Source organism: Rhodococcoides corynebacterioides NBRC 14404, assembly GCF_001894765.1.
Lineage (GTDB): Bacteria > Actinomycetota > Actinomycetes > Mycobacteriales > Mycobacteriaceae > Rhodococcoides > Rhodococcoides corynebacterioides.
In genome coordinates this window covers 173015-229802 of sequence record NZ_BCWV01000004.1, presented here as the reverse complement: position 1 = coordinate 229802, position 56788 = coordinate 173015, and the positions used below count along the sequence as shown (strand labels likewise).

Genomic DNA, 56788 nt, shown 5'->3' with positions numbered 1-56788 from the left:
CCGCGATGCGGGGCGAGATCGACTTCGCGGAGTCGCTCGATCGTCGCGTGGCGACCCTCGCCGGACTGGACGCCTCGGTCATCGACGAGGTGGCCGCCGAGTTGCAACTCACCCCGGGTGCCCGCACCACCATTCGCACGCTGCGCCGCCTCGGGTACCACTGCGGCGTCGTCTCCGGCGGTTTCCGCCAGGTGATCGAGGGCCTCGCCCACGAACTCGAACTGGACTTCGTGCAGGCCAACACCCTCGAGATCGTCGACGGCCGACTCACCGGCCGCGTGACCGGGCAGGTGGTCGACCGCGCGCAGAAGGCGGTGGCGTTGCGGCAGTTCGCGTCCGAGGTGGGCGTCCCGATGGAGCAGACGGTGGCCGTGGGCGACGGCGCCAACGACATCGACATGCTCACGGCCGCGGGCCTCGGCGTCGCGTTCAACGCCAAGCCGGCGCTGCGTGAGGTCGCGGACACCGCGCTGTCCACCCCGTTCCTCGACGCCCTGTTGTTCGTTCTCGGCGTCACCCGCAGCGAGATCGAGGCCGCCGACACCGTCGACGGCCTCGTCCGTCGCATCCCGATCCCGTGACCGAGTTCGAGCCCCCGAGCGAGTCCGGGCCCGGGTCCGAGTCCGGGCCCGACACGTCGCTCGCCGTTCGGCACGCCGCCCTCGTCCGCATGGCCGACGGAGCGGACCGGTTCGGCTCCCGACGCGACCCCGACGATCCCGGTGACGTGCGGGCCATGCCGATGGTGCTGCACATCCCGAAGGCCGAGCCGCCGGCCCGCTCGGCGCTGCTCCGGGCTGCCGCCACCGCCACCGCGCAGGTGTGCCTCGACCCTCGGGTCGGCCCGGACGGACCGTGGCACGACGAGTACACGGCCTGGCTGGACGCCCGGATTCGCAAGGTCTCCCGTCGCGCCCGCGGCGCCCAGTGGGCCGCGGCGCAGGAGGTCGACGGCATCACCGCCACGGTCGACGGCGCCTCGGCGCGGGTGTACGTACCGTGCCGACTGCGCGACCTCGACCCGCGTCTGCGCAAACTCCAGGTCGAGGGCACGGACCTGCCGCACGACGACGGCACCGACACGCCCGATCCCGACGCGCTCGTCCTGTGGGTGAACGCCGCCCTCGACATGACCGTCGGCAAGACCGCCGCCCAGGTCGGTCACGCGGTCATGCTCGCGGCCGGCCGATTGCCGTTCGAGACGGTCGAGCGATGGTTCGGTCGCGGCTGCCCGACCGACGTGCGCCTCGCCGACGACGTCCGCTGGGCCGAGGCGACCGCACTCGGTGACGACGTGGTCGGGGTCCGCGACGCCGGCTACACCGAGGTCGCACCCGGGTCGACGACGGTGCTCGCCGACCTCCGCAGCATCACCTGACTCAGCCGCCGGCTCAGCGCGCCGCTGCTCTGATGGCGGCGCTCAGCGCGCCGCGGTCACGTAGACCAGGACGATCGGCCCCGCCACCTCGACCACACTGCCCGGCTCCTGCCCGGCCGGGTCGAGGGGCCGGCCGTCCCGCGCGGCGGAGTCGTAGACGGGCACGTAGTCCGAGGCCGAGGTCAGGGCGTCGTGGTGGGGGAGCACGATGCCTGTGGGTCCGCCGGCGTGCACGACCAGCAGCGCGGACTCGAACGACCGACCGTGCGAGCCGGGGATGCGCACGTCGGATCCGTCGACCCACGCCTGCAGGGTGCGTGCGGTGTCGTCGTGCCAGGCGTCGCCGACGATCTCGTTGCCCGCGGCGTCGAACCACACGAGGTCCGGCTCGCCCGTCGGCGTGCGCCGGCCTGCGAAGAACTCCTGCTGACGCAGCACCGGCGCGGTCCGTCGGCACCGGAGTGCGCGGGCGATCGTGGTCGCGAGGTCGGTGTCGCGGTACGCCCACCGGACGGCATGGGCGTCGGCAGCGGGTGTGTCGGCCGGGACGCAGTAGGCGTTGTTGTTGCCGTGCTGGGTGTGCCCGAACTCGTCGCCGGCGAGGAACATCGGTGTCCCGGTGGAGAGGGCGAGCACCGACAGCAGAGCGCGGACGTGGCGGTCGCGGGCGGCGAGCACGGCCGGATCGTCCGTGGCGCCCTCGACGCCGTGGTTCACCGAGTGGTTGCCGTCGGAGCCGTCGCGGTTGGACTCGCCGTTGGCCTCGTTGTGCTTGCGCTCGTAGGAGACGAGATCGCGAGCGGTGAAGCCGTCGTGCGCGGTGACGAAGTTGATCGACGCCCACGGGCGACGTCCGCCGGCGCCGTAGATGTCCTCGGATCCGGCGAGCCGGGAGGCGAGCTCGCGTACCCCGCCCTGCCCCGCGAAGAATCGGCGGACGGTGTCGCGGTAGCGGTCGTTCCACTCGCTCCACACGCCGCCGAAGCCGCCCACCTGATAGCCGGGCCCGGTGGCGTCCCAGGGTTCGGCGATCAGCTTCGTCCGGCACAGCACGGGGTCCGCCGCGATCGCACTGAGCAGCGGAGCCCGCGGGTCGAAACGCCACCCGCCGGGGCGTCCCAGGGTGGAGGCGAGGTCGAAGCGGAACCCGTCGACACCCATGTCGGTGGCCCAGTACCGCAGCGAGTCGCACACCATCCGCACGACCGCGGGCGAGGCGGCGTCGAGCGTGTTGCCGCATCCGGTGAGGTCGACGTCGCGGCCACGCTCGTCGAGGAGGTAGTACCCCGGCGCGTCGAGGCCCCGCCAGGACAGCGACGGCCCGTCGACGCCGCCCTCACAGGTGTGGTTGTAGACGACGTCGAGGATCACCTCGAGCCCGGCGTCGTGAAGCGCGTCGACCATGGCCCGGAACTCCTCGACCTCCCCGCCGGGAACCGAGGAGTAGCGCGGTTCGGGAGCGAAGTAGGAGGCCGTCGAGTACCCCCAGTGGTTGCGCATCCCACGGGCGTGCACGCCGGGTTCGGTGAGGCAGGCGTGCACCGGCAGCAGTTCGACGGCCGTGACGCCGAGATCACGCAGATGAGCGACGACGGCGGGGTGCGCCAGCCCGGCGTACGTGCCGCGGAGGTCCTCGGGAACGTCGGGATGAGCTGCGGTGAAGGAGCCGACGTGCAGTTCGTAGACGACGGTGGCGTCCCAGTCCGTCTCGAGGCGGGGGCGGCCGCGGCGCTCGGCGGGCGCGGTGACGACGGCGAGGGGGACGTGGCCACGGGAGTCTCGGTGGGATCGGCGTCCGAAGGGTTCGTCGTCGTACGGAAGCAGAGCGTCGGCGTCGCCGAGGCCACCGGTGATCCGGCGGGCGTAGGGATCGAGCAGCAGCTTGCCCGGATCGAAGCGGCGGCCGGACTCCGGCTGCCAGGGGCCGTCGGCGCGCAGTCCGTATCGGGTGCCCGCCGCGGCTCCGGCGACGATGCCGTGCCAGATCCCGTAGGTCCGTTCGGGCAGTCGGTGACGCGTCTCGGTGCCGTCGTCGTCGATCACGCAGACGTCGATCGCCGTGGCCTCGGGGGCGTGGACGGCGAAGGAGACACCGCCGTCGACGACGTGCGCGCCGAGGGGAAAGGGACGGCCGGGGGCCGACAGGGACCGGGGGGACGGGTGATCGTGCGACACGCGAGGCAATCCTGCCGTGTCGAGCCCGGCGGCGTGGGACAAGATGGACGTCGTGTCCCAACCTGATCCCGACCTGCTCGTCCAACTCGACTCCGTGTCCGTCCGCCGGGGGACCACGACGCTCGTCGGTCCGGTGACCTGGAACGTCGAACTCGACGAGCGGTGGGTGGTGCTCGGCCCCAACGGCGCGGGCAAGACGACCCTGCTGAAGATCGCCGCCGCGGAGCTCTACCCGACCGAGGGCACCGCGCACGTACTGGCGGAAACCCTGGGGCACGTGGACATCTCGGAGCTCAAGCCGCGGATCGGGCTCTCGTCGGCGGCACTCGCGGGACGGATTCCGGGCGACGAGGTGGTGTCCGATCTCGTGGTCTCCGCCGGCTACGCGGTCCTCGGCCGATGGCGCGAGGAGTACGAGGCCGTCGACGACGAGCGGGCCATCGACATGCTCGAGCGCGCCGGTATCGAGCACCTGGCCCGCCGCACGTTCGGCACGTTGTCCGAAGGGGAGCGCAAGCGGGTGCTCATCGCGCGGGCGCTCATGACCGACCCCGAACTGCTCCTGCTCGACGAGCCCGCCGCGGGCCTCGACCTCGGCGGACGTGAGGACCTCGTCGCGATCCTCGCCGAGCTCGCCATGAACCCCGACGCTCCGGCGACGGTGCTGGTCACCCACCACGTCGAGGAGATTCCGCCCGGCTTCACCCACGCCATGCTGCTCAAGGAGGGCGGCGTGGTCGCGCAGGGACTGATCGACGACGTCATCACGGAGGAGAACCTGTCGACGGCCTTCAGTCAGGCGATCGCGCTGGACCGGGCGGACGATCGGTTCTTCGCGCGCCGCAAGCGCCGCGGCCCGTCGCATCGACGCGCCCGATGAGCGTGCCGGTGCGCGACGCGTCGACCGTCGTGCTGGTGCGGGACGGCGAGCACGGCCTCGAGGTCTTCCTGCAGCGTCGGGTGAAGGCCATGGCGTTCGCCGCGGGGATGACGGTCTATCCCGGCGGCGGTGTGGACGCATCCGACCGCACCGCGCCGACCGGGGTCGATCCGTGGGTGGGGCCCGCGCCGTCGTGGTGGGCCGAGCAGTTCGGTACCGACACCCCGACCGCCCGTGCCCTGGTCCTCGCCGCGGTGCGGGAGACGTTCGAGGAGTGCGGCATCCTGCTCGCCGGACCGGACGAGCACGCGGTCGTCGCCGACACCGCGGCGTACGCGGCGGGCCGACGGGCGGTCGAGTCCCGCGACATCGCGTTCTCGGAGTTCCTCGCCGACACCGGACTGTCCGTCCGCGCCGATCTGCTCCGGCCGGCCGCCCGGTGGATCACCCCCGAGGGGGAGACCACCCGCCGCTACGACACCCGGTTCTTCCTCGCCGTGGTGCCGACCGGGCAGCGAGCCGACGACGCCACCAGCGAAGCCGTCGACGCCGGCTGGTTCCGGCCCGCCGACGCCCTCGCGGATCTGCGCACCCGCGCCCGCACGATGATGCCGCCCACCTGGTCCACCCTGGCGGATCTGGCCGAGCACGACACCGTCGCGGACGCGTTCGCGGCCTCCTACCGCCTGGACCCGGTGCAGCCCGTGCTCGTGCGCGACGGGGAGCACCGCCGGGTGGAGTTCCCCGGCGCCGAGCGTTACTACGCGGCCTTCGCCTGAGGGCACCGACGACCGTGCGCCCCGGTAGCCTCACCGGCATGGCTGAATTCGTGACTCTCGACGTCGACGGCGGAATCGGCACCATCCGGCTGTCGCGCCCCCCGATGAACGCGCTGAACCGTCAGGTGCAGGGCGAGTTGCGGGAGGTCGCGGCGGCGGCGACCGCGGACGACGCGGTGCGCGCGGTGATCGTGTACGGCGGCGAAAAGGTCTTCGCCGCGGGGGCGGACATCAAGGAGATGGCCGAGATGAGCGCGCAGCAGATGACCGATGCGATCGGCGGTCTGCAGGCCGGGCTCGGCGCCGTCGCGTCGATTCCGAAGCCGACCGTCGCGGCGATCACCGGCTACGCCCTGGGCGGTGGCCTCGAGGTCGCGCTCGGCGCGGATCGACGCATCGCCGGGGACAATGCGAAGCTCGGTGTGCCGGAGGTGCTCCTCGGCGTCATTCCCGGTGGCGGCGGCACCCAGCGTCTCGCGCGCCTGATCGGCCCGAGTCGGGCCAAGGACATGATCTTCACCGGCCGCTTCGTCGGCGCGGAGGAGGCGCTGCGTATCGGACTGGTCGACGAGGTGGTGGCCCCCGATGCGGTGTACGACGCCGCCCGGGCGTGGGCGAGCCAGTTCGTCGGCGGGGCCTCGCGCGCGTTGGCCGCCGCGAAGGCCGCGATCGACGAGGGTCTCGACACCGACCTCGCGACGGGTCTGAAGATCGAGGCCCACGTGTTCGCGTCGTTGTTCGCCACCGACGACCGGTCCATCGGCATGTCGTCGTTCCTCGAGAACGGCCCCGGCAAGGCCGAGTTCACGGGGAACTGACGCGGTCCGTCACGGGGCACCGGTTAGGCTCTGTTTTCATGACCGTTCGTCACGACCCGATTCCGGCCGACTCGTCGGCCGACGCGACCTCCGATCCGGCACCGCGGCCCCACGCGAGTGCCGAGGAGGTCGCCGCCGCACGCTCGGACACCAAGCTCGCCCAGGTGCTCTACCACGACTGGGAAGCCGAGACGTACGACGACAAGTGGTCCATCTCCTACGACCAGCGCTGCATCGACTACGCCCGCGGCCGGTTCGACGCGGTGGCGGGCGATCAGCCGCTGCCGTACGAGCGGGCGCTGGAGCTGGGCTGCGGCACCGGCTTCTTCCTGCTCAACCTCATGCAGAGCGGGGTCGCCGCCACCGGCTCGGTGACCGACCTGTCGCCGGGCATGGTCAAGGTCGCCCTGCGCAACGCCGAGAACCTCGGTCTCCCGGTCGACGGGCGCGTGGCCGACGCGGAGACCATCCCGTACGACGACGACACGTTCGACCTCGTCGTGGGTCACGCAGTGCTGCACCACATTCCGGACGTCGAGCAGTCCCTGCGGGAAGTGCTGCGGGTGCTGAAGCCCGGCGGCCGCTTCGTGTTCGCGGGCGAGCCGACCACCGTCGGCAACTTCTACGCGCGCTGGCTCGGCCGGGCGACGTGGGAGGCCACGACGCGCGTGACCAAGCTGCCGTTCCTCGCCGACTGGCGTCGCCCGCAGCAGGAACTCGACGAGTCCTCGCGTGCCGCGGCGCTCGAAGCCGTCGTGGATCTGCACACGTTCGATCCGGCGGAGCTCGAGGAGATCGCGACGGCCGCCGGCGCCGAGGGCGCGCAGGCGAAGACCGAGGAGTTCGCCGCGGCGCTGCTGGGGTGGCCCGTGCGCACGTTCGAGGCAGCCGTGCCGGCGGAGAAGCTCGGCTGGGGGTGGGCACGGTTCGCCTTCACCGGCTGGAAGTCGCTCAGCTGGCTCGACGAGAAGGTGCTCCACCACGTGGTGCCGCGCGGCTACTTCTACAACGTGATGATCACCGGCACCAAGCCGCTCGCCACCGACTGACTCGGTGGGCTACGCGTTCGACCTCGCCGACGTCGAGTATCTGACGGTCGCGGCGGAGGCGCTCGCCGAGGTCGACGAGTACGCACTGACCCCGGCCTCCCTGGTCGGCGACCTGGCGCGAGTGCGTGCCCGCTTCGGTGCCCACGCCGCGGCGCTGGTGGAGACGGTGACGGTGCGGCGCAAGGCGCGCGCCAAGCTCGCGGCGTCCGGATCGTGGTTGCTGACCGACGACGCCGTCCAGCAGGCGACGCCGGACGCGGTGTCGGCGCATCGCGCAGCCCGGCTGGCGGGTCGCGCCGTGCACGACGTCACCTGCTCCATCGGGACCGAGTTGCACGCGTTGCGGGCGACGGCCGCGACGGTGGTGGGCAGCGACCTCGACGAGGTACGCCTGGCGATGGCGGCACGCAACGTTCCGGACGTTCCGGTCCTGCGGGCCGACGCACTGACGCCGGTGACCCGCGGGACGGTGGTGGTGGCGGATCCCGGTCGGCGGTCGGGCGGACGGCGACTGCGCGACCCCGCGGCACTCGAACCCCCACTGCCGCAGCTGTTGTCGGCCTACGCCGGTCGCGACCTCGTGGTGAAGTGTGCGCCGGGACTGGATTTCGATCGCCTGCCGACCGATGCGGAGATCGAGGTGGTCTCGCTCGACGGCGCCGTGCGCGAGGCGTGCCTCTGGACGGGCACGCTCGCCGATGCCGGGGTGCGACGACGCGCGACGGTCCTGCGGGCGGGCGCACCGCCGGTGTCGCTGGTGGACACCGACCCGGACGAGATAGACGAGCGTCCGCCGGGGCGGTACATCGTCGATCCCGACGGCGCCGTGGTGCGGTCCGGGCTGGTCCGGCAGTACGCGGCACGGCACGGCCTGTGGCAACTCGACCCGCGGATCGCGCATCTCACCGGCGACCGCATTCCGCCGGACACGTCGGGATTCGAGATCCTGGATCGGCTTCCGCTGCAGGAGAAGCAGTTACGGAAGGAACTCGCGCGCCGGGACTGCGGCTCCCTCGAGATCCTGGTGCGTGGGGTGGACGTCGATCCGGCGGTTCTCAGGCCGAAACTCGGGTTGCGCGGATCCGCGCCGATGTCACTGGTGGTCACCCGGATCGGCCGCGCCGCGGTCGCCTTCGTCTGCGGACCTCGCACAGCCGGTGGGCCGACTCGCACCCCCGGTGCAGAGGGAACTCCACCGTCCGGCGATCAGCGGAACGAGTAGAGGGTCCCGAGCCCGACGGGGACGACGACCGCACCGTCCGACCCGACCACGACGCCCGGACTGTATCCGGCGGCGTCCGGAAGCGCGTCGGTGTCCACGGTCTCGCCGGTGGCGAGATCGACGGTGGTGAGCGACAACTCGTCGGTGCCGGTCACCGCGTAGACGGTGGAGCCCGCGACGGCGGGGGCACCTGCCTGCACGAGATCGGTACGCTCCCACGCCGGTTCGGGAGCGTCGCCGGTGTCGCGGATCGCCCGCAGCACGGCGCCGGCTCCGCCGGAGGGCACCAGGGTGCCGTCCGGAGCGACGGTCACGCTGCCCGCCGCGCGGTCGCCGACGAAGTAGGTCCACACCTCGCGGCCGTCGCTGGTGTCGTACGCGCGCACGGACCCCTCGACGTCCGTCGTGTACAGGCGGGACCCGTCCGGGGACAGCACCGGACTCGACGTGACGGCCGTCGGCAGCAGGTCCGACGACCACTCCTCCGACCAACTCGGTGTCGGGCCCGCGGTGTAGCGCAGTGCAACCACCTGAGGGGCGATCGCACCCTCCCGCCACAGGACGACGTAGACGACGCTCGCGTCGAGGTCGACCGCAGGGGCGGCGGCGACCGGGCAGGCGGGGCCTCCGGCGAGGCAGGCCAGCAGCCCGTCGTCCGCGGCGCGCAGCTGCGTGTCGGGTGCGGCGAGGGGATCGGGGGTGGGGACCAAATCCAGGATCGGGGCCTCGGGCCGTCCACTCTGATTGGACAGCACGTTCACCTGACCGAACTGCGTGATCGCCAACAGATTGCCGTCGGGCAGGAACTGGGGGGTGCGCGGAACGCCGTACACCGGTGTGAGCCACCGGGTCTGGCCGTTCGGATTGACGGACACCACGGCGCCGTCCTCACCTGCGTACAGGTTCGACGCGGTGTCGGCGACGGGAGTGGACGACACTCCGGCGGGGCCGAGACCGTTGCAGAAGCGCTTGCGTCCGGTCTCGCCCTGGAACGAGCCCAGGGGGCAGTTGCCGGAGGCGGCCAGCGATGCGGTGATCTGCCCGTTGGGCGCGATGGACGGTCGGGTCGCGATCTCCGCGCCGAGCGGGCGGGTCCACTCGAGGGACAGGTCGCGGCTGCCGTCGGTGGTCACCGAGGCACTGTTGTGAGCATCGGACAGACCCCCGCGCCACCCGGTGTCGCCGAAGATGTCGACCGGTCCGTCGTTCGATCCGCAGGAGGCGATCAGCCCCGCCGCCGCCAGCAGGGCGACGACCGAACGAGAGCGCACCGGGCGTCGGGTCCGGTGCGAGTACTCGTCGGGCATGCAGGCTCCTGCCGGGTCGGATCGGGGCATCGCGATGCTATCGGACCCGCCGTCCCGGCCCGGGGTCCGGCCGCGTCCGCGGCGCGGCCCGTCCGTGCGGTGCGTCGATCGGCGCCGATTAGGGTGACCGGTCATGACGAGCATGTGGAACGCCCCACTGCGGTCGCGGTGGCGCGGGTCGCGACGACGCGACCCCGAGCAGGCCCGATTCCTGACCCTCGCGTCGCTGCGCTGGGTCCTCGCCCACAAGGCGTACACGCCCTGGTACCTGGTGCGCTACTACCGCCTGGCGAAGTTCAAGGCCGCCAATCCGCACGTCGTTCTGCGCGGCATGGTGTTCCTGGGCAGGAACGTCGAGATCCACGCGACCCCGGAACTGGCCCGCCTCGAGATCGGGCGATGGGTGCACATCGGCGACGGCAACGCGCTGCGCTGTCACGAAGGGTCACTGCGTATCGGCGACAAGGTCGTCTTCGGCAAGGACAACGTGGTCAACACCTACCTCGACATCGAGATCGGCGCGTCCACCCTGGTCGCCGACTGGTGTTACATCTGCGACTTCGACCACCGCACCGAGGACGTCACCGTCCCGATCAAGGACCAGGGCATCGTGAAGTCACCGGTGCGGATCGGACCCGACACGTGGATCGCCGCCAAGGTGACGGTGCTGCGGGAGACCGTCGTCGGCCGCGGATGCGTGCTCGGGGCCCATGCGGTGGTCAAGGGTCACGTGCCCGACTACGGGATCGCCGTGGGTGCCCCGGCTCGGGTGGTGCGCAACCGGAAGGCGGACTGGGAGGCGGGCGCGGCCGACCGCGCGCAGTACGTGGCCGCGCTCGAGGACATCGCCCGCAAGAAGGCGGCCGGGACCACCGACCTGCCGGACTAGCTCGAATCCCGTTCCAGCAGTGGCCGTTCGACGACGTGCGGTCGCGCGTACGGGGTGCGGACGCGGCGCTTCGCGGCGGCGAGGATCGTGGCGGTCTCACGGGCGACCGTCGACCACGCGAAGTCCGCGGTGAGGCGATCGCGGGCGGCGTCGACGAGCGTGCGGGTGCGCTCCGGCTCGTCCAGCGAGCGGCGGACCGCGGCGGCCAGTGCGGCCACGTCGCCGGGGGCGAAGGAGCGACCGGTGACCCCGTCGGTGACGGCTTCGCCCAGTCCGCCCGCGGTCGAGGCCACCACGGGGATGCCGGCCGCGGCGCCTTCGAGCGCGATGATGCCGAACGGCTCGTACCGGCTGGGGAGGACGAGAACGTCGGCCCGGTGCAGGTGGGCCAGCACGCCGTCGTGATCGGCGGAGCCGGCGAAGACGACGGATCGCCGCACGCGATGCGCGCGGGCGAGTTCGATCAGGTGGTCCCGCTGGGTGCCGTCGCCGACGATCGTGAGGGTCGTGCCGGGGTGGGTCCGGCGGAGGCGGGGGAGGGCGGCGATCAGGTCCTGCACGCCCTTCTCGTATTCGAGCCGGCCCACGTAGAGCAGGGCGGGTGGGCAGCCGGTCGGTCCATGGGGGCGGAACGTCCAGGTGGAGGTGTCGATCCCGTTGCGCACCACGTGCATCGGGCCGGGTGGGGCGAAGAGGCGAGCCACCTCGTCGTCCATCGATGCGGAGCAGGTGATCACCGCGTCGGACTCCTGCGCGAGCCACCACTCGATCGAGTGGACCTGCCGGTTCACTCGGCCCGACACCCAGCCGCTGTGTCGACCGGCCTCGGTGGCGTGGAAGGTGGTGACCAGGGGCACGTCGAAGAACTCGGCGAGGGCGATCGCGGGGTGCGCGACGAGCCAGTCGTGGGCGTGGACGACGTCGGGAACCCACCCCTCGCCGACGCCCGGCTTCGACAGGGCGAGTCCGGCCCGGACCATCGCGTGACCCAGCGCGAGGGTCCACTCGATCATGTCCACGCCGAACGCGAAGTGCGCCGGGTCCTCGGCGACCGCCACCACCAGCACTCCGTCGGCCACGACGGCCTCGGTGGGGTGGGTGGAGCCGTCGGTGCCCGTGGGCCGACGGGCGAGAACCACCACCTCGTGGCCCGCGGCGGCGAGTTCGGTCGCGAGATGGTGCACGTGACGCCCGAGTCCCCCGACGACGACGGGCGGGTACTCCCAGGAGACCAGCAGGACTCTCATCGCACCCCTTCCCGACGACCCGTGACCCCTCCGGCCGGGGCATCGCTCGTCGGGAGCCTACGGGCATCGAGGTCGGGAAACAGCCCGTCGGCGGCGTTCCACCCGGCGGCGAGCCCGGCGGCGACGTCCGGTCGTCCCGCCGTGCGCGCGGCGGCGATCTCCCGGACGGCATGAGCGTGCTCGTGCGCGCGATCGCGGGCGTACTGCGCGGCGGAGTCCTTGCTCACCATGAACGCCCAGTCGCTCGACACGGTCAGCAGCGCCTCGCGCAGGATCTGATCGGCGGTCCGGTCCCGTCCGGCGGTCTCGGCGGGGCCGCGGGCATCGACGGCGTCGACCGCCTGCAGGGCGGTGGCCGTCACCTCCGCGTTGAGGCGCACCAGGTCCTGCACCGGGTCCCCGGCCCAGACTCGCCAGTCCTTCCCGGATCCCCACGACGTGTTCGGCAGGTCCGTCGGCTCGCCGACGAACCCGGCCGTCCGGGCGGCGGTCAGCGTGCCCACCCGCACCCCGGCCTCGGGGAGGGCGCGCAGGACGGCCTCGAGCCACTCGGGGCCCTCGTGCCACCAGTGTCCGAACAGCTCGGTGTCGAAGGCCGCCGTCACCAGCGCGGGACGTCCGGTGCGCGCGTGCTCGTCGTGGAGTCGGCCCCGGACCACGTCGACGAAGTCACGGACGTGGTCCTGCAGGGCCGCGGCGGCGAGATCCGGGGCGTAGGGGGCCTTGTCCGGACCGGCGACGGTCCGCCCGGTGACGCGCACGATCTTGAGGCCGGTGCCGTGGTCGTAGGTGTGGAAGTCGCGGTACGCGGCGTGGCCGGGGTAGCCGGACTTCGGCGACCACACGCGGTAGCTGACCGGGAGGTCCCGCCCGAACGCGACCACGTCGGTGTCGCCGACGGGCCGACCGAGCGTGGTGTCGCCGCGCAGAGCGGGTCCGTCGACCAGGAAATGACTCACCCCGGCCGCCGCGTAGTCCTGCTCCATCCCGGCGGTGAAGGCGCACTCCGGCGCCCAGATTCCGTCGGCGCGTCGGCCCAGGCGTCGAGCGCCGTCGCGCAATCCCTCGGCCAGCGAGAACGTTCGCAGTCGTGGATCGAGCAGCGGCTGGAACGGGTGCATCAGAGGACCGCCCAGCAGTTCGACGGCACGATCGTCGACCAGGCGACGCAGCACGGGCGACGCGCCGTGACGCCATCGGGTCTCGAACTCGGCGAGAGCGCGTCCGGCCTCGCGGTACTCGCGTCGACCCGCCTCCCGGCGGTCGGCGTCCCGTGACGTCGCCGCCTCGGCGGCGCGCAGTGACCAGTTGCCCAGCCAGTGGTGCATGCCGTCGAGGGCGTGCGGATCGTCGAGTTGGGCGGCGAGGACCGGTGTGATGCCCAGGGTCAGCAGATCGGTGCGACCCTCCGCCGACAGCCGCCGCAGCACGTCCACCACCCGCAGGTAGGAGCCGGCCCACGACTGGTAGAGCCACTCCTCACCGACCGGCCACCGGCCGTGATGGGGCAGCCACGGCAGATGGGAGTGCAGCACCAGGGCGAACATCCCGGGTACCTGCCCCGTGCCGGCCTCGGTCACGGAGCGAGCGGGGCGCGCGCGACGATCACCAGGTCGAGGCTCGCGTCGAGGTCGTCGGGGGTCAGGGCGAAGTCGCCGACGTCGATGCCCGCGACGTCCCGAGTGAGGTCGTCGGGCCACGGTTCGCCGGCCAGGGCACGGTCGATCTGCGCGTCGACGAAGGAGCCACCGTGCCGACGGTCGAGTTCCTGCAGGGTGGGCCCGTGCCGGACCCCGGTGAGCGACTCCACCTCGAACCCGGCGGTGACGACGAGCTCGCCTAGCTCGACGGGGTCGAGTTCACGGGTGTGGAACGGATTCAGCGGGGTGTCCCGGCCGGGGGAGAAGGTGATGCGGTTGGGCGTACTCATGATCAGCACGCCGCCCGGGACCAGGACCCGACGACACTCCCGGACGAAGCGGTCCTGGTCCCAGAGATGCTCGATCACCTGCAGGGTGACGACGACGTCCATCGCGCCGTCGGCGACGGGCAGGTCGACGAGGTTGCCACGGACGATGTCGACCGCGGGGTAGCGAACGGCGATGTGGTCGGCGGCGGCGACGTCGTAGTCGACGCCGAGCACCCGTCGCGCCGACTCGGCGATCATCGCCGCCCCGTAGCCCTCGCCGGGACCCGCCTCGAGGACCGTGCGTCCTGCGCACCGCGGGGCGATGTCCCGGTAGACGACCTCGTGGCGTCGGAACCAGTAGTTCTCCTCGGCGATCCCCGGAACCGTTCGTTCGCCCGTGAGCGGAAGGGGGTCTCCGCTCGGGGTCGGCGCTGCCGGTGTCGCGTCGTTCATCCGGGCGAGAGTAGTTCGTGACGCGACACACCCGAACAGGTGGGGAGGAGGGGTTGAAAAAATCTGACGGCGGAGTAAGTTACCGATCAGTAACCCTCGATGGGGTAACGTCCACGTCACAGCGGCCGGATGCGCGAGCACCCACCGCACGCACCGGGAACGTCGGGCGCCCATCGCCGAGCTACCGGTGAGTAGTGATCGGACCGGATCGTCACCCACACGACACAGGAGGTCGACGCAGACCCATGACGAACATCGTCGTACTGATCAAGCAGGTCCCGGACACGTGGTCCGAGCGCAAACTCTCCGACGGCGACTACACGCTGGACCGCGAGGCCGCGGACGCCGTGCTGGACGAGATCAACGAGCGTGCGGTCGAGGAAGCGCTGCTCATCAAGGAGCGCGACGGCGGCGAGGTCAAGGTTCTGTCGGCCGGCCCCGACCGCGCCACCGAGGCCATCCGCAAGGCCCTGTCGATGGGCGCCGACAGCGCCGTCCACGTCAACGATCCCGCCATGCACGGATCGGACGCCATCCAGACCGCCTGGGCCCTGGCCGCCGCGCTGGGCCAGGTCGAGTTCGAGAACGGTGAGGCCGCCGACCTGGTCATCGCCGGCAACGAGGCCACCGACGGCCGCATCGGTGCGGTCCCCGCCATCATCGCCGAGTACCTGGGCATCCCGCAGTTGACGCAGATGCGCAAGCTCGTCGTCGCCGACGGCAAGGTCTCCGGCGAGCGCGAGACCGACGAAGGTGTCTTCGGCCTCGAGGCCGAGCTCCCCGCCATCGTCTCGGTCACCGAGAAGATCAACGAGCCGCGGTTCCCGTCCTTCAAGGGCATCATGGCCGCGAAGAAGAAGACCGTGCAGGTGCTCACCCTCGCCGACATCGGCGTCGAGCCCGAGACGGTCGGCGTGGACAACGCCGGCACCACGGTCACCACCGTCACCCCCAAGCCCCCCAAGACGGCCGGCGAGCGAGTGACCGACGAGGGCGACGGCGGCACCAAGGTCGCCGACTACCTGGTCTCGCAGAAGATCATCTAGTCACCCCCGTCCACCGCCCGACCCGAACCACAGGAGAGTCAGTCACATGGCAGAGGTACTGGTCCTCGTCGAACACGCCGACGGGGCACTGAAGAAGGTCACCACCGAACTCATCACCGCCGCACGGGTTCTCGGTGAACCCGCCGCGGTCGTCACCGGCGCGCCCGGCACCACCGACAAGATCGCCGACGCGCTCGCCGAGGCCGGCGCGGCCAAGATCTACGTCGCGGAGTCCGACGCCGTCGACGGCTTCCTCGTCACCCCCAAGGTCGACGTGCTCGCCTCGCTCGCCGAGTCCGCGTCGCCCGCCGCGATCATCACCTCCGGCGGCATCGAGGGCAAGGAGGTGGCCGGACGTCTGGCCGCTCGCCTCGGCGCCGGTCTCCACCAGGACGTCGTGTCGGTCAGCGCCGACAAGTCCGCCACCTACTCGATCTTCGGTGGCGCGTTCACCGTCGAGGCCAAGACCAACGGCGACGTGCCGGTCATCTCGGTCCGCCCCGGTGCGATCGAGGCGGAGCCGCAGGCCGGCGCAGGCGAGCGTGTCGACGTCGAGGTTCCGGCCCAGGAAGAGGCCGTGGTCCGCGTCGTCTCGCGTGACCCGATCGTCGGTGGCGATCGTCCGGAACTCACCGAGGCGTCCGTCGTCGTCTCCGGTGGCCGCGGTGTCGGCAGCGCCGACAAGTTCTCCGTGGTCGAGGAGCTCGCCGACTCGCTCGGTGCTGCCGTCGGCGCCTCCCGCGCCGCCGTCGACTCCGGTTACTACCCCGGCCAGTTCCAGGTGGGTCAGACGGGTAAGACCGTCTCCCCGCAGCTCTACGTCGCCCTCGGCATCTCCGGCGCGATCCAGCACCGCGCCGGCATGCAGACGTCCAAGACCATCGTCGCGGTCAACAAGGACGAGGAAGCCCCCATCTTCGAGATCGCCGACTACGGCGTGGTGGGCGACCTGTTCGACGTCGCACCCCAGCTGACCGAGGCGGTCAAGAAGCGCAAGGGCTGACCGCCCCCGCGGTTCGCACCTCGGGCCGGGCCCCGTCACCAGTTCACGGTGACGGGGCCCGGCTCGTTTCACGAATGGTCACGTAGCTGCCACGAACACGGCACGCGGGTGTGGCCGCACGGACGTTCGGGCGCGACAGATTCGGGCCATGACCGTTCGATCGATCTCGACGACGTCACCATCCGACCCCCGAGCGCTGCTCGCAGCACCCGCTCCGCGAGCTCTGCTCGCGGTACCCGACACGCGAGTGCTGCTCGCGGATCGGCACTACTCCCTCCTCGTCGGCGCCTCCCCGGACCACGCCAGGGCAGCCCAACGACTCCGAGCCGACGTCTTCGGCTCCGAACCCGGTTTCGCCGCGGCGTCCTTCGCCGACGGCCTCGACGTCGACCGGTACGACGAGCACTGCGATCACCTGCTGGTCGTGGAGAACGAGACCGACGCCGTCGTCGGCTGCTACCGGATGCTCACTCCCGCCGGCGCGGAGCGCGCCGGCGGCTACTACACCGCCACCGAGTTCGACATCAGCGAATTGCGCGCCTTCGAGCTCGGCACCGTCGAGATGGGCCGCGCCTGCGTCGACCGCGAGCACCGCAGCGGAGCCGTGCTCGCGTTGATGTGGTCGGGCATCCTGCGCTATCTCGACCTGGGGGGCCACGACCGCGTGATGGGATGCGTCTCGGTGCCCATGGACCTCGGTGACGGTGCGCCCGTCGGAGCGCACGTGCGCGGGGTCCGCGACCTGGTGTCGGCGCGGCACCGCAGCGCCCGACGTGCGTATCCGCGCACGCCGGTGCGGGTGGACGGGGTGGACCTGCAGGACATCGCACCGCCGGCACGGACGACGGTGCCGCCGCTGCTGCGCGGCTATCTGCGCATGGGCGCGTCGATCTGCGGCGAACCCGCGCACGACCCCGAGTTCGGGGTGGCGGACTTCGTCGCGCTGCTGCACATGGCCGACGCCAACGTGCGGTACCTCGATCGGCTGCGCTCGGCGGCCGGTGCGGTGCCGGAACGCACCCCGACGACCGGCGGCGACCGGTGACGCACGCCTGGATGCCGGCCAGCCCGTGCGGCACCGGATGCCGCACCGCGCCGGTGGCCACTGCCGGCGCCCTGCGCGTCGTGGTGCGCTGCGTCCTGATCGCGCTGCTCCTGCTGGTGTTCCCGCTCCTGCTCGCCGGCCGTGTGCTGCCGGCGCCGGGCCGCCGCGCCGCCGCCCGTCTCGGGGCCCGTGGACTGCTCGCCGCGCTCGGCATCGGTCTCGACCGACGGGTGGGCCGGCCGGCCGACGCGGGTGTCGGCACCCTGGTCGTCGCGAACCACGTCTCCTGGACCGACATCCTGGTCCTGGCCGCGTGCTTCCCGTGCCGGTTCGTCGCGCGCGCCGACCTGGTCGACTGGCCCGTCCTCGGCCTACTGGCGCGCATCGTCAAGGTGATTCCCATCGCGCGAGACCGTCTGCGCACCCTGCCCGACACCGTCGACGAGGTGAAGGACGCACTCCGGGGCGGGGCGACCGTCGTCGTCTTCCCCGAGGGCACCACCTGGTGCGGGACGGCCTACGGCCGCTTCCGCCCCGCCCTGTTCCAGGCCGCCGTCGACACCGGAGCGACCGTGCGCCCGGTCGGCATTGCCTACCGGGAGCGGACGGGTGCGCCGAGCACCGCCACCGCCTTCGTCGGGGCCGAAGGAATCGGAGAGTCGATGTCGCGCATCCTGCGCCTGAAGGGAGTCCGCGCGGAGGTCGTCACCGGCGCCGACCTCGACGCGATCGGCGGCGACCGACGCGACCTCGCCCGCCGGGCCGAACGGTCGGTGCGCGGAGCAGGCGACGTCACCGCCGTCCCGCCGCTGCGCGTCGTCGCGCGTCGGGTTCCCGCGGTCGGTGTCGATCGCGTCGCTGCTCCTCACGGGGAGGCCCTGCGCGCCGGGTGAGAATCGGCACGCGCGGCGGCACCCGCGGTAGCGGCTAAACTGGTCGCCGTCATGACGGATCCCGGTTCGTCGCGCCCCGCGCGGCCCACGGTCTACCTCGATCACGCCGCCACCACTCCGATGGTCCCGGCTGCGATCGAGGCGATGGTCGACGTGTTCGGCACCCGCGGCAACGCGTCCTCCCTCCACGGATCGGGTCGGGGCGCGCGGCGCCGCGTCGAGGAGTCGCGGGAGTCCGTCGCGGCGGCCCTGGGCGCTCGCCCGTCCGAGGTGATCTTCACCTCCGGCGGCACCGAGTCCGACAACCTGGGGGTCAAGGGCATCTTCTGGGCCCGACGTGCGGCGGATCCTCGTCGCACCCGCGTGGTCACCAGTGCCGTCGAGCACCACGCGGTGCTGGACGCCGTCGAGTGGCTCGAACGGCACGAGGGCGCATCCGTCACCTGGCTGCCGGTGGAGGCCGACGGCACCGTCACGCCCGCCGCACTGCGCCGCGTTCTCGAGGACCATGCCGACGAGGTCGCCGTCGTCAGCATCATGTGGGCGAACAACGAGGTCGGCACCGTCATGCCGATCGCCGAGCTCGCGGCCGTCGCGGCCGAGTTCGACGTCCCGATGCACAGTGATGCGGTCCAGGCGGTCGGGAGTCGCGTGGTCGATTTCGCCGCGAGTGGCCTGTCCGCCCTGTCCATCGCCGCGCACAAGTTCGGCGGCCCGCAGGGCGTGGGCGCCTTGCTGCTGGGCCGGTCCGTGGCGTGCGAGCCGCTGCTGCACGGCGGTGGCCAGGAGCGCGACGTGCGCTCGGGCACTCCCGACGTCGCCGGTGCCGTGGGGATGGCCGCGGCGCTGGCGGTGGCCGTGGCGGACCGCCCGAACACCGAGGCTCGCCTGAGCGCACTGCGGGACCGATTCGCCGACGGCATCGTGGCCGCGATCCCCGACGCGCGCATCAACGGCGCCGCCGGAGAACGCCGCCTGCCCGGCAACGTCCACGTCACCTTCCGGGGTTGCGAAGGCGATTCACTGCTGATGCTGCTCGACGCCGCCGGCATCGAGTGCTCCACCGGGTCGGCCTGCACGGCCGGCGTTCCCCGCCCGTCGCACGTGCTGCTGGCGATGGGCGTCGATCCCGACGACGCGCGGGGCTCCCTGCGATTCTCGTTGGGCTACACCACCACCGACGCCGACGTCGATGCCGCACTCGCCGCGCTGCCGCGGGTGGTCGAGCGAGCCCGGGCCGCCGGCATGGCGTCGTCCGGTCGATCCCGAGGTTAGGACGAACGATGCGAGTTCTCGCTGCCATGAGCGGCGGAGTCGATTCCGCCGTGGCCGCCGCACGGGCGGTCGACGCCGGACACGACGTGGTCGGCGTCCACCTGGCGCTGTCCACGGCGCCGGGCACTCTCCGAACCGGGTCGCGCGGATGCTGTTCGAAGGAGGACGCCGGCGACGCCCGTCGTGCCGCGGACGTGCTCGGAATCCCGTTCTACGTCTGGGACTTCGCGGAGCGCTTCCGGGAGGACGTCATCGACGACTTCGTCGCGGCCTACGCCGCCGGCGAGACCCCCAACCCGTGCCTGCGGTGCAACGAGAAGATCAAGTTCGCTGCCCTCGCCGACCGGGCCGAGGCGCTCGGGTTCGACGCGGTGGCCACCGGCCATTACGCCCGCCTCGAGGACGGGGTGCTGCGGCGGGCCGTCGACGCCGACAAGGACCAGTCCTACGTGCTCGGCGTGCTCACCGCCCGCCAGCTCTCGCGGTCGCTGTTCCCGATCGGGGACACACCCAAGGCGCAGGTGCGCGAAGAGGCCGCGGCGCGCGGTCTCGCCGTCGCGGACAAGCCCGACAGTCACGACATCTGCTTCATCCCCTCCGGCGACACCCGGGCTTTCCTGGGTGCTCGCATCGGTATCCGGCCCGGCGCCCTGGTCGACGCGGAGACCGGGGACACGCTCGGCGAACACGACGGCGTGCACGGCTTCACCGTCGGGCAGCGCAAGGGGCTCGGACTGCCGGGTCCGGCTCCGGACGGCAAGCCGCGGTACGTCACCGCGATCGAGCCGGAGACGGGCACGGTGCGCGTCGGGTCGGCGGAGCGGCTGAACGTCCACGGCATCACCGCAGCGGCACCCGTGTGGACCTCCGGTGACGCGCCCGTCGGCGACATCGACTGCGTCGTGCAGGTGCGCGCCCACGGCGGGACCGCCCCGGCGACCGCGCGGGTGACCGAGGACGCCGTCGAGATCACCCTCCACACCCCGCTCACCGGGGTGGCGCGCGGGCAGGCCGCCGTGCTCTACCGTCCCGACCCCGCCGGTGACGTCGTGATCGGCAGCGGCACCATCGCGGGCACGGTCACCGAGCGGCCCGCCGTCGCGGGCACGGTATCCGAGCGGCCGGCACTCGTCGGCGATCGACCGGCCGAGTGACCACCCCCACCGCACCCGTGGCCGGCCGGGCCACGGGCATCGGATCGTGGCCGGGGACCGATGTCGGCGAGGCCGTGACGACGGTGGTCGGCGAACTCCCGGACCTGCCCCACGTGGTGGAACTGCCCGCCCGCGGCCTCGGCGCCGACACCGTCGGCCGGACCGGAGCGCTGCTGGTCGATCTCGACCTCGACGTGTCGACCACGGGATATCGGCTGGCCGGTGGCCGGAACGGCACCGCTCGGCGGGCCCGCGACCTGCTCGCCGAGGACCTCGACGTGCTCGAGGAGAAGTGGGAGCTCGCCGGCCTGCGGGGAACGGGGCGCACCGTGAAGGTGCAGGCCGCCGGGCCGTACACGCTCGCCGCGGACGTCCTGCTCGCCCGCGGCCGCCGGGTGCTGACCGATCCCGGTGCCGCACGCGACGTGGCCGATTCCCTCGCCGAAGGGGTGGCCGCACACGCCGACGAGGTGGCTCGACGTCTCGGGGCCGACGTCGTCGTGCAACTCGACGAACCGCGCCTGGACGCGGTGCTGGCCGGCACGCTCATCGGCCAGACGAGCCTCGAACGAGTGCCCGCCGTTCCCGCACCCGACGTGGCCGAGCGGTTCACCGCCGTGCTGAGCCGGCTCGGACGTCCGGTGATCGTGCATTCCTGCGCCGAGGACGTGCCCTTCGAGATCTTCGCCCGCGCCGGGGTTCATGCCGTCGCGTTCGACGTGTCCCTGGTCCGCCCCGCGCGGTACGACGCCCTCGGGGCCTACCTCGATGCCGGGGGTGTCGCCGTGCTCGGCATCCTGCCGGGAATCGATCCGGCGCCGGGTGTGCGCGAGCCGACCTGGAAGGACGCGGCCCGGCCCGCGGTCGAGCTGATCGATCGTCTGGGCTTCCCGCGCTCCGTCCTCACCGATCGGGTGGCGGTGTCGCCGGCGTGCGGGCTCGCCGGAGCCTCGGCGGGGTGGGCCCGGCGTGCGCTCACGGTGGTGCGGGACGTCGCGACGGCGTTCGCGGAGGATCCCGCCGCCCTCTGACCGCAGGTCACCGTGCCCCGACCGAAGGTCACCGTGCCCCGACCGCAGGTCACCGGGGGTGTCGGTGCCCTCCGATAGTCTTCGGGAGTGACGGAGAATCAGCCCACACCGTCGGCGCCCGCGAGTGCCGAGGTGATCGCGCAGTGGCAGGAGTTGGCCGAGGAGATCCGCGGTCACCAGTTCCGCTACTACGTGCGGGACGCACCGACCATCTCGGACGGGCAGTTCGATGCGCTGCTGCGGCGGCTGCAGGACCTCGAGGAGCGGTACCCGGAGCTGCGGACGCCGGATTCGCCGACCCAGCTGGTGGGCGGCGGATTCGAGACCGACTTCACGGCCGTCGACCACCTGGAGCGAATGTTGTCCTTGGACAACGTCTTCGACGTCGACGAGCTCCGTGCCTGGATCGGCCGGGTCGAGGCCGAAGCCGGGGCCGATCTGGCCTACCTGTGCGAGGTGAAGATCGACGGTGTGGCCCTGAATCTGGTGTACCGCAACGGCGTTCTCGAGCGCGCGGCCACCCGAGGAGACGGCCGGACGGGGGAGGACGTCACCCTCAATGCCCGCACCATCGACGACATTCCCGAGACTCTCACCGGCACCGAGGAATTCCCGGTTCCGTCGCTGCTCGAGGTGCGCGGTGAGGTCTTCTTCCGGCTCGGCGATTTCGAGGCGCTGAACGCCTCGCTGGTCGAGCAGGGCAAGGCGCCGTTCGCCAACCCGCGCAACTCCGCGGCCGGGTCGCTGCGACAGAAGAATCCCGCGGTGACCGCTCGCAGACGCCTCGGCATGATCTGCCACGGCTTCGGCCGGCTCGAGGGGTTCGAACCCGCCACCCAGTCCGCGGCGTACGACGCGTTGGCGGCCTGGGGGCTGCCCGTGTCGTCGCACACCGTCGTGGCGCACGGCGCGGACGAGGTGGTCGAGCGCATGGAGTACTGGGGCACGCATCGGCACGACGTCGAGCACGAGATCGACGGTCTGGTGGTCAAGGTCGACCGGATGGCGCTGCACCGACGGCTGGGCAACACCTCCCGTGCGCCGCGCTGGGCCATCGCGTTCAAGTACCCGCCGGAGGAGGCCACCACCACGCTGCTCGACATCCGGGTCAACGTCGGTCGTACCGGCCGCGTCACTCCCTTCGCGTTCATGGAGCCCGTCTTCGTCGCGGGGTCCACCGTGTCGTTGGCCACTCTGCACAATGCCTCCGAGGTCAAGCGCAAGGGCGTGCTGATCGGGGACACGGTCGTCATTCGCAAAGCGGGAGAGGTCATTCCGGAGGTTCTCGGTCCGGTGGTCGACACCCGCACCGGGGACGAGCGGGAGTTCGTCATGCCGACGCACTGCCCGGAATGCGGCACGGAGCTCGCCCCGTCGAAGGAGGGCGACGCCGACATCCGGTGCCCCAACTCTCGCTCGTGCCCGGCGCAGCTCCGTGAGCGTGTCTTCCACGTGGCCGGTCGCGGGGCGTTCGACATCGAGGTGCTCGGGTACGAGGCCGCCACCGCACTCCTCGCCGCCGGGGTGATCGAGGACGAGGGCGATCTGTTCGATCTGACCGAGGACTCGTTGACCCGTACCGATCTCTTCCGCACCAAGGCCGGTGCCCTCTCCGCCAACGGCCGCCGGTTGCTCGACAACCTCGGACGCGCCAAGGATCAGCCGCTCTGGCGGGTGCTGGTGGGTCTGTCCATCCGCCACGTGGGACCGACGGCGGCCCGTGCGCTGGCGTCGCGGTTCGGCAGCCTCGAGGCCGTGCGCTCGGCGTCGGAGGAGGACCTCGCCGCGGCCGACGGCGTCGGTCCCACCATCGCGCGGGCCGTCGTCGAGTGGTTCGACGTCGACTGGCACCGCGCCATCGTGGACAAGTGGGCCGCGGCGGGCGTGCGCATGGAGGACGAGCGCGACGAGTCCATCGAGCGCAACCTCGAGGGGATGTCGATCGTGGTCACCGGGTCGCTGGAGCGCTACAGCCGGGACGACGCCAAGGAGGCGATCCTGGCCCGCGGTGGCAAAGCGGCGTCGTCGGTGTCGAAGAAGACGGCCTTCGTGGTGGTCGGGGAGTCACCGGGGTCCAAGCACGACAAGGCGGTGCAACTCGGCGTCCCCGTACTCGACGAGGCCGGCTTCACCGTCCTGCTCGAGCAGGGGCCCGACGCCGCGTCGGCCCTCGCCGCCGACGGCGAGTCAGCCGAGCACGGTGGCGACGATGCCGGCTAGGTAGCCGAGTCGGGCCACCTCGGAGGGACGGAAGTCGGGCCCACCGGGGCGGCCGAGCACCAGGGCGCGGCCGGTCGATCCCAGCGGTGCCGCGGCCACGCAGGTGTCCATGTCGCGCCACGACTGCGGCAACCCGTCCCGGTCGCCGTCGAGGGTGCGTGCGTTCTCGAGGGGCAGCCACGGCATCGACTGCGCCCGGATCTCGGGTGCGCCGGAACTCTCCACGACCGTGGTGGTGCCGGTCTCCGTGGCGGCCACCACGACGCTCCACCCCACCCGGAGCACGCGCGGCGCCCCGTCCACGAGGGTCTGCAGACGGTCGTCGTGGGCCGCAGCCACGCGGTCGATCAGTTCGAGTTCGCGATGGGTGTCCAGCACGCCGGCGTAGGGACGAATGGCGTCGACGGTCACCCCGGACAGCTGCTCGGCGGCGGTGATGAGGGTGTCCGGCAGCGAGCCGGGCGCGGTGTCGACGACGAGATCGTCTACGGCGTAGCCGTGGCCTCGCTCCACCACGTCGAGCGAGAGGATGTCGGCACCCACCGAGCCCAGGGCCACGGCGAGCGAGCCCAGACTGCCGGGGCGGTCGGGGAGCTTGACGCGCAGGAGGTAGGTCACGCGCACATCCTGTCACTGCCCGCCCGACCTCACGACTCACCCGCACCGCGGGGCGCGGCTCCGACGGAACGTAGGCCGGGAACTAGGCTGTGGCGCATGACCGACACCGAAGGGACAGCCCCCGGCGCCGCGATCTCGCGCGACGAGGTCGCCCACCTGGCCCGCCTGTCGCGCCTCGCCCTGACCGAGGCCGAGCTCGACGAGTTCGCCGGTCAACTCGACTCGATCCTCGGGCACGTGAAGGCGGTGTCGGAGGTGGACACCACCGCGATCGATCCCACTGCGAATCCTCTTGCCGTGACCAACGTCACCCGGCCCGACGTCGTCGTGCCGGGCCTCGGGCAGGACGGCGCACTGGATCAGGCGCCGTCGTCGGAACAGGGTCGGTTCGCCGTGCCGCGCATTCTGGGAGAAGAGCAGTGACCGATCTGATTCGCCTGACGGCAGCCGATCTCGCCGAGCGGATCCGCTCGCGCGAGGTGTCCTCGGAGGAGGTCACACGCGCGCACCTCGACCGCATCGATCAGGTCGACGGCACCCTGCACTCGTTCCTGCACGTGGCGCACGACGCCGCCCTGGACGCGGCCCGCGCCGTCGACGCCTCGCTCGCGGCGGGGGACGAGCCCGCGTCCCCGCTCGCGGGAGTTCCGTTGGCGCTCAAGGACGTCTTCACGACCACCGACATGCCGACCACGGCGGGATCCAAGATCCTCGAGGGGTGGCGCTCGCCGTACGACGCGACGGTGACCACCGCGCTGCGGGCGGCGGGAATCCCGTTGCTGGGCAAGACCAACATGGACGAGTTCGCCATGGGCTCCTCGACCGAGAACAGCGCCTACGGGCCCACGCTCAACCCGTGGGACACCACGCGCGTCCCCGGTGGCTCGGGCGGCGGGTCCGCCGCGGCGCTCGCGTCCTTCGAGGCGCCGCTGGCCATCGGCACCGACACCGGTGGTTCGATTCGTCAACCGGCGGCGGTCACCGGCACCGTCGGCTGCAAGCCCACCTACGGCGGCGTCTCGCGGTACGGCCTCATCGCCTGCGCGTCGTCGCTGGATCAGGGCGGGCCGTGCGGCCGCACGGTGCTCGACACGGCGTTGCTGCACCAGGTGATCGCCGGTCACGATCCGCGCGATTCCACCTCGCTGCAGGCCGCCGTTCCCGATGTCGTGGCGGCCGCGCGGGCCGGTGCGAGCGGTGACCTGCGTGGTGTGCGTGTCGGTGTGGTGAAGGAGTTGCACTCCGACGCCTACCAGCCCGGCGTGCTGTCCTCGTTCGATGCCGCCGTGGAGGTACTCACCTCGCTCGGTGCGGAGGTCGTCGAGGTCTCCTGCCCCTCCTTCGATCACGCGCTCGCGTCGTACTACCTGATCCTCCCGTCGGAGGTGTCCTCGAACCTCGCCCGGTTCGACGCGATGCGCTACGGACTGCGGGTCGGCGACGACGGTACGCACAGCGCCGAGCAGGTCATGGCGATGACGCGGGCTGCCGGGTTCGGCCCGGAGGTCAAGCGCCGCATCATGATCGGGACCTATGCTCTCTCGGCCGGGTACTACGACGCCTACTACGGCCAGGCGCTGAAGGTCCGTACGCTCATCGCGCGGGACTTCGACGCGGCCTACGAGAAGGTCGACGTCCTGGTCTCGCCGACCACCCCGTCGACGGCATTCCCGTTGGGGGAGAAGGTCGACGACCCGATCGCGATGTACCTCTACGACCTCTGCACCCTGCCGACCAACCTCGCCGGCCACCCGGCGATGTCCGTGCCGTCCGGTCTCGCCGACGGTCTGCCCGTCGGCCTGCAGATCATGGCACCGGCGCTCGCGGACGACCGGCTGTATCGAGTCGGCGCGGCGTACGAAGCCGCGCGAGGAGAGTTCCCGCACCCGTCCGGCGTCTGACCCGCACCGCCCCACCCGAAGGAGTCGCGATGACCAGGATCGGCATTCTGACCAGTGGCGGGGACTGCCCGGGCCTGAACGCGGTCATCCGCGGCGCCGTGCTCAAGGGTTCCGCGGTGCACGGTCAGGAGTTCGTCGGCTTCCTCGGCGGGTGGCGGGGGTTGGTGCACGGGGAGTCGATTCCCCTGGACCGCAGTGTCGTTCGCGGACTGTCGCACCAGGGCGGCACCATTCTCGGCACCAGCCGGTTCGGGCCGTACCAGGAACCGCACGGAGGTGCGGAGAACATTCAGCGCACGCTCGATCGTCTGGGAGTCGACGGCGTCATCGCCATCGGCGGCGAGGGCACGGCCAGCGCCTCGAAGCGGTTGTTCGAGGACGGGATCGACATCGTCGGAGTCCCCAAGACCATCGACAACGACCTCGACGCGACCGACTACACGTTCGGGTTCGACACGGCGGTCGAGATCGCCACGGAGGCCATCGACCGGCTGCGCACCACGGGCAACTCGCACGATCGCTGCATGGTGCTCGAGGTCATGGGCCGGCACGCCGGGTGGATCGCCCTGCACTCCGGCATCGCCGGCGGAGCGCATGCGATCCTCATTCCCGAGCAGCCCGAGAGTCTCGAGCAGATCTGCGCGTGGGCGACCAGCGTGCGCGACCGCGGCCGCGCCCCCATGATCGTCGTCGCGGAGGGGTTCACGCTGCCGGAGATGACGGAGGCGCACTCGACCAAGGGCCTCGACGGTTTCGATCGACCCCGCCTCGGCGGCATCGGCGAGTGGCTCGCGCCGATCATCGAGGAGCGCACCGGAATCGAGACGCGGGCAACGGTTCTCGGTCACATTCAGCGCGGCGGCGTCCCGACGGCCTTCGACCGGGTGCTCGCCACCCGGCTCGGCATGGCCATCGTCGACCTCGTCGCCGACGGCGGATGGGGGCAGATGGTGGCCCTGCACGGCACGGACATCGCCCGGGTCGGATTCGACGAGGCGCTCGCCAATCACAAGACGGTTCCCGCGGGGCGCTACCAGGAAATGCGCGTCCTCTTCGGCTAGTAGGCTTCGGGCCATGTCTGTCGCCACCGCATCGCTCCTGGACTACGACGACGTGATCGCTCGGTTCGATCCCGTCCTCGGTATGGAGGTGCACGTCGAGCTGGGTACGGCCACCAAGATGTTCTGCGGGTGCCCCACCGAGTTCGGCGCCGAGCCCAACACCCAGGTGTGCCCGGTCTGCCTGGGCATGCCGGGAGCCCTGCCGGTGGTGAACGCGGCCGCGGTGGAGTCGGCCATCCGCATCGGGCTGGCCCTGCACTGCGCGATCACCCCGTGGGGGCGGTTCGCGCGGAAGAACTACTTCTACCCCGACCAGCCGAAGAACTACCAGATCTCCCAGTACGACGAGCCGATCGCCACCGAGGGTTACCTCGACGTGGTCCTCGACGACGGGAGCACCTGGCGCGTCGACATCGAGCGCGCACACATGGAGGAGGACACCGGCAAGTCGCTGCACGTCGGCGGCGCGACGGGGCGGATCGACGGGGCGAGCCACTCCCTGCTGGACTACAACCGCGCCGGGGTGCCCCTGGTGGAGATCGTGACCAAGCCGATCGTCGGTGCCGGGGAGCGCGCACCCGAGGTCGCGCGCGCCTACGTCACGGCGCTGCGCGAGTTGATCCGCGAGCTCGGGGTGTCCGACGTCCGGATGGATCAGGGCTCCTTGCGCTGCGACGCCAACGTGTCGCTGATGGCCAAGGACGCCACGGAGTTCGGGACGCGGACCGAGACCAAGAACGTCAACTCGCTCAAGTCGGTCGAGGTGGCGGTGCGGTACGAGATGCGGCGTCAGGCCGCCGTGCTGATCGACGGCGGTGAGATCGTCCAGGAGACACGGCATTTCCAGGAAGCCGACGGCACCACGTCCGCGGGTCGTCGGAAGGAGACGGCCGAGGACTACCGCTACTTCCCGGAGCCCGACCTCGAGCCCGTCGCACCCGACGCCGCGTGGATCGAGGAACTGCGCGCGACCATTCCCGAGGCACCGTGGATCACCCGTGCGCGCATCCAGCAGGAGTGGGGTTGGTCCGACGCCGTGATGCGGGACGTCGTCAACGCCGAGGCACTGCCGCTCATCTCGGCCACGGTCGACGCCGGCGCCACCCCCGACGCCGCGCGGAGTTGGTGGGTCGCATACCTCGCGCAGCAGGCCAACACCCTCGGTGTCCCGTTGTCCGATCTGTCGATCACCCCCGCGCAGGTGGCCCGGGTCGCCGCCCTCGTGGCGGACCGCACGCTCACCAATGCCAACGCGCGGAAGGTCGTCGACGGCGTGCTGGCCGGTGAGGGCGATCCGGACGCGGTGGTCGAGGCGCGCGGACTCGCAGTGGTGCAGGACGATTCGGCCCTCGAGCAGGCGGTGTCCGACGCCCTCGCCGCGAACCCGGCCATCGTGGAGAAGATCAAGGCCGGCAAGGTCCAGGCCGCCGGAGCCCTCGTCGGTCAGGTGATGAAGGCGACCAAGGGTCAGGCCGACCCCGCGCGGGTCAAGGAACTGGTGCTCGCCGCCTGCGAGTAGCGCCGGCGAAGGCCCGGTCGATCAGTCGGTGCCGCCACCGCCGGCGGGGATCTGCACGACCACCACACGGTCGTCCGTCGGAGTCGGGGCGCCGCCGTCCTTGTTGGTGGTGCTCACCAGGATCTGGCCGTCGGCGCCGAGGGTGGCCCCGCGCAGTCGGCCGTACCGATCCTGCGCGATCAGGGCGGGCGGCGTGGGGACGGACCCCGTCTCCGGGTCGACCGGCACCACTCCCACGGCGCGTGCACCGGACATCGCCACCGCGACGGTGCCCGGAGCTGCCGCGCAGCCACCGACACCGGGACGATCGGGCCACGTCCACACGGGACCGACCACGGCGCCCTCGGGGGTGATGCGGGACAGACGATCACCGTCGGGAGCGCCGTCGGTCACCCACTGGGACCCGGTTCCGTCGGAGCACAGGTCGCCGGCGCGGCCGAGGCCGCTCATGACCACCCGGGGTGCCGCGCTGCCGTCGACGCGAGGATCGACGATCGAGAGCACCTTGCCGGCCAGGGATGCCGGATCCGCGGCCGCGGCGGGATCACCTCCACTGCCCGTCGCGACCCGGAGTTCGGACGGGCCGACGAAGTCGACCGCACCGCCGACGTCACCGGTTCCGCGGGGAATGCCGGTCAGCACCGGCTTCGGAACGTCCCCGGGCGCGATACGGACGACGCGAGCATCGGTGGGCGTCACCACGTAGGCGTAGAGCAGGCGGTCCTCGGCGTAGGTCGGCGACAGTGCGAGGTCGATCAACCCGCCGCCGGGGGAGGGATCCACCGGAATCGACGCGACCGGCCGGGGTGCACTGCCCGGCGCCACCTCGATCACGGCGCCGGTGATCCGCTCGGCCACGAGGGCCGCACCCCCGCCCGGCAGCGTGACCAGCCCACCCAGCGTGTCGAGGCAGGTGGCGATGACGGCCGGGTCGGGATCGACGCACGGTCCCGGCGGCGGGGGAGGTGGGGCACTCGACTCCGGCGCGCCGGGGTCGCCCGGGCCGACGTCCGCGGCGCCGAACGTCGGTTCCGGCGAGAAGGGAGTCGACGCGGAGTCGTCGAACCGCGCGCATCCCGACAGAGCCACCAGCACGGTCGCGGTGCAGGCGAGGGCGACGGAACGGCGTGTGGCGCGGCCGATGCCGGAACTGCGCGTCATGGTGCCCACGGTACGCAGGAACCCGGCCGCGACACGGCGAGTGGTCCCGGGGCCGGGGGCGGTGCGGAACTAGGCTCGGCGCCATGAGCGACTCCGAGGACAAGCGCCGTTCCACGTCGGGATACGAGCCGGCGTCCAGCCCGTACGACCAGCCGACCGAGCGGCTGGGGCACGACACGTCGTCGCTCCCGCGGACCGACGACGATCTCGACGGGTCGTCCCGCCCCGGCGCCGACGGCGCCCGCGCGACGGAGCGGATTCCCACCTATCCCGGACCGTCCTCCAACGACACGGCCACGCGGGCGTATCCGGTCTCGGACGCGACCCCGTCCCCGTACGGTTCGGCCGCGTCCACCTCGTCCACGTCGTCCATGTCGTCGTCTTCGTTGTCCTCCGAGACCGCGGCGACACCCGAACCCGTCGCCCCCGCGACCCCCGTGGAGGTGAAGGAGCGGCGCGGCACGCTCGATCTCGGCCTGCTGATCCTGCGGGTGAGTGTCGGTGCGATCGTGCTGGTGCACGGGCTGCAGAAGCTGGTCGGGTGGTTCGACGGACCGGGCCTGTCCGGGTTCCAGGACATCGTGTCCGGCGCCGGCTACCAGCAGGCGCAACTGCTGTCGATCCTCGGCGCGATCGGCGAGACGGCCGGCGGCGCACTGTTGATCCTGGGGCTGGCGACGCCGTTGGCGGGCGCCGCGGTGCTCGCCGTGATGATCAACGCCTGGCTGGTTCGCCAGGTGGCCGAGCCGGGTCTGCAGTTCTTCGCGCCGACCGGGGTGGAGTACGAGACGCTGCTGGCCCTGGCCGCGGCCGCGATCGTGCTCACCGGACCGGGACGCATCGCGATCGACGGCGGCCGCGGGTGGGCTCGTCGTCCGTTCGTCGGATCGTTCGTGGCGCTGCTGATCGGAGTGGGCGGCGCCGTCGCACTGTGGGTGCTGCTGAACGGCGCCGACCCCTTCGCCTGATCCACGACCCGGTCGGTCGGCCCTACTGGTCGGCCGGCCGGTCGGCCCTGCTGTCCGGCCGGTCGGTGTCGGTCTCGGGTTCCGGCGCCGGCGGCGTCGGGTCCGGTACCGCGCCCCCGCTGGCGGCGGACAGGCGCGCGAGATCGTCCACGGTCACCCCCGGGAGCGGGACGGTTCCGCCGCCGGTGAGTGCGGCCTTGCCGAAGCCGAAGCGAGGGAACGTGATGCCGGCGACGTCGGACCAGGCGACCGTGGTGGTGGTGAAGGGGCGACGGGCCACCAGCCCTCGGCCGTCGACCGTGGTCCGCACCCGCAGCACCCAGTACGCCGCGAACGCGGGGATCGCGAGCACCCAGAAGAAGAGCAGCGGAGCCCCCGCGACCGGGAACGACGCTCCGAAGAGCAGGAGCGCCACCGCGGCGAGCGTCAGCGGGTCGATCCGGAAGACCTCGGCGCCGTCGGGCGCGGGGGACCGGTCGGGTGCGGGGTCGCCGGTGTGGGAGACTGTGCGTGGTGGTTCGGACTGCTGCGGAGACGACACCCCTCCATCTTCGCACTGCACACACGCCATCCCACATCCCGGGATTCGTAGTTCGGTAGTTGACTGGCACGGCATCGCACGCTTAACCTCACCAACGTGAAGCGTGAAGATCTCCTCGTAATCGGCAGGCGCGTCGTCGCCTGAGCCGATCTACTTCTCGACGCTCAGCCACGACGCGCCACCCTCGCACAGCATCTGCTGGCGGGGGTTTTTTCTTGCCCGGATGAGAACCCAAGGACCCACAGTGAGCGCACCGACAGCCCGGCCCGGCCCGGCACCTCGCAAGACCCCGTCACCCGCCGATCGTCCCGTGCCCACGGCACCGGATCGTCGCGCGATCCCGCCGGAGCGCGTGACGGGCGCCCAGTCCGTCGTGCGGTCGCTCGAGGAACTCGACGTCGACGTCGTCTTCGGCATTCCGGGCGGCGCCGTTCTCCCGGTCTACGACCCGCTGCTGGACTCGACCAAGGTTCGCCACGTCCTCGTTCGTCACGAGCAGGGTGCCGGCCACGCGGCCACCGGATACGCACAGGCCACCGGCCGCGTGGGTGTCTGCATGGCGACGTCGGGACCGGGTGCGACCAACCTGGTGACCCCGCTCGCGGACGCCCAGATGGATTCGGTGCCCATCGTGGCCATCACCGGTCAGGTGGGACGCGGCCTCATCGGAACCGATGCGTTCCAGGAAGCCGACATCTCCGGCATCACCATGCCCATCACCAAGCACAACTTCCTCGTCACGGACGCCCTCGACATCCCGCGGACCATCGCCGAGGCGTTCTATCTCGCCGCGTCCGGCCGTCCGGGCGCCGTGCTGGTCGACATCCCCAAGGACGTTCTGCAGGCCGAGACCACGTTCTCGTGGCCCCCGGAGATGCGCCTGCCGGGATACCGGCCCGTCACCAAGCCGCACGGCAAGCAGGTGCGGGAGGCGGCTCGACTCATCGCGGCCGCCGAGCGTCCCGTCCTGTACTGCGGCGGCGGGATCATCAAGTCGGATTCGTCCGCCGAGCTGCTCGAGCTCGCGGAGCTGACCGGCATCCCGGTGGTCACCACCCTCATGGCGCGCGGGGTCTTCCCGGACAGCCACGATCTGAACCTCGGCATGCCCGGCATGCACGGTACGGTCGCCGCGGTCGCGGCCCTGCAGCGCAGCGATCTGCTCGTCACGCTGGGCGCGCGATTCGACGACCGCGTCACCGGTCAGCTCGATTCCTTCGCGCCCGACGCCAAGGTGGTGCACGCCGACATCGACCCGGCCGAGATCGGCAAGAACCGCTTCGCCGACGTCCCGATCGTCGGTGACTGCCGGGAGGTCATCTCCGAGCTCATCGAGGCCGTGCGCGCCGACCGTGCCACCGGCACCACCACCGACCTGGCCGAGTGGTGGTCCTACCTCGACGGCGTGCGCCGCACCTACCCGCTGGGATACGACCGCCCCGCCGACGGTGCACTGTCGCCGGAGTTCGTCATCCAGTCCATCGGCAAGGCCGCGGGTCCGGATGCGATCTACTGCGCCGGCGTCGGCCAGCACCAGATGTGGGCCGCGCAGTTCATCTCGTACGAGAAGCCGCGCACGTGGCTGAACTCGGGCGGCCTGGGCACCATGGGCTACGCGGTGCCCGCCGCGATGGGTGCCAAGATGGGCCTGCCGGACACCGAGGTGTGGGCCATCGACGGCGACGGCTGCTTCCAGATGACCAATCAGGAACTCGCGACGTGCGCGGTCGAGGGGGTCCCGATCAAGGTCGCCGTCGTCAACAACGGCAACCTCGGCATGGTGCGGCAGTGGCAGACGCTGTTCTACGAGGAGCGATACTCCAACACCGAGCTCGGCACGCACGGCACGATTCGTATCCCGGACTTCGTCAAGCTGGCGGAAGCCCTGGGGTGCGTCGGACTGCGGTGCGAGCGCGAGGAGGACGTCGAGGACGTCATCGCGCAGGCACGGGCCATCACGGACCGTCCGGTGGTCATCGACTTCATCGTCGGCAAGGACGCGCAGGTGTGGCCGATGGTGGCCGCCGGCACCAGCAACACCGAGATCCAGGCGGCACGCGGCATCCGTCCGCTGTTCGACAACGAGGCCGAGGCAGCACAGGAGCCCGGCGTGGTCGGCGACGTCACCGAGGCCGCTCTCGAGCAGAACGCGAAAGGTATCGATCAGTGAGCACCAGTCACACCCTGAGCGTCCTGGTCGAGGACAAGCCGGGTGTTCTCGCCCGCGTCGCCGCCCTCTTCTCGCGCCGCGGTTTCAACATCGCGTCACTCGCGGTGGGCGGCACCGAGGTGCCCGACATCTCCCGCATGACCATCGTGGTGACGGTCGACGAGTTTCCGCTCGAGCAGGTGACCAAGCAGCTGAACAAGCTCGTCAACGTCATCAAGATCGTGGAGCAGGAGCCGGAGGCGTCCGTGGCTCGCGAACTCGTGCTCATCAAGGTGCGTGCGGACGCCGGCGTGCGGAGCGAGGTCATCGAGACGGTGAACCTGTTCCGCGCCAAGGTGATCGACGTGTCGCCGGAGTCCCTGACGGTCGAGGCGACGGGAACGCGGTCCAAGCTCGAGGCACTGCTGCGGATGCTCGACCCTTACGGTGTTCGGGAGATCGTCCAATCCGGGGTGGTGGCGGTGGGTCGCGGACCCAAGTCCATCACCGCATCGCGGTAACGCGATGCGCGAGCAGACCGCATCGCGGTAACGCGGCTCATACAGATTTTTTCACCGGGCACCGTGTCCGGAACGACGAGGAGGAAACCACCAGTGGCAGTCGAGATGTTCTACGACGACGACGCCGATCTGTCGATCATCCAGGGCCGCAAGGTCGCCGTGATCGGCTACGGAAGCCAGGGGCACGCGCATTCGCTGAGCCTGCGCGATTCGGGCGTCGACGTCCGCATCGGTCTGAAGGAAGGGTCGAAGTCCCGCGACAAGGCTGCCGAGCAGGGCCTGGGCGTGGGCACGCCGGCCGAGGTCTCGCAGTGGGCGGACGTGATCATGCTGCTGGCTCCGGACACGGCGCAGGCGCAGATCTTCAAGGACGACATCGAGCCGAACCTCGAGGACGGCAACGCGCTGTTCTTCGGGCACGGCCTGAACATCCACTTCGATCTGATCGAGGCGCCGGACAACATCACCGTCGGCATGGTCGCGCCGAAGGGACCGGGCCACCTCGTGCGTCGTCAGTTCGTCGACGGCAAGGGTGTGCCGGCTCTGATCGCCATCGACCAGGACCCCAAGGGTGAGGGGCAGGCACTCGCGCTGTCCTACGCGCGCGCCATCGGCGGCACCCGCGCCGGCGTCATCAAGACGACGTTCAAGGAAGAGACCGAGACCGACCTGTTCGGTGAGCAGGCCGTGCTGTGCGGTGGCACCGAGGAGCTCGTCAAGACGGGCTTCGAGGTCATGGTCGAGGCGGGTTACGCCCCGGAGATGGCCTACTTCGAGGTGCTGCACGAGCTGAAGCTGATCGTCGACCTGATGTACGAGGGCGGCATCGCCCGCATGAACTACTCGGTGTCCGACACCGCGGAGTTCGGCGGCTACCTCTCCGGCCCCCGCGTGATCGACGCCGGCACCAAGGAGCGCATGAAGGCGATCCTGGCCGACATCCAGTCGGGTGAGTTCACGCGTCGCCTGGTGGCGAACGTCGAGAACGGCAACACCGAACTCGAGGGCCTGCGCAAGCAGAACGCCGAGCACCCCATCGAGGTCACCGGCAAGAAGCTGCGCGACCTGATGAGCTGGGTCGATCGCCCCATCACCGAGACGGCCTGACCGGCTGTCCCGTTCGTCCCCTGCGGGGCATCCGTCGCTCGTCCGAGCGGAGGGTGCCCCGCACGCGGGTGAGGGCCACCATTAGGCTCCTCCCCGACACAGCACGCTCTATCACGAGAACCACTCGCGCGGGCGCGATTCGCCGCCCGGCGCCACTCGATCAGGGAGTTCCCACGTGAGCCAGCCAGGCCGTCCCGTCGTCCTCATCGCCGACAAGCTCGCCTCGTCCACCGTCGACGCCCTCGGTGACGGCGTCGAGGTCCGCTGGGTCGACGGACCGGACCGACCCGCTCTGCTCGCCGCCGTTCCCGAGGCCGACGCCATCCTGGTGCGGTCTGCGACGACGGTCGACGCCGAGGTGCTCGCCGCCGGGTCGAAGCTGAAGATCGTCGCGCGCGCCGGCGTCGGCCTGGACAACGTGGACGTCGCCGCGGCGACCGAGCGCGGCGTCATGGTGGTCAACGCCCCCACGTCGAACATCCACACGGCGGCCGAGCACGCCGTGACGCTGCTGCTCTCGGCCGCCCGCCAGATTCCCGCGGCCGACGCCACCCTGCGGGGTCACGAATGGAAGCGCAGCGCGTTCAACGGTGTCGAGATCTTCGGCAAGACCGTCGGCGTCGTGGGTCTCGGCCGGATCGGGCAGCTCTTCGCGCAGCGTCTCGCTGCCTTCGAGACACACGTCATCGCGTACGACCCCTACGTCTCGCCGGCGCGCGCAGCGCAGCTCGGCATCGAGCTGGTCTCCCTGGACGAACTGCTCGAGCGCGCGGACATGTTCTCCGTCCACCTCCCGAAGACGCCGGAGACCAAGGGTCTGATCGGCAAGGAGGCGTTGGCCAAGACGAAGAAGGGCGTGATCGTCGTCAACGCGGCGCGCGGTGGCCTGGTCGACGAGCAGGCCCTGGCCGACGCCATCACCAGCGGACACGTGTTCGCGGCCGGCATCGACGTCTACGCCTCCGAGCCCTGCACGGACAGCCCGCTGTTCGAGCTGCCGCAGGTCGTCGTCACCCCGCACCTCGGGGCGTCGACCACCGAGGCGCAGGACCGCGCCGGCACCGACGTCGCGAAGTCGGTGCTGCTCGCGCTCGCCGGCGAGTTCGTCCCCGATGCCGTCAACGTCTCCGGGGGAGCGGTCGGCGAGGAAGTCGCGCCCTGGCTGGACATCGTGCGCAAGCAGGGCGTGCTGCTCGGCGCTCTGGCCGACGGACTCCCGACGTCGCTGTCGGTGGACGTCCGCGGTGAACTGGCCTCGGAGGACGTCGACATCCTCAAGCTGTCGGCCCTGCGCGGACTGTTCTCCGCCGTCATCGAGGACGCGGTGACCTTCGTCAACGCGCCGTCGCTGGCCGAGGAGCGCGGCGTGACCGCCGAGGTCACCACCGCGCCCGAGAGTCCCAACCACCGGAGCGTCGTCGACGTGCGTGCGGTGTACGGCGACGGCACCGTGCTGAACGTCGCGGGCACGCTGACCGGCCCGCAGCACGTCGAGAAGATCGTGAACATCAACGGCCGCAACTTCGATCTGCGCGCCGAGGGCAAGAACCTGATCGTGACCTACGAGGACCGGCCCGGATCGCTCGGTCGCATCGGCACCGCTCTCGGTGACGCCGGTGTGGACATCGCGGCCGCCGCCCTCAGCCAGGACGCGGAGGGCACGGGCGCGACCGTCCTGCTGCGTGTCGATCGGGACGTGCCGGCGGAGGTGCGCGATTCCATCGCCGCGGCGGTGGGCGCGTCGACCCTCGAGCTCGTCGACCTGTCCTGAGCATCGACGACGCGAGGAAGGGGAACGCGATGAAGCTGGCGGTTCTGGCCGGAGACGGCATCGGTCCCGAGGTGATCGGGGTCGCCCTCGACGTCCTCCGTGCGGTGGAGCCGGGCGTGGAGACCACCGACTACGATCTCGGCGCTCGTCGCTTCCACGCGACCGGAGAGTTGCTGCCGGACTCGGTGCTCGCCGAGATCCGCGAGCACGACGCCATTCTGCTCGGTGCGATCGGCGATCCCTCGGTGCCCAGCGGCGTGCTCGAGCGGGGTCTGCTGCTGCGGGCCCGCTTCGACCTCGACCATCACATCAACCTGCGCCCGTCGAAGCTCTACCCGGGCGTCGAGGGGCCGTTGGCCGGCAACCCGCCGATCGACGTGGTGGTGGTGCGTGAGGGCACCGAGGGGCCCTACACCGGCAACGGCGGCGCTCTGCGCGTCGGGACGCCGCACGAGGTGGCCACCGAGGTCAGCGTCAACACGCGGTTCGGCGTCGAGCGCGTCGTGCGCGACGCCTTCGCGCGCGCGACGGCGCGGCGGAAGCACCTGACGCTGCTGCACAAGACCAACGTGCTGACGTTCGCGGGATCGCTGTGGCACCGCACGGTGACCGAGGTGGCGACGGAGTTCCCGGACGTCGAGGTGGCCTACCAGCACATCGACGCCGCCACGATCCACCTGGTGACCGATCCCGGACGCTTCGACGTCATCGTGACCGACAACCTGTTCGGCGACATCATCACCGACCTCGCCGCCGCCGTCACCGGGGGCATCGGCCTGGCCGCCAGTGCGAACATCGATGCGACGCGGACCAACCCGAGCATGTTCGAGCCGGTGCACGGCAGCGCTCCGGACATCGCGGGACAGGGCATCGCGGATCCGACCGCGGCCGTGCTGTCGGTGTCGATGTTGCTCGCGCATCTCGGCCGGGACGACGCGTCCGCGCGGGTGGAGGCGGCCGTCGCGGCGGATCTCGCCGAGCGGACCGCCGGCTCTCCGGGGTCGACGGTGGAGGTCGGCGAACGGATCATCGCGCGTCTCTGACGGGTTTCGGCCGGCTGCCCCGCGCGCGCGTCAGCGCTCGCGGGGCACGATCGGAACCGCGAGCAGCGCGATCGCGGCCGAGGCGGCGAACGCGACGGTGTAGGACGAGTGCGTGATCAGCGCGCCGAAGATCGGCGGCACGGCCGACGCGGCGACGAACTGCGCGGTGTTCTGCGCCCCCAGCGCCCGACCGCTCCAGAAGGGGCCGGCGCGTTCCGCGACCGCGGTGAACGCCAGTCCGTTGGGGGAGACCGTCGCGACGGAGGCGATCACCAGCGCCACGACGGCGACTCCGGTGTTCAGGGCGTCGGTCGCGGCCAACGCAGCCATCGTGAGCACGACGAGCACGGCGACGACGCGCATCGGTCCGAGTCTGCTGCCCACTCGATCGGACACTGCCCCGGCGATCATGCGGCCGACCGCGCCGCAGATCTGGGCGACGGTGATGACGACGCCGGCGGCCGCGGCGGACCACTCCTGTCGGTCGATCAGCCAGACCAGGGCGAAGGTCCAGACGACGTACTGCGGGACCACCAGTGCCACCGACGCGGCGTGGATGCGCCACAGGTCCGTGCGACGGCGGTACGGATTGCGCAACAGTGCGGCGCTGGAGGCAGCGGCGCGGGACGGACGCGGCGGGTCGTACACCGCCGCGAGGCAGGCGAGAGCGGACGCGGCGGTGGCGATCGCCGGCAGCAGCATGGCCGCGGTCACGCCGTGCTCGCGGGCGAGGGCGGGAACGGTCAACGCGGACAACGCGACTCCGAGCGGAAGCGACATCTGACGGATGCCCATCGCGAGGCCGCGCCGGTGGGGTGGGAACCATCCGACCACCACCCGGCCGGTCGCGGAGTTCACGCTGGCGGCACACATGCCGCCGAGCAGGAGGAACAGGGCGAAGGGGACGACGCCGGAGGAGAGCGCCGCGGCGAACGCGGACGCGGCCGTCAGAGCGGAGCCGGCCACCAGCGCACGGCGCTCGCCGATGCGGTCGACCACCGCGCCCCAGGCGAACAGGGTGAGCACGATGCCGGTGGTGGGCATCGCGACGACGACACCGGCGGCGGCGAGGGACAGACCCCGCTGGTCCTGCAGTGCCGGGATGAGGAACGCGGCACCGTTGAGCAGGAGGGCCGTCGAGGCCGTGGCGAGCATGCCGACGACGAGCATGCACCACCGGCCCGCCGTCGACCCCGTGTACGCCCCGAGGCTCAGTGTGTGGCGTCTCAGCATCTGAGAAGTCCGTCCCGTCGGTTGGTCTGCCGGTGTCACCCTACGCCGTACCCGCGCCGAGGCCCCACGCCGTCTGCCCTCGATATCGGGCACGTCGATAGACTCCCGCCATGCGCTTAGGTCGAGTAGCGAGCCCGGACGGTGTCGCCTTCGTGTCCATCGAGGGCGACGGAGACGACAGGACGGCTCGAGAAATCGCCGAACATCCCTTCGGCACCCCCACGTTCACCGGCCGGACCTGGCCGCTCGCGGACGTCCGACTCCTCGCGCCGATCCTGGCCAGCAAGGTGATCTGCATCGGCAAGAACTACGCGGCGCACGCGGCCGAGATGGGCGGCGAGGCACCGGAGGATCCGGTGATCTTCCTCAAGCCGAACACCTCGATCGTGGGTCCCGGTGCGCCGATCGTGCGGCCGCCGTCCTCGTCCGAGGTCCACTACGAGGGTGAGCTGGCCGTCGTCATCGGCCGCCCCTGCAAGGACGTTCCGGCCGCGCGGGCCCTGGACGTGGTGCTGGGGTACACCGCCGGTAACGACGTCACCGCACGCGACCACCAGCGGCACGACGGCCAGTGGACGCGGGCGAAAGGCCACGACACGTTCTGCCCGCTCGGCCCGTGGATCGAGACCTCGATCGACCCGAGCGATCTCGCCGTCACCACCACGGTGGACGGCGAGACGAAGCAGCGCAGCCGCACCTCGCTTCTGCTGCACGACGTTCCGGCCATCATCGAGTGGGTCAGCGCGGTGATGACGCTGTTGCCGGGCGACGTGATCCTCACCGGTACGCCGGAGGGAGTCGGTCCCGTCGTCGCCGGTCAGACGGTCACAGTCGAGATCGAGGGCATCGGCGCCCTGAGCAACCCGGTGGTGGACAAGTGAGCGTGCGCGTTCGATTCTGCCCGTCGCCCACCGGCACTCCGCACGTCGGTCTGGTGCGGACGGCGCTGTTCAACTGGGCGTTCGCCCGGCACCACGGGGGCGACTTCGTCTTCCGCATCGAGGACACCGACGCCGCGCGCGATTCCGAGGAGTCGTATCACGCACTGCTGGACGCGCTCCGGTGGCTCGGACTCGACTGGGACGAGGGCCCCGAGGTCGGTGGGCCGTACGAGCCCTACCGTCAGTCGCTCCGTCGGGACCAGCACCTGGCCGTGGTGCGCACGCTCCTCGACGCAGGCGAGGCCTACGAGAGCTTCTCCACCCCGGAGGAGGTCGAGGCGCGGCATCGGGCGGCCGGCCGGGATCCGAAGCTGGGGTACGACAACGCCGACCGCGACCTCACCGACGACCAGCGGGAGGCGTTCCTCGCCGAGGGACGCAAGCCCGTCGTGCGACTGCGCATGCCCGATCACGACCTGTCCTGGACGGACCTCGTGCGCGGTGACACCACGTTCCGTGCCGGGACCGTGCCGGACTTCGCGCTCACGCGCGGCAACGGAGTTCCGCTCTACACCCTGGTCAACCCCGTCGACGACGCGCTGATGAAGATCACGCACGTGCTGCGCGGCGAGGACCTGTTGTCCTCCACCCCCCGCCAGATCGCGCTGTACGAGGCGTTGGTGCGCATCGGTGTCGCGGACCGTGTCCCCGAGTTCGGTCACCTTCCGTTCGTCATGGGCGACGGCAACAAGAAGCTCTCGAAGCGCGATCCGCAGGCGGATCTGTTCCTGCACCGCGAGCGCGGTTTCATCCCGGAGGGACTGCTCAACTACCTGGCCCTGCTCGGCTGGGGCTTCCGCGACGATCGTGACGTGTTCTCGCTCGCGGAGATGGTGGAGGCCTTCGAGATCGGGTCCGTCAACGCCAATCCCGCCCGCTTCGACCAGAAGAAGGCCGACGCGATCAACGCCGAGCACATCCGTCTGCTCGAACCCGCGGACTTCGCGACACGGCTCCGAGCCTTCCTGGAGGCGGCCGGTCATCCGATCGGCGTCGACGACGCCGTCTTCGCCGAGGCCGCCGAACTCGTGCAGACGCGCATCGTCGTCCTGTCCGACGCCTGGGGTCTGCTGAAGTTCCTGCTGGCCCCACGGGAGGAGTTCACCGTCGACCCGGCGTCCGCGGCGAAGAACCTCGGCCCCGATGCACGGCCGGTCCTCGACGCGGCGATCACCGCCGTCGACGCGGCGGAATGGACTGCTCCGGCGCTCGAGGAGGCGCTGAAGTCGGCGCTGGTGGACGGACTGGACCTCAAGCCGCGCAAGGCGTTCGGTCCGGTGCGGGTCGCCGTCACCGGGTCGCACGTCAGTCCGCCGCTCTACGAATCCCTGGTTCTGCTGGGTCGGGACGACTCGCTCCTGCGACTGCGTGCGGCCCGTGACCGACTCGACGGCTGAGGCGCGGCCGGCGTCGTTCACCGAGCGGCTGGATCGCTTCCAACGACGTCGGCCCGCCGTCGGCTACCCGCTCGCCGTCGTCTACAAGTTCGTCGACGATCAGGGCGGGTACCTCGCGGCTCTGATCGCGTACTACGCGTTCGTCTCGCTGTTTCCGTTGCTGCTCCTCTTCTCGACCACGCTCGGCATCGCGCTGGCGGGCAATCCCGATCTGCAACAACGCATCCTGGACTCCGCGATGAGTCAGATCCCGCTGATCGGGGACCAGCTCGGCCAACCCGATCGGCTCAGCGGGGGAGTGGGCGCCATCGTGATCGGTGTCGTCGGGTCGTTGTACGGCGGACTCGGTGTCGCGGTGGCGGCGCAGAATGCGATGAACGTGGCCTGGGCCGTGCCGAAGAACGAACGGCCGGACCCGATCACCGCGCGACTCCGCGGCTTCGGTCTGCTCGTCACCGTCGGGACCGCCGTCGTCGGTGTGACCGTCCTGAACGGGTTCAACGCGGCGGGCTTCTTCGGTTCCGTCGCACAGGTTTTCGTGGTGATCGCCGCGGTCGTGCTCAACACGGCGACCTTCGTGGTGGCCTTCCGGCTCGGCACCACCCGGCCGGTGACCGTGCGCGACGTCCTGCCGGGTGCCGCGCTGGCGGGTGTGCTCTGGCAGGTGTTGCAATCCTTCGGGGGGTACTACGTCCAGACGGTCGTCGGGGGCGCGGACACCACGAACGGGGTGTTCGCGATCGTGCTCGGCCTCCTCGCCTTCCTCTACATCGCGTCGTTGGTCGTGGTGCTCTGCATCGAGGTCAACGTGGTCCGGGTGGACACTCTGCACCCCCGGGCCCTGCTCACCCCGTTCACCGACAACGTCGAGCTGACCGACGGTGACCGTGACGCCTACACCGCCCAGGCCGAGGCGCAGCGAAGCAAGGGTTTCGAGGAGATCGACGTCAGTTTCCACGAGCCCGACTCGCCCCCGAAGCCCGATGCTGCGCCCTGACCTGGCGATTTGGTGAATCACGGACACTGTTTGGTAGTGTTCTGCACGGCTCGAAGCGCTCCGGAGCACCTGGTCGGAGCGGGTCGCGCCTGCGGTTCGTCCGTGGTAGTGGGGTATGGTGTAATTGGCAACACAGCGGTTTCTGGTACCGCCATTCTAGGTTCGAGTCCTGGTACCCCAGCAGAGAATGTCCGATTTCCTCGGACGGTCTCCACCGGTTATGCTCGTCCGGTTGCTTCACCAGCGTCACCGAAGCGTCTGCTTCACAGGAAGATCCTGGCCCCGTCGTCTAGCGGCCTAGGACGCCGCCCTCTCAAGGCGGTAGCGCGGGTTCGAATCCCGTCGGGGCTACGTCGTACACGAGGACCACTGCATCGCGCAGTGGTCCTCGTGTCGTTTCGGTGTCGTTTCGGGCGGTCCGGCCCGTCAGGACCCCAACCGCGTCTCCACGCTCTCCGCCGCGGCCAGCAGATCGGCCGCCCAACGCGCCCCGGGCCGTCGTCCCATGCGGTCGACCGGTCCCGAGACCGAGATCGCGGCCACGACGCGCCCGTCGCGTCCCCGGATCGGCGCCGCGACGCTCGCGACCCCGGGCTCACGCTCCGCCACGCTCTGCGCCCAGCCCCGCCGTCGTACCTCCGCCAGGGTGCGCTCGCCGAACGCGGCCTCGGCGAGGACGGCCCGCTGCAGCGCAGGATCCGCCCACGCCACCAGAACCTTCGCGCCCGACCCGGCGGTGAGCGGCAGTCGCGATCCGACGAGCACGGTGTCCCGCAGCCCGGTGGGCGGTTCGACGGCGGCGACGCACACCCGGCGAGTCCCCTCGACGCGGTAGACCTGCACGCTCTCCCCGGTGGCCTCGCGCAGTCGGGGGAGCACCGGTGCGGACGCCTCGACGACGGGATCGGCCGCGGTGCGGGCGAGCTCGCCCAGGGCGGGTCCGGGCCGCCACATGCCGTCCGCGTCCCGAGCCAGCATGCGATGGACCTCGAGGCCGACGGCGAGACGGTGCGCGGTGGCGCGGGGGAGGTCGGCGGCGGTGCAGAGATCGGCCAGCGAACAGGGTCCCTGCGCCGCGGCGTGCAGAACACGCATCGCTTTGTCGAGAACGCCGATGCCGCTACTATGTCCCATGAAGCGATATTAGCGTCCCGCATGGTGAGAATGCAGGACGACGGTCGCACAATGCGGTACCCGGTGGGACACGGGGCCGTGGCGGAGGCGAAGGAGGAACGGCATGGCACCCAGGACCCTGGCGGAGAAGGTGTGGGACGAGCACGTGGTCGTCCGGGGCGAGGGTGATCAGCCCGACCTCATCTACATCGACCTCCACCTCGTGCACGAGGTCACCAGTCCGCAGGCGTTCGACGGCCTGCGATTGGCCGGCCGTCCCGTCCGTCGGCCGGATCTGACGATCGCCACGGAGGACCACAACGTGCCGACCGTCGACATCGATCAGCCGATCGCGGACCTCGTCTCCCGGACCCAGGTGGACACCCTCCGTCGCAACTGCGAGGAGTTCGGCATCCGCCTGCACTCGATGGGTGATCTCGAGCAGGGCATCGTGCACATCATCGGTCCGCAGTTGGGGCTGACGCAGCCCGGGACGACCGTCGTGTGCGGCGACAGCCACACCTCGACGCACGGGGCGTTCGGCGCGCTCGCCATGGGTATCGGTACCAGCGAGGTCGAACACGTGCTGGCGACGCAGACGTTGTCGTTGCGTCCGTTCGAGACCATGGCGGTCACCGTCGACGGCGAACTCGGGGACGACGTCTCCGCCAAGGATCTGATCCTCGCGGTCATCGCGCAGATCGGCACCGGGGGCGGGCAGGGTCACGTCATCGAGTACCGCGGATCCGCGATCGAGAAGCTGTCGATGGAAGCGCGAATGACCATCTGCAACATGTCGATCGAGGCCGGGGCGCGTGCGGGCATGATCGCGCCGGATCGCACCACGTTCGACTACCTGCAGGGCCGGCCGCATGCACCCGCGGGGGAGGACTGGGACCGCGCCGTCGAGGCCTGGTCGCAGTTGCACACCGACGAGGGCGCGACGTTCGACAAGGAGGTGCGTATCGACGCCTCCGCGCTGACCCCGTTCGTCACGTGGGGCACCAACCCGGGGCAGGGTGCTCCGCTCGGTGCCTCCGTGCCGGATCCGGAGCGCATCGCCGACGACGGCGAGAGTCAGGCCGCGCGCAAGGCTCTGGACTACATGGGCCTCGAGGCGGGAACGCCGTTGCGCGACATCGCCGTCGACACGGTCTTCCTGGGATCGTGCACCAACGGCCGCATCGAGGATCTGCGGGTGGCGGCGTCGGTCCTCGACGGTCGCCGCGTCGCGGACGGAGTGCGCATGCTGGTGGTGCCCGGCTCGATGCGGGTGCGCGCCCAGGCCGAAGAGGAGGGCCTCGGTGCCATCTTCACCGCGGCCGGCGCCGAGTGGCGGCAGGCCGGATGCTCGATGTGCCTCGGCATGAACCCCGACCAGTTGACACCGGGCGAGCGCTCGGCGTCGACGTCCAACCGCAACTTCGAAGGGCGACAGGGCAAGGGCGGCCGGACCCATCTGGTATCGCCGGCCGTCGCCGCCGCCACCGCGGTCCGCGGTCGGTTGTCCGCGCCGGCCGACCTCGACTGACGGCCCCCGCCCGCTCGCATCACCGAATCGCACGAGGAGTCACACCGTGGAACCGTTCGTCACGCACACCGGCATCGGTGTTCCGCTGCGTCGCAGCAACGTCGACACCGACCAGATCATCCCGGCCGTCTACCTGAAGAGGGTCACCCGCACCGGCTTCGAGGACGGGCTCTTCGCGGGCTGGCGATCGGACCCCGGATTCATCCTCAACACCGAGCCCTACGACCGCGGCTCGGTTCTCGTGGCGGGGCCGGATTTCGGCACCGGTTCCTCGCGCGAGCACGCCGTGTGGGCACTGTCGGACTTCGGTTTCCGCGTCGTCGTCTCCTCGCGATTCGCCGACATCTTCCGGGGCAATGCCGGAAAGGCCGGTCTGCTGGCCGCGATCGTCGAACAGTCCGACATCGAAATTCTGTGGAAACTGCTCGACGAACAGCCGGGGCTCGAGCTCACCGTCGATCTGGAGAACAAGACGATCACCGCGGGAACCACCGTGGTGCGCTTCGAGATTGACGACTACACCCGCTGGCGTCTGATGGAGGGTCTGGACGACATCGGCCTGACGTTACGCCAGGTAGACGCCATTTCCGCCTTCGAAACGACACGGCCGTCCCACAAGCCGATCACCCTCCCCGAGCCGGCTCGCTGACCTCTGCGCAGGCCCCGGTGCCGCGGCCCGCGGCACCGAGAGCACGCCGAACGGCACTCCGATTCGGCGCGGTCGACGCGACACGCTTTGGTACGACACGGTTTACGGACCCACGCCGATTCGGCGCGGGTCGTGGACTCGTGCGCTGTCGCGGTTTACCGTGGTACACAGTCGGTCCGACGAGGGGCCATCAGTGTGCGGAGGAATGACCGATGAACAAGGCAGAACTGATCGATGCCCTGACCGAGAAGACCGGCGCGGACCGCCGCAGCGCCACCGATGCCGTCGAGAACATCGTCGACATCATCGTGCGCGCCGTGCACCGCGGTGACTCGGTGACCATCACCGGGTTCGGCGTCTTCGAGCAGCGTCGTCGCGCCGCTCGCGTCGCGCGCAACCCGCGCACCGGTGAGACGGTCAAGGTCAAGCCGACGTCGGTTCCCGCCTTCCGTCCGGGCGCTCAGTTCAAGGCCGTCATCGCGGGAGGACAGAAGCTCGCCGCCACCGGTCCCGCCGTCAAGCGCGGCGCCGCCGCGGCCGCGAAGAAGACCACGGCCGCGAAGAAGACTGCTGCGGCGAAGAAGACGACGGCGGCGAAGGCCACCGCCACCAAGGCGCCGGCCAAGACCGCGGCCAAGAAGACCACCGCCACCAAGGCGCCCGCCAAGACCGCAGCCAAGAAGACCACCGCCACCAAGGCGCCCGCCAAGACCGCAGCCAAGAAGACCACCGCCACAAAGGCGCCCGCCAAGACCGCAGCCAAGAAGACCACCGCCACCAAAGCACCCGCCAAGACCGCAGCCAAGAAGACCACGGCAACGAAGTCGACGGCGAGCAAGTCCACGGCGGCCAAGAAGACCACCACCGCCGCGAAGAAGACCACGGCCGCGGCCAAGAAGTCGGCACCGGCCAAGAAGGCACCCGCCAAGAAGGCTCCGGCCAAGCGCACCGCCCGCAAGTAGCCACCCGCACCACGCACGCGAGCCCCGGACCCTCACGGGATCCGGGGCTCGCGTCGTGTCGGTGTGCAGGTCCGGACGTGCGCGCGGGGGTCAGTCGTCTCGAACCGATGCGGGCAGCGGTGACTCGAGATGGTCGGCCGTCACCAGCACGCCGCCGACGAATCCGAGAAGCCAGACGCTGGCCTTACGGGACCTGCTCCGCGTGAGAGTCAGTCCGTCCTGCTCGGCCCACCACTCCATCAGCGGCGGAATGACCTTGCCCTGACTGCACATCACGGGGACGCCGGGAGTGGTGGCGACGATGTCCCGCACCCGGCGGCGGACCACGTCCGGGTCGCGAGCGTAGGTCTCCTCCGTGAGAGCGCGCTCGGGGACCACCTGCAGACCGACCGAGCGGGCCCACGGTGCCACCGTCTGGACGCAGCGCGTGCGCTCGGCGCTGAAGACCGCGGTGCCGCCGAACGCCGACAGAACCGGCACCAGCGCCTCGGCCTGCTGGACCCCGACGCTGTCGAGCGGTCGTTCGGCATCGTCGCCGCGGTACCGCGCCTTCGATCCGGCGCGTGCGTGCCGGACCAGCACCGCGTGACTCGTCGGGTGCGGGCCGTGGACGAACCGCGCGAGGATCTCGCGATCCGCGTCGTAGGAGACGGTGTCGCGGGCCTGCGCCGGGCTCACCCAGACCATGCGATCGACCTCGTCGTTGGCGACGAACTCGCCGCCCGTGACGCGCGCGGACCAGTAGTCGACGTGTTTGGTGCGGCCACGCGGCAGCGGATAGGTGGTCGATCCGAGGGAGCGGCCGAGGACGCAGTCGTACCCGGTCTCCTCGGCCACCTCGCGCACGGCGGTCACCGGGGGGATCTCCCCGGGGTCCACCTTGCCCTTCGGCAGCGACCAGTCGTCGTACCGCGGACGATGGACGACGGCCACCCGGGGTTCGTCGTCGGGCGTCTCGCGTTGCCACAGAACGGCGCCCGCGGCGCGCACGGTCGTGTCGGTCATCGACCCGCGGCTCACGATCCGGTGTAGCGGCGCTGGCGCATGAGCGAGACCTGGTGATCGCGCACCGTCTCGCCGCTCGCCGGGGACGCCGACCAGGACCCGTCGGACTGGAGCACCCAGCACCGCGTGGTCGTGTCCATCGCGGAGTCGAGCATGGCCCCGAGTTGCTCCGTCAGGCGGCCGTCGCGCACCTGCGCCATGACCTCGACCCGGCGATCGAGGTTGCGGTGCATCATGTCCGCGCTGCCGATCCAGTACTCGTCGATCGCTCGGAAGTGCAGCACGCGCGAATGTTCGAGGAAACGGCCGAGGATGGACCGCACCTCGATGTTCTCGCTCAGACCCGGCACCCCCGGCTTGAGCGCGCAGATGCCGCGGACGACGACCTCGACGCGCACGCCCTCCGACGACGCCCAGTACAGCGCGTCGATCACCTGCTCGTCGACGAGCGCATTGGCCTTGAGCCGGATGCGGGACTCGCGGCCCTCGCGGTGCGCCCGGACCTCCGCCTCGATGCGCTCGACGATGCCGGCGCGCACCCCGAACGGGGCGACCAGGAGGTTGCGGTAGTTCTCCTTGCGGGAGTACCCGGTGAGGGAGTTGAACAGGTCCGTGAGGTCGGCGCCGATCTCCTCGTCCGCCGTGATGAGGCCGACGTCCTCGTACAGCCGCGCCGTCTTCGGGTTGTAGTTGCCGGTGCCGATGTGGCAGTAGCGCCGGATGGTCGAGCCTTCCCGACGCACCACCAGGCAGGTCTTGCAGTGCGTCTTCAGGCCGACGAGGCCGTAGACGACGTGTACTCCCGCCTGTTCGAGCTTGCGGGCCCAGGCGATGTTGGCCTGCTCGTCGAAGCGGGCCTTGATCTCGACGAGGGTCACCACCTGCTTGCCCGCCTCGGCCGCCGCGATGAGGGCGTTGACGATCGGCGAGTCACCGGAGGTGCGGTAGAGCGTCTGCTTGATCGCCAGGACGTGCGGATCGGCGGCGGCCTGCTCGATGAAGCGCTGCACGCTGGTGGAGAACGAGTCGTACGGGTGATGGAGGAGCACGTCGCCGTCGCGCAGGGTGGAGAAGATGCTCTTGGGTGTCTCCCGCTCGCCGAAGGCCGGATGCGTCGCGGGCACGAAGGGCGCGTCCTTGAGCATCGGCCGATCGACGCCGTAGACCTGCCACAGGCACGAGAGGTCGAGCAGACCGGGCACCTGGATCACGTCGCCGGGGTCGACGTCCAACTCGCGCAACAACAATCCGAGCATGTGGTCGGTCATGTCGTCGGCCACCTCGAGTCGCACGGGGGACCCGAAGCGTCGTCGTGCCAACTCCCGCTCGAGGGCCTGCAACAGGTCCTCGTCGCGGTCCTCCTCGACCTCGAAGTCGGCGTTGCGGGTGATGCGGAAGGCGTGGTGCTCGACGATCTGCAGGCCGGGGAAGAGGACGTCGAGATGGGCCGCGATGAGTTCCTCCATCGGGAGGAAGGCGGGAATCGACCCCGGCTCGCCGCGTCGCAACTGCACGAAGCGGTCCACGTTGTCCGGCACCTTGACGCGGGCGAAGTGCTCGCCGCCCGTCGTCGAATCCTTGACCGTCACAGCGAGATTGAGCGACAGGCCGCTGATGTAGGGGAACGGGTGCGCCGGGTCCACGGCCAGCGGCGTGAGTACCGGGAACACCTGACTGTTGAAGTACTCGGTGAGGCGGACGCGCTCGTCCTCGGTCACCGCGGACCACCGCACGATGTCGATTCCCTCGGCCGCGAGCTCCGGCACGATCCGGTCGAGGAAGGTGCGGGCGTGGCGCTCGGCGATCTCCTGGGTTCTCTTGGCGATCAGGGACAGCTGTTCGCGCGGCGACAGTCCGTCCGCCGACCGCACCGACAACCCGGTCTCGTCGCGTCGTTTCAGGCCCGCGACCCGGACCATGTAGAACTCGTCGAGGTTGCTGGCGAAGATCGCCAGGAACTTCGCCCGCTCGAGCAGCGGCAGGGAGGCGTCCTCCGCCAGCGCGAGGACGCGAGAGTTGAAGTCGAGCCAACTGAGTTCGCGATTGAGGTAGCGGTCCTCGGGGAGGGCGTCGCCCGGCACGGCCGTGTCCGACGTCGCCGCGGGCGGCGCGCCGGGTGCGGGGCGTCCCTCGCCGGCAGCGGATCGGCCCGTGGCCAACGGGGCGCTCCAGGTGCTGTCGTCGGTGGGGTCGTCGCGGGTCTCGCTCACCTTGTCGCTCACCCTCACGATCATTCCTCACCGACCGCGTCGATGGGCACCCGGTCACTGCAGCGGACGGTGTTCACTCACCGGCCACCCGGCGTTCGTCAGCACCGCACGGGTGCGGTCGCCCACGCCCAGCGCCACGGCGCGACGGACGTCGTCCTCGGTGTCGACGTCGAGCCGCAGACCCGGCCACGGTCCCGTCAGGGCGACGGCCCCGGAGGACACGTGGCGTGCGGCCGAGTCCGGCCCGAAGAGGGGGTGCAGATCGACCCCCGTGCCGCGGACGACGAGGGCGGACGTGCCCGATCCGGTGTGGTCGACCACGACCGAGCGACCCGACGGTGTCGACGCCCGGTACGCCGCGTCGAATTCCGCCGTCGTGAGCGCGGGGAGGTCCGCCGCCAACGCGACGACGTCGACCCCGCTGCCCCGCACGGCGTCGTGTGCCGCGCTCAGCGCCCGGTTGAGCCCGTCGATTCCGCCCCCGCCCGGAGACGCCGGCTCCGACACCGTGGAGGCCGGCTCCGACACCGTGGTCGCCCCCGCGCGCGCCGCGGCGTCGGCGACGCGCGGATCGGGGGTCACCACCGACCAGCCGACGACGAACGAGGACGACGCGGCGGCCGTCGCGGTGTCGAGCAACATGGCCACCACCAGGTCCGCTCGGCGCGACCCCGGGAGTGCGGAGGCCAGTCGACTCTTGGCGCCCGCGAGGTTCTTCACGGCCAGCACGACGTGCACACCGGGACCCGGGTCGCCGGGCGCGGCCGGGTGACGGCGGTGCGGCGACGTGCTCATGATCGTCGATCCTGCCAGTGCTGCCCGGAATCGCTCGGAACGCGGTCCCGGATGGCTACTGTGTGCACCACGATCGGCGGAGCACCGCGGTCGGGGGACGACGCTCGGAGGCTCGGCGATGGTGAAGGCAGCGGTGCTCGGGTCCGGTTCCTGGGGTACGGCATTCGCGAAGGTGTTGGCCGACGCCGGCACCGAGGTCACCATGTGGGCCCGGCGGGAGGAGCTCGCGCGGTCCATCGCGGAGGAGCACGAGAACCCGGACTATCTGCCCGGTGTTCCGTTGCCGCACGGGATCCGGGCCACGCACGACGCGTCGGTCGCCCTGGACGGGGCGTGCACGGTGGTCCTCGCGGTGCCGTCCCAGTCGTTGCGGGACAACCTCGTCGAGTGGGCCCCGCTCATCGGGGACGACGTGACGTTGCTCTCACTGGCCAAGGGCATCGAGACCGGGACGCTCATGCGCATGACGCAGGTGGTGTGTCAGGTCACCGGTGCCGATCCGTCGCGGGTCGGCACCCTCTCCGGGCCGAACCTGGCCAAGGAGATCGCCGCGGAACAGCCGACGGCGACGGTCATCGCCTGCCCGGACTCGAATCGCGCCATCGCGCTGCAGGCAGCGTGCGCCACCAAGTACTTCCGCCCGTACACCAACTCCGACGTGATCGGCTGCGAGATCGGCGGTGCGTGCAAGAACGTCATCGCCCTCGCGTGCGGCATGGCCGCCGGAGTGGGGTTCGGGACCAACTCCGTCGCCAGCATCATCACGCGCGGACTCGCCGAGGTCACCCGGCTCGGCGTCGCGCTGGGCGCCAATCCGTCGACCCTCGCCGGTCTCGCCGGCGTCGGCGATCTGGTCGCCACCTGCTCGTCTCCGTTGTCGCGCAACCGCACCTTCGGCGAGAATCTCGGGGCGGGCGGCACCCTCGAGAGCGCGCAGGAAGCGGCCCACGGGCAGGTCGCCGAAGGGGTCAAATCGTGCACGTCGATTCGCGCTCTCGCGGACGCGTACGACGTCGAGATGCCGCTCACCGACGCCGTCCACCGGGTCTGCCACGAAGGTCTGTCGGTGCACGGTGCGGTGCACGGATTGTTGGGACGGCGTCACAAGCCGGAGTGACCCGGACGGGTACGGTGCTCACGTGAGTGAGCGCATCAAGGTGGCCGTCGTCTACGGCGGCCGCAGCAACGAGCACGCGGTGTCGTGCGTGTCCGCAGGCAGCATCATGCGCCATCTCGATCCCGAGCGTTTCGACGTGGTGCCCGTCGGTATCACCCGATCGGGCACCTGGGTCCGGGGAACGGCCGATCCGGAGCGGCTTCGTATCGCGGGTCGCGTCATGCCGTCGGTGGACGACGCCGAACCCCTCGCGCTGACCGTCGACGCCGCCGATCCCGGTCACCTGGCCTCGGCGGATGCCGCGAACATCGAGACCGTCGACGTCGTCTTCCCCGTGCTGCACGGCGCGTACGGCGAGGACGGCACGGTGCAGGGCCTGTTCGAGGTCGCCGGAGTGCCCTACGTGGGCCCGGGTGTGCTCGCGAGTGCCGCCGCGATGGACAAGGAATTCACCAAGAAGCTGTTGGCCGCCGAGGGTCTGCCCATCGGCCGGCAGGTGGTGCTGCGCCGCGATCGCGCCACGCTCGATGCCGGGGAGCGCGAGAACCTCGGGCTGCCGGTCTTCGTCAAACCCGCCCGCGGTGGATCGTCCATCGGCATCAGCCGCGTCACCGACTGGGCCGACCTCGACGCGGCGGTGCGCGAGGCCCGCGAGCACGATCCCAAGGTGGTCGTCGAGGCCGCCATCGTCGGCCGCGAGGTCGAGTGCGGCGTGCTCGAGATGCCCGACGGGTCGGTTCGCGCGAGTGTGGTCGCGGAGATCCGTATGCCGGACTCGGATCGTGACGACGCCTTCTACGACTTCGACTCGAAGTACCTCGACGACGTGTGCGAGTTCGACATCCCGGCCCGGCTGGACGGCGCGACGTCCGACCGCATCCGGGAGATCGCCGTCGAGGCGTTCCGGGCGCTCGACTGCCAGGGGCTCGCACGGGTCGACTTCTTCGTCACCGACGACGGCCCCGTGATCAACGAGATCAACACCATGCCCGGCTTCACGTCGATCTCGATGTACCCGCGCATGTGGGAGGCCGCGGGCGTCGAGTACACGCACCTCGTGGGCACTCTCGTCGAGACGGCGCTGGCCCGCGGTACCGGCCTGCGCTAGTTGATCGGATTCGGATCGAGGGGACCGGCGGCCAGGGTCTGCGAGACGACGGCCGTGATCGCTTGCAGCGGAGTGGGTCCCGTGCCCGTGGGTACGGTCAGGGCGACGTAGACGGGGCGGTCCACCGCGTACCAGGTGGTGGCATCGATACCCTGAGCGTCGCCCGACACCGGGAACCACTGCACGTCGTCGATCACGTCCAGACGCGACGCCTGGTCGAACTCGGCGGGGCGCTCCAGTCCGCACCGCAGCACCACCGGCTCGGCGACGTCGGGGGAGTTCCAGGCGGCCGCGCCGGGCGGGGCCGGATCGACCAGGGCCGCGCGGGTGAACGAGTCGAACGCGTCGGGCAGCGCACCGAGCAACGACGTGCAGTCCGCCGACTCGGCGTCGGGGGCGGGGACGGTGCCGAGGGCCACGGGGCCTTGCTCCGGTGCGCGGGTCGCCAGCACCGCCGCGACGATCACTCCGGCCACCAGGGCGACGGGGAGTGCGATGGCCGTGGCCACCAGAGCCGGGTGCCGTCGTTCGTCGGTCTCGTCGCTGCTCACCGTGCCACCACCCGTCGTCGATCGTCCTGTCGTCGTCGTCCGACGCTACGCGACCGCCGACCGTCACCCCCGCACCCGGCGACGCGCCCCGGTGCGCGACGATGGACCACGGCGCAGCGCGCGCCGCTGCCGGTCCGCCGAGACCTCCGCGAAGGGACACCTGCCGTCGTGAGCCGCGACACCTCCTTGACCCCCGACGATGCCGGGTCGTCCTCGACCGTCGGCAGCGTCGGCGAGTTCGGTCTGATCGCGCGGGTCACCGCCGGCCGGACCTACCCCGACACGGTGTTGCTCGGGCCGGGCGACGACGCAGCCGTCGTCGCCGCGGCCGACGGACGCGTCGTGGTCACCACCGACATGCTGGTCGAGGGTCGGCATTTCCGCCGGGACTGGTCCTCGCCGCGGGACATCGGCCGAAAGGCCATCGCGCAGAACGGCGCCGACATCGCGGCCATGGGGGCCCGGTGCACCGCGTTCGTGGTGGCGCTGTCCTGCCCGGCGGATCTGACGGTCGCGGACGCGGAGGATCTGAACGCCGGACTGTGGGACGAGGCGAGTCGCGCCGGAGCTGCCGTCGTCGGGGGCGACGTGACGGCCGGAGACCACCTGGTCGTGTCGGTCACCGCGCTGGGCGACCTCGCGGGCGCGTCACCGATTCGCCGCGACGGAGCCCGGCCCGGCGACGTCCTGGCCGTCTCCGGACCCACCGGAGCGTCCGCAGCCGGGTACGCCCTGCTCGCAGCGAGTGTCCAAGGACACCCGGATCTGCTTGCTGCGCATCGCGTTCCCCGTCCGGACTACGACGCGGGCCCGGCGGCCGCGGCGGCGGGCGCGACCGCGATGTGCGATGTCTCGGACGGACTGCTCGCCGACGCCGCGCATCTCGCCGCCGCATCGGGTGTCCTGCTCGCCGTGGAGTCCGCTCGACTGCCGATCCCGTCCCTGCTGCGGCAGGCGGCCACCGAACTCGGTGTCGACGTCCTCGACTGGGCGCTCGCCGGCGGTGAGGATCACGCCCTGCTCGCCACGTTCCCGGACGACGACGCCCTGCCGCCGGGATGGACCGCCGTCGGGAGGGTCGGCGAGGTCGGCGACGTCGGCGCGGGCACCGTGACCGTCGACGGGACCGAGTGGACGGGGGGGCGCGGATGGACGAGTTTCTGACGCCGCGGACCGCGCGGCTGGACGATCCGGACGTGGTCGAGATGATCGACGAGGTCCAGCAGGAGTACGTCCGTCGCTACGGCGGGCCGGACTCCACACCGCTCCGCGTCGAGGAGTTCCTGCCACCCGTCGGGCTTCTGGTCGTCGCCCGCGACGCCGAGGGGGCGGTCGGCATGGGCGGCTGGCGGGCACACGACGGGGGTCCGGAAAGCGACGGGCTGCTCCCGGGCGATGCGGAGATCAAGCGCATGTACGTGCGCCCACGGGCCCGTGGGCGGGGAGTGGCACGTGCGCTGCTCCGCGCGATCGAGGACTCGGCCGCCGCGGCCGGGCGGGGCCGGCTCGTCCTGGAGACGGGTCTGCGGCAGCCCGAGGCGATCGGGCTCTACACCTCGAGCGGATACCGGTCACTGGTACCGAAGTTCGGGTTGTACCGACACGAGGAGCAGTCGGTGTGCATGGTGAAGGAACTCGGAAGGACGGGCACCGCATGACTTTCGGGCCGATCGACCCCGGCTGGGCGCGAGCACTGGAGCCTGTCGGGGACCGACTGGCGGCGATGGCGGATTTCGTCGACGCCGAGATCGCCGACGGCCGCGAGGTGCTGCCGGCCCGGGAGAACGTGCTGCGTGCGTTCGAGCGCCCGTTCGACGACGTCCGAGTCCTGCTCGTCGGTCAGGACCCGTATCCGACACCCGGACATGCGGTGGGACTGAGCTTCTCGGTCGCGCCCGACGTCGCCCCCGTGCCGCGGAGCCTGCACAACATCTTCACCGAGTACGTCGCGGACCTCGATCTGCCCCGGCCGACCACCGGCGATCTCACGCCGTGGGCGGATCGCGGTGTGCTGCTGCTCAATCGGGTGCTCACGGTCCGACCCGGTGCCGCGGCCTCGCACCGCCGTGCCGGGTGGGAAGCGATCACCGCGCGCGCGATCACCGCACTCGCCGAGCGGGGTCGACCGCTGGTCGCGGTGCTCTGGGGCCGCGACGCCGCCACGGCCGTACCGCTTCTGGGTGAGACGCCCGTCGTCTCGTCGGTGCATCCGTCACCGCTGTCGGCGTCGCGCGGGTTCTTCGGCTCACGCCCGTTCAGCAGCGTGAACGACCACCTCGTCGCGATGGGGGAGCAGCCCGTCGACTGGCGCCTGCCCTAGGACGCGGTCGAGTCGTTACCGCCCGAAGCTCGGCCGACGCTTCTCGACGAAGGCGTTCACGCCCTCGATGCCGTCGGGAGAGTCCGCCGACGCGGTGATGGCCGCGGTCTCGGCATCCAGCTGCTCGTCGAGGCTCGCCCCGGCGGACGTCAGCAGGAGCTCCTTGGTGCGACGGACCGTCCCGGTGGGTCCGGCGGCCAACGTCCGCGCCAGACGCTCCGCTTCCGACACGATCACCTCGTCGCCGACGAGCCGCGTGAGCAGTCCGAGGCGGTTCGCCTCGTCCGATCCCAGCACGGCGTCGGTCAACAGGATGTCCCGAGCGCGGCGGACCCCCACGATGCGGGGCAGGGCCCACGTCAATCCGCCGTCCGGGGTGAAACCGAGGGCGGGATAGGCCGGCCGAAGCTTCGTCGAGCGACCACCGATCGCGATGTCGGTGTGACACACGAGCGACATGCCGGCGCCGGCCGCCCACCCGGGGACGCCGGCCACCACCGGCACCGGTGCGGAGGCGAGGGCGCGGACGAACCGGTGGAATCGTTCGGCGAGCCGATGAACGAACGCGCCGCGTTCCGGCGCCGCATGGAAGGCGCCGACGTCGCCACCGCCACAGAAGTTGTCGGCCCCACCGACGAGGAGAATCGCGCCGACCGAGGAGTCGAGGGATTCCAGGGCCGCCGCGCCGTCGTCCATCGCGTGGCCGTCGAGAACGCTGCCCGATCC

52 protein-coding genes and 2 tRNA genes (2 of these 54 cut by a window edge) are annotated in these 56788 nt (G+C 71.1%); 39 read left to right on the top strand and 15 right to left on the bottom strand.

Features of this window, described 5'->3' with window-relative positions; genetic code table 11:
* Together serB and RC2_RS10390 are read left to right on the top strand one after the other, a co-directional pair.
* Nucleotides 1-581, top strand: the final stretch of a protein-coding gene (serB, locus tag RC2_RS10395) for a phosphoserine phosphatase SerB (RefSeq protein WP_068149500.1). It extends 664 nt beyond the left edge of the window; 581 of the gene's 1245 nt are visible here — the last part of the coding sequence; the start codon falls outside the window, past its left edge; the stop codon is at nt 579-581.
* A gap of 89 nt (nt 582-670) precedes the next feature.
* Nucleotides 671-1378, top strand: coding sequence for an aminoacyl-tRNA hydrolase (locus tag RC2_RS10390; protein ID WP_139277374.1), 708 nt, complete (start codon nt 671-673; stop codon nt 1376-1378).
* A gap of 42 nt (nt 1379-1420) precedes the next feature.
* On the opposite strand, the gene glgX is transcribed toward RC2_RS10390, so the two are convergent.
* Complete coding sequence (glgX, locus tag RC2_RS10385; RefSeq protein ID WP_245811066.1) at nt 1421-3553, bottom strand: glycogen debranching protein GlgX; 2133 nt, start codon at nt 3551-3553, stop codon at nt 1421-1423.
* A gap of 43 nt (nt 3554-3596) precedes the next feature.
* Between glgX and RC2_RS10380 the strand changes: the two genes are divergently transcribed.
* From RC2_RS10380 to RC2_RS10360, 5 genes are read left to right on the top strand one after another with little or no spacing between them, the layout of a single operon-like run.
* Nucleotides 3597-4433 (top strand): ABC transporter ATP-binding protein, encoded by an 837-nt coding sequence (locus RC2_RS10380; protein ID WP_068149505.1) that lies wholly within the window; start codon nt 3597-3599, stop codon nt 4431-4433.
* Nucleotides 4430-5212, top strand: a complete 783-nt coding sequence (locus RC2_RS10375; protein WP_068149508.1) for an NUDIX hydrolase — start codon at nt 4430-4432, stop codon at nt 5210-5212. Before RC2_RS10380 ends, RC2_RS10375 begins: the two co-directional genes overlap by 4 nt.
* 38 nt (nt 5213-5250) lie before the next feature.
* Nucleotides 5251-6030, top strand: coding sequence for an enoyl-CoA hydratase/isomerase family protein (locus tag RC2_RS10370; protein ID WP_068149510.1), 780 nt, complete (start codon nt 5251-5253; stop codon nt 6028-6030).
* A gap of 38 nt (nt 6031-6068) precedes the next feature.
* On the top strand, nt 6069-7079 hold the full coding sequence (locus tag RC2_RS10365; protein ID WP_068149515.1) for a class I SAM-dependent methyltransferase: 1011 nt from the start codon (nt 6069-6071) through the stop codon (nt 7077-7079).
* Between the two features lie 4 nt (nt 7080-7083).
* Nucleotides 7084-8301, top strand: coding sequence for a class I SAM-dependent methyltransferase (locus RC2_RS10360; protein ID WP_068149518.1), 1218 nt, complete (start codon nt 7084-7086; stop codon nt 8299-8301).
* On the opposite strand, the gene RC2_RS10355 is transcribed toward RC2_RS10360, so the two are convergent.
* Nucleotides 8286-9608 carry an outer membrane protein assembly factor BamB family protein gene (locus RC2_RS10355; protein ID WP_072681375.1) on the bottom strand — a complete coding sequence of 441 codons (1323 nt, stop codon included), beginning with the start codon at nt 9606-9608 and terminating at the stop codon, nt 8286-8288. The genes RC2_RS10360 and RC2_RS10355 overlap by 16 nt on opposite strands.
* A 133-nt stretch (nt 9609-9741) precedes the next feature.
* Between RC2_RS10355 and RC2_RS10350 the strand changes: the two genes are divergently transcribed.
* Nucleotides 9742-10497, top strand: coding sequence for an acyltransferase (locus RC2_RS10350; RefSeq protein WP_068153430.1), 756 nt, complete (start codon nt 9742-9744; stop codon nt 10495-10497).
* On the opposite strand, the gene RC2_RS10345 is transcribed toward RC2_RS10350, so the two are convergent.
* The 3 genes from RC2_RS10345 to RC2_RS10335 are packed head-to-tail and all read right to left on the bottom strand — an operon-like array spanning nt 10494 to nt 14106.
* Nucleotides 10494-11744 carry a glycosyltransferase family 4 protein gene (locus RC2_RS10345; protein ID WP_072681373.1) on the bottom strand — a complete coding sequence of 417 codons (1251 nt, stop codon included), beginning with the start codon at nt 11742-11744 and terminating at the stop codon, nt 10494-10496. The genes RC2_RS10350 and RC2_RS10345 overlap by 4 nt on opposite strands.
* The gene (locus RC2_RS10340; RefSeq protein WP_068145532.1) at nt 11741-13291 is read right to left on the bottom strand and encodes a 1,4-alpha-glucan branching protein domain-containing protein; all 1551 of its coding nucleotides are present in this window, start codon (nt 13289-13291) and stop codon (nt 11741-11743) included. The genes RC2_RS10345 and RC2_RS10340 overlap by 4 nt, the downstream gene beginning before the upstream one ends.
* A 29-nt stretch (nt 13292-13320) precedes the next feature.
* Complete coding sequence (locus RC2_RS10335) at nt 13321-14106, bottom strand: class I SAM-dependent methyltransferase (protein ID WP_068145507.1); 786 nt, start codon at nt 14104-14106, stop codon at nt 13321-13323.
* 245 nt (nt 14107-14351) lie between these two features.
* Here RC2_RS10335 and RC2_RS10330 point away from each other — a divergent pair, with 245 nt between their 5' ends.
* From RC2_RS10330 to ligA, 8 genes are all read left to right on the top strand, one after another.
* Complete coding sequence (locus tag RC2_RS10330; protein ID WP_068145505.1) at nt 14352-15152, top strand: electron transfer flavoprotein subunit beta/FixA family protein; 801 nt, start codon at nt 14352-14354, stop codon at nt 15150-15152.
* Nucleotides 15153-15198: 46 nt separating this feature from the next.
* Entirely contained in the window at nt 15199-16155 is a 957-nt protein-coding gene (locus tag RC2_RS10325) for an electron transfer flavoprotein subunit alpha/FixB family protein (protein WP_068145502.1), read from the top strand.
* A gap of 148 nt (nt 16156-16303) precedes the next feature.
* Complete coding sequence (locus RC2_RS10320; protein ID WP_082895360.1) at nt 16304-17200, top strand: GNAT family N-acetyltransferase; 897 nt, start codon at nt 16304-16306, stop codon at nt 17198-17200.
* 11 nt (nt 17201-17211) lie between these two features.
* Nucleotides 17212-18093 carry a lysophospholipid acyltransferase family protein gene (locus tag RC2_RS10315; RefSeq protein ID WP_068145526.1) on the top strand — a complete coding sequence of 294 codons (882 nt, stop codon included), beginning with the start codon at nt 17212-17214 and terminating at the stop codon, nt 18091-18093.
* A gap of 51 nt (nt 18094-18144) precedes the next feature.
* Nucleotides 18145-19368 (top strand): cysteine desulfurase family protein, encoded by a 1224-nt coding sequence (locus RC2_RS10310; RefSeq protein ID WP_068145500.1) that lies wholly within the window; start codon nt 18145-18147, stop codon nt 19366-19368.
* An 8-nt stretch (nt 19369-19376) separates the two neighbouring features.
* The gene (mnmA, locus tag RC2_RS10305) at nt 19377-20522 is read left to right on the top strand and encodes a tRNA 2-thiouridine(34) synthase MnmA (RefSeq protein ID WP_068145497.1); all 1146 of its coding nucleotides are present in this window, start codon (nt 19377-19379) and stop codon (nt 20520-20522) included.
* Entirely contained in the window at nt 20519-21553 is a 1035-nt protein-coding gene (locus tag RC2_RS10300; RefSeq protein ID WP_068145495.1) for a uroporphyrinogen decarboxylase/cobalamine-independent methonine synthase family protein, read from the top strand. Before mnmA ends, RC2_RS10300 begins: the two co-directional genes overlap by 4 nt.
* A gap of 87 nt (nt 21554-21640) precedes the next feature.
* Nucleotides 21641-23773 (top strand): NAD-dependent DNA ligase LigA, encoded by a 2133-nt coding sequence (gene ligA, locus RC2_RS10295; protein ID WP_068145493.1) that lies wholly within the window; start codon nt 21641-21643, stop codon nt 23771-23773.
* Here ligA and RC2_RS10290 read toward each other — a convergent pair.
* Nucleotides 23741-24391 carry an ACT domain-containing protein gene (locus RC2_RS10290; protein ID WP_068145523.1) on the bottom strand — a complete coding sequence of 217 codons (651 nt, stop codon included), beginning with the start codon at nt 24389-24391 and terminating at the stop codon, nt 23741-23743. The genes ligA and RC2_RS10290 overlap by 33 nt on opposite strands.
* Before the next feature lie 96 nt (nt 24392-24487).
* Here RC2_RS10290 and gatC point away from each other — a divergent pair, with 96 nt between their 5' ends.
* The 4 genes from gatC to gatB are packed head-to-tail and all read left to right on the top strand — an operon-like array spanning nt 24488 to nt 28872.
* A complete protein-coding gene (gene gatC / locus RC2_RS10285; RefSeq protein ID WP_068145489.1) occupies nt 24488-24814 on the top strand; it encodes an Asp-tRNA(Asn)/Glu-tRNA(Gln) amidotransferase subunit GatC in 327 nt (108 codons plus the stop codon).
* Nucleotides 24811-26292 carry an Asp-tRNA(Asn)/Glu-tRNA(Gln) amidotransferase subunit GatA gene (gatA, locus tag RC2_RS10280; RefSeq protein ID WP_068145487.1) on the top strand — a complete coding sequence of 494 codons (1482 nt, stop codon included), beginning with the start codon at nt 24811-24813 and terminating at the stop codon, nt 26290-26292. Before gatC ends, gatA begins: the two co-directional genes overlap by 4 nt.
* Nucleotides 26293-26321: 29 nt before the next feature.
* Nucleotides 26322-27353, top strand: a complete 1032-nt coding sequence (locus tag RC2_RS10275) for a 6-phosphofructokinase (protein WP_068145484.1) — start codon at nt 26322-26324, stop codon at nt 27351-27353.
* Between the two features lie 13 nt (nt 27354-27366).
* Nucleotides 27367-28872: an Asp-tRNA(Asn)/Glu-tRNA(Gln) amidotransferase subunit GatB gene (gene gatB / locus RC2_RS10270; protein ID WP_068145482.1), complete on the top strand. Its 1506-nt coding sequence runs from the start codon at nt 27367-27369 to the stop codon at nt 28870-28872.
* A gap of 21 nt (nt 28873-28893) precedes the next feature.
* Here the strand turns inward: gatB and RC2_RS10265 are convergent, their stop codons facing one another.
* Nucleotides 28894-30033 carry a PQQ-dependent sugar dehydrogenase gene (locus RC2_RS10265; RefSeq protein WP_068145520.1) on the bottom strand — a complete coding sequence of 380 codons (1140 nt, stop codon included), beginning with the start codon at nt 30031-30033 and terminating at the stop codon, nt 28894-28896.
* 83 nt (nt 30034-30116) lie between these two features.
* Here RC2_RS10265 and RC2_RS10260 point away from each other — a divergent pair, with 83 nt between their 5' ends.
* Nucleotides 30117-31001, top strand: a complete 885-nt coding sequence (locus tag RC2_RS10260) for a DoxX family protein (RefSeq protein ID WP_068145480.1) — start codon at nt 30117-30119, stop codon at nt 30999-31001.
* A 22-nt stretch (nt 31002-31023) separates the two neighbouring features.
* Here RC2_RS10260 and RC2_RS10255 read toward each other — a convergent pair whose 3' ends face one another.
* Nucleotides 31024-31542 (bottom strand): PH domain-containing protein, encoded by a 519-nt coding sequence (locus RC2_RS10255; RefSeq protein WP_068145477.1) that lies wholly within the window; start codon nt 31540-31542, stop codon nt 31024-31026.
* 244 nt (nt 31543-31786) lie between these two features.
* Between RC2_RS10255 and RC2_RS10250 the strand changes: the two genes are divergently transcribed.
* The 5 genes from RC2_RS10250 (at nt 31787) to RC2_RS10230 (ending at nt 38133) form a co-directional block, all read left to right on the top strand.
* Nucleotides 31787-33712 (top strand): acetolactate synthase large subunit, encoded by a 1926-nt coding sequence (locus RC2_RS10250; protein WP_072681371.1) that lies wholly within the window; start codon nt 31787-31789, stop codon nt 33710-33712.
* Nucleotides 33709-34212 (top strand): acetolactate synthase small subunit, encoded by a 504-nt coding sequence (gene ilvN, locus RC2_RS10245; protein WP_068145472.1) that lies wholly within the window; start codon nt 33709-33711, stop codon nt 34210-34212. The genes RC2_RS10250 and ilvN overlap by 4 nt, the downstream gene beginning before the upstream one ends.
* Before the next feature lie 105 nt (nt 34213-34317).
* Entirely contained in the window at nt 34318-35319 is a 1002-nt protein-coding gene (gene ilvC / locus RC2_RS10240) for a ketol-acid reductoisomerase (RefSeq protein ID WP_170851427.1), read from the top strand.
* 175 nt (nt 35320-35494) lie between these two features.
* Nucleotides 35495-37090 (top strand): phosphoglycerate dehydrogenase, encoded by a 1596-nt coding sequence (serA, locus tag RC2_RS10235; RefSeq protein ID WP_068145471.1) that lies wholly within the window; start codon nt 35495-35497, stop codon nt 37088-37090.
* A 29-nt stretch (nt 37091-37119) separates the two neighbouring features.
* Nucleotides 37120-38133, top strand: coding sequence for a 3-isopropylmalate dehydrogenase (locus RC2_RS10230; protein ID WP_068145464.1), 1014 nt, complete (start codon nt 37120-37122; stop codon nt 38131-38133).
* A gap of 30 nt (nt 38134-38163) precedes the next feature.
* Here RC2_RS10230 and RC2_RS10225 read toward each other — a convergent pair whose 3' ends face one another.
* Nucleotides 38164-39366: an MFS transporter gene (locus RC2_RS10225; RefSeq protein WP_211266790.1), complete on the bottom strand. Its 1203-nt coding sequence runs from the start codon at nt 39364-39366 to the stop codon at nt 38164-38166.
* Nucleotides 39367-39476: 110 nt separating this feature from the next.
* On the opposite strand from RC2_RS10225, the gene RC2_RS10220 reads away from it, so the two are divergent.
* From RC2_RS10220 to RC2_RS10200, 5 genes are all read left to right on the top strand, one after another.
* Nucleotides 39477-40247 carry a fumarylacetoacetate hydrolase family protein gene (locus tag RC2_RS10220; RefSeq protein ID WP_068145458.1) on the top strand — a complete coding sequence of 257 codons (771 nt, stop codon included), beginning with the start codon at nt 39477-39479 and terminating at the stop codon, nt 40245-40247.
* Nucleotides 40244-41704 (top strand): glutamate--tRNA ligase, encoded by a 1461-nt coding sequence (gene gltX / locus RC2_RS10215; protein WP_068145455.1) that lies wholly within the window; start codon nt 40244-40246, stop codon nt 41702-41704. The genes RC2_RS10220 and gltX overlap by 4 nt, the downstream gene beginning before the upstream one ends.
* Entirely contained in the window at nt 41685-42701 is a 1017-nt protein-coding gene (locus tag RC2_RS10210) for a YihY/virulence factor BrkB family protein (protein WP_245811065.1), read from the top strand. The genes gltX and RC2_RS10210 overlap by 20 nt, the downstream gene beginning before the upstream one ends.
* A 109-nt stretch (nt 42702-42810) precedes the next feature.
* A tRNA-Gln gene (locus RC2_RS10205) sits at nt 42811-42882 on the top strand.
* 97 nt (nt 42883-42979) lie between these two features.
* A tRNA-Glu gene (locus tag RC2_RS10200) sits at nt 42980-43052 on the top strand.
* A 75-nt stretch (nt 43053-43127) separates the two neighbouring features.
* Here the strand turns inward: RC2_RS10200 and RC2_RS10195 are convergent.
* Nucleotides 43128-43835 (bottom strand): IclR family transcriptional regulator, encoded by a 708-nt coding sequence (locus RC2_RS10195; RefSeq protein ID WP_068145453.1) that lies wholly within the window; start codon nt 43833-43835, stop codon nt 43128-43130.
* A gap of 103 nt (nt 43836-43938) precedes the next feature.
* Here RC2_RS10195 and leuC point away from each other — a divergent pair, with 103 nt between their 5' ends.
* The 3 genes from leuC (at nt 43939) to RC2_RS10180 (ending at nt 46956) form a co-directional block, all read left to right on the top strand.
* On the top strand, nt 43939-45345 hold the full coding sequence (gene leuC / locus RC2_RS10190; protein WP_068145449.1) for a 3-isopropylmalate dehydratase large subunit: 1407 nt from the start codon (nt 43939-43941) through the stop codon (nt 45343-45345).
* A gap of 46 nt (nt 45346-45391) precedes the next feature.
* A complete protein-coding gene (leuD, locus tag RC2_RS10185; RefSeq protein WP_068145445.1) occupies nt 45392-45994 on the top strand; it encodes a 3-isopropylmalate dehydratase small subunit in 603 nt (200 codons plus the stop codon).
* 212 nt (nt 45995-46206) lie between these two features.
* Complete coding sequence (locus tag RC2_RS10180; RefSeq protein ID WP_068145442.1) at nt 46207-46956, top strand: HU family DNA-binding protein; 750 nt, start codon at nt 46207-46209, stop codon at nt 46954-46956.
* Between the two features lie 90 nt (nt 46957-47046).
* Here the strand turns inward: RC2_RS10180 and RC2_RS10175 are convergent, their stop codons facing one another.
* The 3 genes from RC2_RS10175 to cofC all read right to left on the bottom strand — a co-directional run bounded on the left by RC2_RS10175 (nt 47047) and on the right by cofC (nt 50966).
* Entirely contained in the window at nt 47047-47961 is a 915-nt protein-coding gene (locus RC2_RS10175; protein WP_068145440.1) for an NUDIX hydrolase, read from the bottom strand.
* Nucleotides 47962-47972: 11 nt separating this feature from the next.
* A complete protein-coding gene (locus RC2_RS10170) occupies nt 47973-50120 on the bottom strand; it encodes an RNA degradosome polyphosphate kinase (RefSeq protein ID WP_068145516.1) in 2148 nt (715 codons plus the stop codon).
* A 105-nt stretch (nt 50121-50225) separates the two neighbouring features.
* Nucleotides 50226-50966: a 2-phospho-L-lactate guanylyltransferase gene (gene cofC / locus RC2_RS10165; protein ID WP_068145438.1), complete on the bottom strand. Its 741-nt coding sequence runs from the start codon at nt 50964-50966 to the stop codon at nt 50226-50228.
* 118 nt (nt 50967-51084) lie between these two features.
* Between cofC and RC2_RS10160 the strand changes: the two genes are divergently transcribed.
* Together RC2_RS10160 and RC2_RS10155 are read left to right on the top strand one after the other, a co-directional pair.
* Nucleotides 51085-52083, top strand: coding sequence for an NAD(P)H-dependent glycerol-3-phosphate dehydrogenase (locus tag RC2_RS10160; RefSeq protein ID WP_068145434.1), 999 nt, complete (start codon nt 51085-51087; stop codon nt 52081-52083).
* Between the two features lie 22 nt (nt 52084-52105).
* The gene (locus tag RC2_RS10155) at nt 52106-53191 is read left to right on the top strand and encodes a D-alanine--D-alanine ligase family protein (RefSeq protein ID WP_245811064.1); all 1086 of its coding nucleotides are present in this window, start codon (nt 52106-52108) and stop codon (nt 53189-53191) included.
* On the opposite strand, the gene RC2_RS10150 is transcribed toward RC2_RS10155, so the two are convergent.
* Nucleotides 53188-53742, bottom strand: coding sequence for a DUF3515 domain-containing protein (locus tag RC2_RS10150; protein WP_068145430.1), 555 nt, complete (start codon nt 53740-53742; stop codon nt 53188-53190). The genes RC2_RS10155 and RC2_RS10150 overlap by 4 nt on opposite strands.
* A 168-nt stretch (nt 53743-53910) precedes the next feature.
* On the opposite strand from RC2_RS10150, the gene RC2_RS10145 reads away from it, so the two are divergent.
* From RC2_RS10145 to RC2_RS10135, 3 genes are read left to right on the top strand one after another with little or no spacing between them, the layout of a single operon-like run.
* A complete protein-coding gene (locus tag RC2_RS10145; RefSeq protein ID WP_245811063.1) occupies nt 53911-54906 on the top strand; it encodes a thiamine-phosphate kinase in 996 nt (331 codons plus the stop codon).
* Complete coding sequence (locus RC2_RS10140; RefSeq protein ID WP_072681369.1) at nt 54891-55400, top strand: GNAT family N-acetyltransferase; 510 nt, start codon at nt 54891-54893, stop codon at nt 55398-55400. The genes RC2_RS10145 and RC2_RS10140 overlap by 16 nt, the downstream gene beginning before the upstream one ends.
* Nucleotides 55397-56062 (top strand): uracil-DNA glycosylase, encoded by a 666-nt coding sequence (locus RC2_RS10135; protein WP_068153077.1) that lies wholly within the window; start codon nt 55397-55399, stop codon nt 56060-56062. The genes RC2_RS10140 and RC2_RS10135 overlap by 4 nt, the downstream gene beginning before the upstream one ends.
* Nucleotides 56063-56077: 15 nt before the next feature.
* Here RC2_RS10135 and RC2_RS10130 read toward each other — a convergent pair whose 3' ends face one another.
* Nucleotides 56078-56788, bottom strand: the 3' portion of a protein-coding gene (locus RC2_RS10130) for an enoyl-CoA hydratase/isomerase family protein (protein ID WP_082895765.1). 117 nt of this gene lie beyond the right edge of the window; the window shows 711 of its 828 coding nt (coding positions 118-828); the start codon falls outside the window, past its right edge; it ends in the stop codon at nt 56078-56080.

Excerpts from the sequence above, each read along its gene's own strand:
- RC2_RS10345 (WP_072681373.1), bottom strand. The coding sequence starts at position 11,744 with ATGAGAGTCCTGCTGGTCTCCTGGGAGTACCCGCCCGTCGTCGTCGGG.
- RC2_RS10390 (WP_139277374.1), top strand. The coding sequence starts at position 671 with ATGGCCGACGGAGCGGACCGGTTCGGCTCCCGACGCGACCCCGACGAT.
- RC2_RS10380 (WP_068149505.1), top strand. The coding sequence starts at position 3,597 with ATGGACGTCGTGTCCCAACCTGATCCCGACCTGCTCGTCCAACTCGAC.
- mnmA (WP_068145497.1), top strand. The coding sequence starts at position 19,377 with ATGCGAGTTCTCGCTGCCATGAGCGGCGGAGTCGATTCCGCCGTGGCC.
- RC2_RS10310 (WP_068145500.1), top strand. The coding sequence starts at position 18,145 with ATGACGGATCCCGGTTCGTCGCGCCCCGCGCGGCCCACGGTCTACCTC.
- RC2_RS10340 (WP_068145532.1), bottom strand. The coding sequence starts at position 13,291 with ATGTTCGCCCTGGTGCTGCACTCCCATCTGCCGTGGCTGCCCCATCAC.
- RC2_RS10195 (WP_068145453.1), bottom strand. The coding sequence starts at position 43,835 with ATGGGACATAGTAGCGGCATCGGCGTTCTCGACAAAGCGATGCGTGTT.
- RC2_RS10275 (WP_068145484.1), top strand. The coding sequence starts at position 26,322 with ATGACCAGGATCGGCATTCTGACCAGTGGCGGGGACTGCCCGGGCCTG.
- RC2_RS10365 (WP_068149515.1), top strand. The coding sequence starts at position 6,069 with ATGACCGTTCGTCACGACCCGATTCCGGCCGACTCGTCGGCCGACGCG.
- RC2_RS10135 (WP_068153077.1), top strand. The coding sequence starts at position 55,397 with ATGACTTTCGGGCCGATCGACCCCGGCTGGGCGCGAGCACTGGAGCCT.
- RC2_RS10260 (WP_068145480.1), top strand. The coding sequence starts at position 30,117 with ATGAGCGACTCCGAGGACAAGCGCCGTTCCACGTCGGGATACGAGCCG.
- RC2_RS10220 (WP_068145458.1), top strand. The coding sequence starts at position 39,477 with ATGCGCTTAGGTCGAGTAGCGAGCCCGGACGGTGTCGCCTTCGTGTCC.
- RC2_RS10230 (WP_068145464.1), top strand. The coding sequence starts at position 37,120 with ATGAAGCTGGCGGTTCTGGCCGGAGACGGCATCGGTCCCGAGGTGATC.
- RC2_RS10225 (WP_211266790.1), bottom strand. The coding sequence starts at position 39,366 with ATGCTGAGACGCCACACACTGAGCCTCGGGGCGTACACGGGGTCGACG.
- RC2_RS10335 (WP_068145507.1), bottom strand. The coding sequence starts at position 14,106 with ATGAACGACGCGACACCGGCAGCGCCGACCCCGAGCGGAGACCCCCTT.
- RC2_RS10330 (WP_068145505.1), top strand. The coding sequence starts at position 14,352 with ATGACGAACATCGTCGTACTGATCAAGCAGGTCCCGGACACGTGGTCC.
- RC2_RS10160 (WP_068145434.1), top strand. The coding sequence starts at position 51,085 with ATGGTGAAGGCAGCGGTGCTCGGGTCCGGTTCCTGGGGTACGGCATTC.
- gatC (WP_068145489.1), top strand. The coding sequence starts at position 24,488 with ATGACCGACACCGAAGGGACAGCCCCCGGCGCCGCGATCTCGCGCGAC.
- RC2_RS10320 (WP_082895360.1), top strand. The coding sequence starts at position 16,304 with ATGACCGTTCGATCGATCTCGACGACGTCACCATCCGACCCCCGAGCG.
- RC2_RS10315 (WP_068145526.1), top strand. The coding sequence starts at position 17,212 with ATGCCGGCCAGCCCGTGCGGCACCGGATGCCGCACCGCGCCGGTGGCC.
- RC2_RS10180 (WP_068145442.1), top strand. The coding sequence starts at position 46,207 with ATGAACAAGGCAGAACTGATCGATGCCCTGACCGAGAAGACCGGCGCG.
- RC2_RS10350 (WP_068153430.1), top strand. The coding sequence starts at position 9,742 with ATGACGAGCATGTGGAACGCCCCACTGCGGTCGCGGTGGCGCGGGTCG.
- ilvC (WP_170851427.1), top strand. The coding sequence starts at position 34,318 with ATGTTCTACGACGACGACGCCGATCTGTCGATCATCCAGGGCCGCAAG.
- RC2_RS10355 (WP_072681375.1), bottom strand. The coding sequence starts at position 9,608 with ATGCCCGACGAGTACTCGCACCGGACCCGACGCCCGGTGCGCTCTCGT.
- RC2_RS10265 (WP_068145520.1), bottom strand. The coding sequence starts at position 30,033 with ATGACGCGCAGTTCCGGCATCGGCCGCGCCACACGCCGTTCCGTCGCC.
- RC2_RS10325 (WP_068145502.1), top strand. The coding sequence starts at position 15,199 with ATGGCAGAGGTACTGGTCCTCGTCGAACACGCCGACGGGGCACTGAAG.
- gatB (WP_068145482.1), top strand. The coding sequence starts at position 27,367 with ATGTCTGTCGCCACCGCATCGCTCCTGGACTACGACGACGTGATCGCT.
- RC2_RS10375 (WP_068149508.1), top strand. The coding sequence starts at position 4,430 with ATGAGCGTGCCGGTGCGCGACGCGTCGACCGTCGTGCTGGTGCGGGAC.
- leuC (WP_068145449.1), top strand. The coding sequence starts at position 43,939 with ATGGCACCCAGGACCCTGGCGGAGAAGGTGTGGGACGAGCACGTGGTC.
- RC2_RS10175 (WP_068145440.1), bottom strand. The coding sequence starts at position 47,961 with ATGACCGACACGACCGTGCGCGCCGCGGGCGCCGTTCTGTGGCAACGC.
- cofC (WP_068145438.1), bottom strand. The coding sequence starts at position 50,966 with ATGAGCACGTCGCCGCACCGCCGTCACCCGGCCGCGCCCGGCGACCCG.
- RC2_RS10140 (WP_072681369.1), top strand. The coding sequence starts at position 54,891 with ATGGACGAGTTTCTGACGCCGCGGACCGCGCGGCTGGACGATCCGGAC.
- RC2_RS10370 (WP_068149510.1), top strand. The coding sequence starts at position 5,251 with ATGGCTGAATTCGTGACTCTCGACGTCGACGGCGGAATCGGCACCATC.